Genomic DNA, 56,133 nt, shown 5'->3' with positions numbered 1-56,133 from the left:
TGGCGTGGCGGAACCCGCCCGCCGGCGGCTCGGTCGAGTACACGCCGAAGGCGTGCTTGGTCAGGTAGCCGCCGTTCGCCCAGACCAGCCCCCGCTCGCCCGGGCGCTCGCGCAGGTCGCCGACCACCGTGGCGATGGCGTGCATGACGTAGTTGTTCCAGGGGCCGCCACCGAAGTTCAAGCCGCCGGTACGGGTGAGTTGGGACGTGATGTCGAGGCCGAGCGACGCCGCGCCGAGCTGCACGGCCGACGGGAAGCACGAGTAGAGGTCGACGACCGACACGTCGTCGATGCCGATCCCGGCGAGCTCGAGGGCCAGCTCGCCGCCGCGGCGCACGGCGGGCGTCTCGGCGAACGCCCATCGGTTGGACACGTACTGGTGCTCGTGGCAGTCGGTGCCGGAATGGGGAAACACCCACCGGTCACGGGGAACGCCGTGCTCGTCGGCCCACGCCGCCGAGCAGATCAGCAGGGCGGCGGCCATGTCGACGTCGTTGTTCGAGTTCATCGACTTCGGGTAGGGCAGGCCGATCATGCGGTTCTTCTCGGTGACCGTGCGCAGGTCCTCGGCCGTGCGCTTCTCGGGCAGCCAGGCGTAGGGATTGCCGGCCGCCACCTCGGAGAAGCGCGACCACAGCTCCGAGATGTACACGAGGTGGTCGGCAGGGCTGCGACCGGCGGCGGCGCGGATCGCCGTCTCGAACATCGGGTACATTTGCACGGGGAGATAGAGGCCACGCTCCGCCTCCGCCGGATGCGTCATGTCGAGGTCGCCGCCGATCAGCACCGGCTCGTCGGCGCTCTTCGCCCAATCCAGCGTGACGCCCTCCTTGCGGGAGCGCATGCGGGTCCGCCACGCCTCGCCGCCGACGAGCAGTGCCACGTCGAGGTTGCCGGCGGCGATGTCGAGCGACGTGAGGTTCACCAGCGACTGCGGCGTGTTGCCTCCGGCGCTGGTGTAGCCGAACTCCCTGGCCGTGACGGCGAGGCGATCGGCGAGGATGGCGGCCGGATTGCCGTACTTCCACGACAGGAGGTTCACGACGCGAATCGAGTCCACGGCGTTCGGAACGCCGGCCAGCCCGGCATCGGCTGCGGCGGCTTCGACGGCGTCGGCCATCAGCTCGACCGGCTCCCTGGCCTCGGAGAGCGAAGCCGTCCGCTGGAGGAACTGGCCGACGCCGATGATGACAGGGGTGCGCGGATCGATCGTCACGCCACGCAACAGTATTGAGGCGACTCCCGGGGCCGAGGATCGGGCCCGGCCGGTGTGACCCAAGTACCTTGGCGCCCGTGACTCGCATCGCCATCGGATCGGACCACGCCGGATTCCAATTGAAGGCCCATCTGATCGAACGCCTCGGTGCGGCCGGACACGAGATGATCGACCTCGGCACCGAATCCACCGAGAGCGTCGACTACCCGCCGTTCTGTGCTGCGGTCGGCCGCCGCGTCGTCACCGGCGACGCCGACGTGGGCATCGTGCTCGGCGGGAGCGGCCAGGGCGAGCAGCTCGCGGCGAACAAGGTGAAGGGCGTGCGCGCGGCGCTCTGCAACGAGCTCTACACCGCCCGGATGGCCCGCGCCCACAACGACGCCAACGTGTTGTCGATGGGGGCCAGGGTCGTGGGGGAGGGGCTCGCCGAGGAGATCGTCGACCTGTTCCTCGCCACGGCGTTCGACGGCGGGCGCCACGCCCGCAGGGTGGCCCAGATCACCGAGCTGGAAGAGCGCTTCGGCACGTCCTGAGGCCGTACGATCGTCACGGTCCCGTCACGCGAGCCGACACGACCAGGACCGAACGGAGAAGAGCCGATGCCATTTCCCAGTGATTCCGACCCCGACCTCGAGATCGAGGGACTGCTCGCCGCCGAGTTCGAGCGCCAGACCACCGGCATCCAGCTCATCGCCAGCGAGAACTTCACGTCGCCCGCCGTCATCCGGGCGATGGGGTCGGTGCTGACCAACAAGTACTCCGAGGGCTATCCGGGCAAGCGCTACTACGGCGGCAACGCCGTCATCGACGGCGTCGAGGCGGTCGCCATCGAGCGGGCCAGATCGCTGTTCGGCGCCGAGCACGCCAACGTGCAGCCGCACTCCGGCGCCAACGCCAACATGTGCGTCTACCAGGCGCTGCTGCAGCCGGGCGACACCGTGCTCGGCCTCAGCCTCGACCACGGCGGTCACCTCACGCACGGCTCGCCGGTCAACGCCAGCGGCCTCCAGTACCACTTCGTCGCGTACAAGGTGTCGGGTGGCGACGAGCGCATCGACATGGACCAGGTCCGCGACCTGGCCCTCGAGCACCGGCCCAAGCTGATCGTCGCCGGGACCACCAGCTATCCCCGGCGCCTCGAGCCCGAGGCGTTCCGCTCGGTCGCCGACGAGGTCGGCGCGCTCTTGATGTTCGATGCCGCGCACATCGCCGGTCTGATCGTCGGCGGCGCCCATCCCGACCCCGTGCCCCACGCCGACGTCGTCACGTTCACCACGCACAAGACGCTCCGCGGTCCGCGTGGCGGCGCCATCGTGTGCCGCGAGGAACACGCCAAGGCGATCGACAAGGCCGTCTTCCCCGGCTGGCAGGGCGGTCCGCTCGAGCACGTGATCGCGGCGAAGGCGATCGCGTTCCGAGAGGCGGCCGACCCGGCGTTCTCCAAGTACGCCCATCAGATCGTGGCCAACGCGTCGGCGCTGGCCAAGGCGCTGGCCGACGAGGGGTTCCGCCTCGTCTCGGGCGGGACCGACAACCACATGATGGTCGTCGACCTCCGGGCGTTCGACGACGACCTCACCGGAAAGGTCGCCCAGCTGACGCTCGACGAGGCGGGCATCACGCTCAACAAGAACACGGTGCCCGACGATCCGCGCAGCCCGTTCGTCACCAGCGGCCTACGGATCGGCACGCCGTCGGTCACCACCCAGGGAATGGCCGAGGGCGAGATGTCCACCGTCGCCGGGCTGATCGCCCGCGCCCTGCGCGGTCGCGACGACGCCGGCCAACTCGCCGCCATCCGGGAAGAGGTCCGCACCCTCGTGACGGCGTTCCCCGCCTACCCCAACGGCGACCCTCACCTGGCCACGGCGCACGCTTGAGCCCCCGGGGACACGGGGACCGCTCGCCTCACCCATGCCCTCGATAGGCGACTACCTGCTCATCGGCGCCGTCGCCGCGGTCGCCACGTTCGCCGCCACACCCCTGGTCAGCAGGCTGGCATTCCGCCTCGGATGGCTCTACCAGCCGACTGAGCGCACCGTGCACACCAAGCCGATGCCGGCGATCGGCGGCCTGGCCATGTTCGTCGGCTTCGTCGTCGCCTTCGCCGTCGCCCGCCTGCTCGATCGCTTCGACCAGCTCTTCGCGCGCAACTCGGAGCCGCGCGGCATCATCGTCGCGGCGATCATCATCATCGCCGTGGGCCTGTGGGACGACGTCAAGGGCACGGCCCCTCCGGCGAAGGTGACGGCGATCGTCCTCGCCGGCCTCGCCCTCGCCTACTGGGGCGTGACGATGTATTACTTCCGCATCCCATTCGTCGAGACCCCGCTGCTGTCGGACGACTGGGTGCCGCTCGTGACCGTGCTGTGGCTGCTCGGCATGACCCAGGCGATCAACCTGATCGACGGCCTCGACGGCCTGGCGGCCGGCATCGTGGCCATCGGCGGGTTCGCATTCTTCCTGTACAGCCAGAAGCTCAGCGACATCGGCGGCCTCACGCCGCCGAACTTCGGCCCGCTGATCGCCATCATGGCGGTTGGCATGTGCGTCGGCTTCCTGCCGCACAACTTCAACCCCGCCCGCATCATCATGGGCGACAGTGGCGCCCTCCTGCTCGGCCTGATGATGGCCGTGGCCACCAGTGTCGTCGGCGGCCGGGCCGAGCCGGGCGACAACAGCGAGGTCGGCCAGACCTACTTCTTCCTCGCCCCGCTGGCCATCCCGTTGCTGATCCTCGGCGTGCCGATCTTCGACACCGCCTTCGCCATCGTCCGTCGGGCCAGCCGCCGCCAGTCGCTCGACGTCGCCGACAAGGGACACCTTCACCACCGGTTGATGAACCTCGGTCACGGACATCGGCGCAGCGTGCTGATCCTGTGGGCGTGGACCGCGTTGCTGTCGGGGTTCGTGCTCTATCCGATCCTCAACGACTCCAACCCGTCGTACCTGCCGTTCGGCATCGGCGCCAGCGCGATCGTGCTCTACACGGTGCTCCACCCGAGCGTCCGTCGGCACCGCCGCGAGCGCGTCGGCAACGGCGATCTCTGAGGCCGCACGCCAGTGAGATGTGCCTCGGCGGTGAGCGGAAAGGGCGTGCGAGGCGGAGGGCCGTTCGCTGGTCGCCGTCCCGACCGGAGGGTAAATACCGGACGCTTCGGTGGGGTATTTACCCTCCCGTTCGTACCTGAGGTCTCCCCGCGGCGAGAGAGTGCCCGGGAGTACGCGTGGCGGGGGAGCAGCACGCGCAGCCGGTCGGTCGCCCCGCCTTGGACAGCCCCTGCAGCCGCGCCTGGGCGACGAGCTCCTCGCCGAGTCGGGTCCCCGGGGCCGGCGTGGCGCCGATCTGGGCGACGTACCCGATGCGTCGGCGAACGGCGCGAGGGTCGGTCGCGACGTCGATCCCGGCCACGGTCGCGGTACCCGCAGTGGGTTCCAGAAGCGTGGTGAGCATCCGCAGATCGGGCGTCCCCACCGCGCTGTCGGGCGCTCAGCGGGTGGCGACAGCGTGTTGGGTCGAGGCGACGAGGTTGCTGGCCGGCAGCGGGTCGCCGCCGAGGGTGGCGATCCAGGCGTCGGTGGTGCCGACGGCAGCAAGCGCGGAGTGCAGCACGGTCAAGGTGGAGGTGTGGACCTGCTCGGCGGTGACGCTGCCGACCTCGTTGGCGTAGTCGAGTGTGCCGGTGGCGTCGGAGAGGATCTCCACCCTCAGCCCGAGGTGGGCGGCCTGGCGCGACGTGGTGTCGACGCACATGTTCGTCATGTAGCCGGTGACGGTCAGGGTGTCGATCTGGTGCTCGCGCAACCAGTCCTCGAGGCCGGTCCCGGTGAACGAGCCGGGCAGCCGCTTGTGGAACATCACGTCGTGGCGTCGTGAGGCGACGACGTCGTGGAGCTCCCAGCCCGGGCTGCCGACGGCGAAGATCGGAGTACCTTCGGGGGCGTCGTGCTGGATCACGATCACGGGCGTACCGGCGTGGGTGGCGGCATCGATCGCCCGGCCGATGTTGGCGAGGCTGATCTGCGGATCGGGGAACGTCACTGGCAGGCGGCCGGTGAAGTACTCCTGCTGGACATCGATCACGATGAGGGCCCGGCGGGCGGGCTGGTTGGAGGTCGTCATACCGCCAGCATGCGCTCGGCAGCGCAGCCGCGGAAGTGGCTTGAACGTCATCTGTCGATAGATTTCAGCCATGCCCGTTCGCGCCGATCACGATCACGATCACGATCACGATCACGGCCAGGACGGTCGCGACGGCGACATCGTCGCCGTGGTCGTGGGCGACGGGGCCGGCCTGCTCGAGGTGGCGGCGCCGGCGCGGGTGTTCGACGTCGATCTCACGCGGCTCGGTGTGCCGCGATGGGACGTGCGGATGGTGGCCGGCGAGCCCGGCCCGTTGACGTCCACCGCAGGCGTGCGGCTCGACGTGCCGTACGGCTGGCGCCAGATGACGGACGTGTTGGCCGCCGCCGACATCGTGATCGTCCCGTCGTGGCGTCCTCCCGGAGGCGCACCGCCCCGACTCGAGCTGCTCGACGCGATCCGCGCTGCTCACCGGCGCGGGGCGACGATCGCCGGGTTGTGTCTCGGCGCCTTCGTCGTGGCCGCGGCTGGCTTGCTGGCCGGACGTCGGGCGACGACGCATTGGCAGGCCGCCGACGCCCTACAACGCGAGCACGGCGACCTCGAGATCGATCCGGGCGTGCTGTACGTCGACGACGGCGACGTGCTCACCAGTGCCGGGAGCGCGGCGGGCATCGACGCCTGCCTTCACCTCGTCCGCCGCCGCCACGGCGCGGCCGCGGCCAACGCCGTGGCCCGCTCGCTCGTCGTGGCGCCGCACCGGGCCGGCGGTCAGGCCCAGTACGTCGAGCGGCCGGTGCCCCAGCCCACTGACGGGGACCCGCTCGCCGAGGTGATCACCCACTGCGTCGAACACCTCGCCGACCGCGAACTCGACATCGACGCCGTGGCGGCTCGTGCGAACATGAGTCGGCGCACGTTCGACCGGCAGTTCCGCGCTCGCACGGGCAGCTCGCCGCTCAGCTGGCTGATCGGACAACGGGTGCTGCAGGCTCAGCGCCTGCTGGAGACGTCGTCGCTCGACATCGACGCCGTCGCGTCCGCCTGTGGGTTCGGCGACGGCGTCTCGATGCGGCCGCACTTCCGACGGATCGTCGGCGTCGCGCCGCAGGCCTACCGGCGGGCGTTCAGCGGTCACTGAAACGCCCGGTGACCCGCAGGCGAGCCGGCGCGACAGGGACTTCTGGTCAGCACGAGGCGAGACAAGTAGAGTCGAAAGCTACGCCTGCCGCTGGGGGCTGGCTGTTCGTGGCGTCGTGGGCCAGGGTCGTGGGCCGGAACGGGGTGAAGCGATGGGTCGATCGCGTGGGCTGCATCGGGTCAGCGGGGTAGTGGTCGGTGTGCTGGGCGTCGTGATCGGCGTCTCTGGTGCCGCCGCGGCCGGCGTCGGCACGACGGAACCGTCAGAGCCCGCGGCGACGATCGAGCCGGCGGCGACGACCGAGCCGGTCGAGTCCGCCGCGCCACAGGACCCGGTCGCCACCGAACCGGTGGCGACGACCGAGCCTGCCGAGCCGACACCGTCGACCGAGGGTCCCGATCCCACCGACGCCCCGGATCCCACCGAGGCGCCGACGGCGACCACCGAGTCGCCCGTGTCGACCGGCGAACCCGACGACGTGTTCACCCCGCTCGCACTCATCGACGTCCCGCCGAACCCCGGGGCGATCACCATTCCCGCAACGGGCACGGCCTCGCCGTATCCGTCGTCGATCACCGTGTCGGGCCAGCCGGGGCTGATCACCGACGTCGACCTGCACCTGTTCGGGGTCACCCACGTCATCGCCCAGGACATCGACATCCTGCTCGTGGGTCCGGGCGGCCAGAGCATCATCGTCATGTCCGACGCCGGATCGGGCGGCGGGTTCGGGGTCAGCAACGCCGACCTCACGTTCGACGACGGCGCGGCCGGCCCCTACCCGAACACCGGCGTGGTGAGCGGCACGGTGAGCTATCGGCCGACGAACAACGCCGTCGGTGGCGACGACGCGTTCCCCGCGCCCGCCCCGACCCCGGCGGGTCACACGACGCTCGCCGCGGCGTTCGTCGGCACCAACCCCAACGGGACGTGGAGCCTCTACATCGTCGACGACGCCACCGGTGACGCCGGCAGCATCGCCGGCGGCTGGAGTCTGACGATCGACACCGAGGAGGCGGCCGTCGCCACCACGACGGTCGTCACCTCCAGCGCCAACCCCTCGCTGGTCGGCGGCAGCGTCACCTTCACGGCGACGGTCACGCGGGCCGAAGGCTCGGGCACCCCCACGGGAACGGTGTCGTTCCAGGACGGCGCCACGTCGCTCGGCGGCCCCGTGGCCCTCGACGCGTCCGGCCAGGCGACGCTCACCACCAGCGCGCTCACCGAGGGCGCCCACGTGATCACGGCCACCTACAGCGGCGCAGCCGGCCTGCTCACGAGCTCCGGATCGATCACCCAGACCGTCGACACTCCCACCTCGACGCCGGCCCAGGGGCAATGGTGCAACACCGGAGCGATCACCGGACCCGCATCGAGCGGCCCGGCGACCCCCTACCCGTCGCGGATCACCGTCAGTGGAGCCGGCACGTCGACATCCCTCGTCACCGTGCAACTCGGGAGTGTGTCGCACCAGGTACCGGTCGACTTCGACGTCCTGCTCGTCGGCCCGGCCGGGCAGAACCTGGTGCTGATGAGCGACGTCGGCGGAACTGAGGCCGCTTCCGGAGCGACACTGACGTTCGCCGACGCCGCCGGCGGGACGATCCCGGTGGGCGGACCGCTGTCGAGCGGGACGTTCCGCCCGAGCGACAGCGACGCCGATGCCGCCGACGCCCCGTTCCCGGCCCCCGCCCCCGTGGTCTCATCGGCGACCGCCCTCAGCACCTTCAACGGCACCGATCCCAATGGCGTGTGGCAGCTGTTCGTGGTCGACGACGCCGGCGCAGACTCCGGCGCGGTCAGCGGGGGGTGGTGCCTGAACATCACCACCCCGGCGCCTACGACCACCGACCTGACGTCGTCGCTCAACCCATCGACGTTTGGTCAGGCGGTCACGTTCACCGCCACCGTGACGAGCGACGGCAGCCCGGTCACCTCCGGATCGGTCACGTTCACCGACGGCGCCTCGACGCTCGGCACCGTGGCGGTGGATGGCGCCGGTCAGGCGACGCTCACCACCTCCACCCTCACCGTCGGCTCCCATCCCATCACCGCCGCGTACGGCGCCACCGCCGCGTTCGAGGCCAGCTCGGATTCGCTCAGCCAGGTGGTGAACCTGGCGCCGACATCGACGTCGCTCACGTCGTCGGTGAACCCGACGACGTTCGGTCAGAGCGTCACGTTCACGGCGACGGTCACGTCGGGTGGCAGTCCCGTGACCACTGGCAGTGTCACGTTCTCCGACGGCGCGAGCACGCTCGCCACCGTGCCGGTCGACGCCTCCGGGCAGGCGTCGTTCACCACGTCGGCGCTCTCGGTCGGAAGCCACACCGTCACGGCCGCGTTCGGCGCGACGGCCACGGCGGCGGCGAGCTCCGACTCGCTCACCCAGGTGGTGAACCTGGCGCCGACGTCGACGTCGCTCACGTCGTCGGTGAACCCGACGACGTTCGGCCAGAGCGTCACGTTCACGGCGACGGTCACGTCGGGTGGCAGTCCGGTGACCACCGGCAGTGTCACGTACTCCGACGGCGCGAGCACGCTCGCCACCGTGCCGGTCGACGCCTCGGGGCAGGCATCGTTGACGACGTCGGCGCTCGCCGTCGGGAGTCACGCGATCGTGGCCAGCTTCGGCCCGACGACCGCGCTGGCCGCCAGCTCGGACTCGCTCACCCAAGTCGTCGACGGGGTGGCCGACGCCGGCGGTCCGTACGCGATCGACGAGGGTCAGAGCCTGACACTCGACGGCTCGGGGTCGATCGCCGGACCCGGTGCGAGCTACGCCTGGGACGTCGACGACGATGGCGACTTCGACGACGCCACCGGCGCCGCGCCGACGCTGAGCTGGGCCGAGCTCGAAGCGCTCGGCTTCGACGGCGACGATCCGGCGGCGATACATCAGGTGACCCTGCGACTGACCGACGGGGTGGCGTTCTCGGCGGTCACCACGCTGTCGATCGCCAACGTGGCCCCGACCGCCACCGCGCTCGACGACGACGGTCCCGTCGCCGAGGGCTCGACCGCGACCGTCACGATCACCGGCGCCGACGACCCGTCGACGGCGGACCTCGCCGCTCTCACCTATCACTTCGACTTCGACGACGACGGCACCGACGACCACGTCGGCTCGTCACCGACGGCGGTCGTGCCGGCGTCGTACCTCAGTGACGGACCGGGCACCCGCACGGTCACCGCGTTCGTCGCCGATCCCGACGGTGGCGCCTCGGCCGAGCTCACCACGACCATCACGATCACCAACGCGGCCGCTACGGCCACGATCGACGGCCCGTCGAGCGCGATCGTCGGCGAGCCCGTGACCATCAAGGTCGGTGCCGTCGACCCCTCGCCCGACGACATGGCGGGCACGTTCATGTTCACCGTGGACTGGGGCGACGGGACGCCGCCGGTGACGCTGCCCGGGCCGGCCGACCCGCCGGTCACCCACACCTACACCCGGGCCGGAACGTTCACGGTGGTGGCGACCGTCGTCGATCCCGACGGCACGGAGAGCGAGCCGCTGTCGTTCGTGATGACCGTCACCGAACAGGTGACTCCGTCCACGACGTCCTCGACCGCCCCGCCGACGTCCGAACCGCCCACCACGCTCGGGCCCACGACGTCGGGACCGTCGCCGACCGATCCCACCTCCACCGCGCCGACGTCCACCGTGCCGGGGACGCTTCCGACGACCGGAACGTCCTCGTCGCTCGTGTCCGTCGCCGCCCTGGCGCTGCTCGCCGCCGGGGCCGGCGCGTTGCTCGCCACCCGTCGTCTGCGGTGACGCCGACGGGCGGGGGCGAGGTCAGGCGGCCGCGGCCGACGGTGACTCGAGCAACGTGAACTGCACCTCGCTGCGCAGCGTGAACCCCAGTCGGTCGTAGACCCGCTGGGCATTCACGTTGGTCTCGGCGACATGGAGGATCGCGCTCTCGCCGCGAGCTGCGATGTGGCGGGCGACGTGCGAGGTGAGACGGCCGCCCCACCCGACGCCCTGCGCGTCGGGATGGGTGCACACGGCGCTGATCTCGGTGAAGCCGTCCACGCCGAGACGCTCGCCGGCCAGGGCGATCAAGCGCCCGTCGTCGTCGAACGCCCCGAAGTACGAGCCCATCTCGATCGTTCGGGGTCGGAACGGACCGGGCTTGGTGAGCTCGACGAGGGCCAGCATCTGCGGAACGTGAGAGACGTCGAGCCGCACGATGCGATCGTCGGCGGCGGAGAGGCGGGAGTCGTCGACCAGGATCATCTGCCGGCCGGCTCCGCCGCCGAGTCGCGTCCACCCGGCCGGTGCATCGGTCGAGATCGCCCCGAACACCGCCACCTGCTCCCCGGTTCCCACCACGGCGGCGAGGTCGTCCCACGCTTCCGGTCGGGTCGTCTCGATGCCGACGAATCCCGCCACGTCGGGCCGATACCGCCGCGCCGCTCCGGTGCCCTCGGCGAGATGGCGGTGCCGGGACGTCAGGGCGAACCACGGCAGGTTGTCGAGCAGCTCGACGTCCCGCGGCGAGAGGGGTGCGGTCATCGACTCAGGATGCCCGGCGGTGGGCGTATTCGCCATCCTGGCGGGGCAGGGCGGGCGCCCCCGGGCTCGTCCGGGCCGTCGACGCCGGGCTCGTCCGACGGCGTAGCGTCGACGTCGGTGATGTCGTCGAGGTACGTCGAACTGGCGCCGCCGGCCCGACTCACGCCGGTCGTCGGGTGCGTGTGGACGCAACGCGTCGGCGAGTCGATCGGGGACGTCTCCGGTGGCGGGGTCACGTTCGAGCAGCCGATCCTTCCCGACGCGTGCCTCGACCTGGTCGTCAGTGAGCAGGGCATTCGGGTGGCCGGTCCGGCGACGACGGTGGTGACCGCACGGATGACGCCCGGCTCGGTCACCGTCGGCGTGCGGTTCCGCACCGGCGTCGCACCCGCCGTGCTGGGGGTGGCGGCGTCGGAGCTGCGCGACCGGACCGTTCCCCTCGTCGATCTCTGGGGGCGCTCGGCGAGCGCGCTGGTGGAACGTTGCGACACCGCGGCGCCCGAGGCGTGGCCCGGTCTGCTCGTCGACGCCGTCGCCGCACGATTGACAGCGGGGCGGCACACGGCCGACGCGGCAGCGGTCCACGTCGCCGGCCTGATCGCCGAACGTCCCGACCGCCCCGTCCCCGACCTCGCCGAGGAGGTCGGTCTCAGCGAGCGGCAGCTACGCCGGCGCATCGACGACGCCGTCGGCTACTCGCCACGAACGCTGGCCCGCGTCGTCCGGTTCCAACGCTTCCTGCGTGCAGCCCGGCAGGCCGATCCGTCCACCCGCGAGCTGGCGTCGCTGGCGCTCTCGTCCGGCTACGCCGATCAAGCCCACCTCACCCGGGAGTCCACCCGGCTGGCCGGGGCGCCTCCGGCCCGCCTGCTCGCTGCCGAGGCCGAACGGCTGCAGGCGAAGGAGCCAGCCCGGCGGCCGAATCCTTCAAGACACGACGCCGCGGCGTGAGTGACGATCGGGCCCACGATCCATGACCCGACCGATGAGAGGAGCCGGACGATGAACGACGTCGACCTCGCTGCCGCCGAGGCCTTCTTGACCACCCACGGACGCCAGCTCGATCGGCTCCGGCTGCAGTTGCAGCTCGGTGCGGTCGACGCGCCGCAGGTGCTGTCGGCCCTCGACGGCTACCAGAACCCCGACGGCAGTTACGGCTGGGGGCTCGAGCCCGACCTTCGCGATCGGGCGGGTCAACCCGGTGCCGCCCTCCACGCGTTCGAGGTGTTCGACGAGGTGGCGGCCCTCACCGGCATCCGTACGCCGAGCGCCGTGAAGCTCTGCGACTGGCTGGGCGGCGTCGCCCTCGCCGACGGTGGGCTGCCCTTCGCCCTCCCCGTCGTCCGTCCCGATGGCTGCGCCCCGTTCTGGCGCGACGCCGACCCGACCGTCTCGTCGCTCCACATCACCGCTGCCGTGACCGCGCCGGCCCTGCGGCTGGCGCGCCACGACGAGGTGGTCGCCGCCCACCCGTGGCTCGTGCGCTCGACGCGGTACTGCCTCGACCAGATCGCCGCGAGACAGCGATCCTCGAGCACGTTGGAGCTGACGTACTCGCTCGCGTTCCTCGACGCCCTCGCCGCCACCGACGAGACGACCGGGCACGCCCGGCGGCTCGGCGCGGTGATCCCGGCCGACGGGATGATGCACGTGGAGGGCGGGCGCGACGACGAGTTCCTCCGCCCGCTCAACTTCTCACCGTTCCCGGGTGGGCCGTCTCGGTCGCTCTTCGACCCGGCGATCATCGGCGCCGAGCTCGACCGGCTGGCGAGCCGCCAGCTCGACGACGGCGGCTGGCCGCCCGAGTTCGACAGCTACTCGCCGGCCGCCGAGCTCGAGTGGCGCGGCTACCTCACGGTCGCCGCCGTCATCACCCTCCGCGCCAACGCCGCCCCCACCCCCTGAGCCCCCCGGCAACGGGAGGGTAGTTGCCCACCGCAGCGACCGGAGGGTACGTACCCCACCGAAGCGTCCGGTATTTACCCTCCGGATCGCGACGTGGACTCGACTACCGTCGCGTCCATGCGTCGCAGCATGCAGACCACCACGCCGGATCCCTCCGGCGACCACCTGCACTGACGCAGACCCAACTGGCCCCGGAGCTCGGCTCCGAGGCGTTCGCAGCGGTCCCGGCTCCAGCGGCCGAACGACACCCGACCCAGCTCGAGGAGCGAACGCCATGGCAGCCATCCCGTCCGATGCCGACCCCGGCGACCAGCCCGCGGACCACCGCGAGCTCAACCGCGACCTGCGGATCTTCGACACCGACCCGCTCGCCGGCGCCGGCCTGCCGTTGTGGCTCCCCGCCGGCACGGTGATCCGCGACGAGCTCGAGCGGCTGGCCCGGGACATCGCTCGAGCTGACGGCTGCGTGGAGGTGCGCACGCCGGTGCTCGGCAAACGGGCGCTGTACGAGCGGTCGGGGCACTGGGCGAAGTTCTCCGACGACATGTTCCCCCCGATGCCGGTGGGCGGCGACGAGCTCGTGCTGCGACCGGCCAACTGCCCGCATCACGCCCTGATCTTCGCCGCCGACCGCCATTCGTGGCGGGAGCTGCCGGTGCGCCTGCACGAGGTGGGGGCGATGTTCCGGGCCGAACGATCGGGAGTGGTGTCGGGGCTCGCTCGTGTCCGCCAGATCAACCTCGACGACACGCACGTCTTCTGCCGTCCCGACCAGCTGGCCGACGAGGTGGCGGTGGCGCTGCGCTCGGCGCTGGAAGCCCAGCGGATCCTCGGACTGTCGGTCGATCACGTGCGGTTGTCACGGCGCGGACCCGGGCCCGGGTTCCTCGGCTCCGAGGCGTGGTGGCAGCAGGCCGAGGAGTCGTTGCGCCAGGCTGCGGCGGCGGTCGATCTCGACGCGTTCGGGCTCGAGCTCGTCGACGGGCCCGGCGAGGCGGCCTTCTACGGACCCAAGCTCGATCTCCAGGTCCGCGACGGCCGCGGCCACGACGAGACGATCGCCACGGTCCAGGTGGACGGCAACCAGCCGGAGCGGTTCGACCTCACCTACGACGCCGCCGACGGATCCCGCCGGCGCGTCGTCATGGTGCACCGCGGCACGGTCGGCTCGATGGAGCGCGTCACAGCAGCGGTGCTCGAGCGTCACCGCGGCCGCCTGCCGCTGTGGCTGGCACCGGTGCAGGTGAGCGTGCTCCCGGTGGCGGCCGATCACGACGTCGCGGCGCGGCGGGCGGTCGACGCCCTGGTGGCGGCCGGACTCCGGGCCCGGCTCGTCGTCGGGGGGTCGATCGGGACGCGGATCCGCCAGTGCCGCACCACCCGCGACGCGCTCGTTGCCGTGGTGGGCGACGCCGAGGCGGCGGCGGGAGTGCTGCAGGTGAACGACTTCGGCGACGGCGCGCGCGTCGAGCTGGCCCTCGCCGATCTCGTCGCACTCGCCGCGGCCGCCCACGCCGCCCGCCGCCCCGTCGACTGGCCGTGATCAGGACCCGTCGATGCGGTCGGAGATCCACGAGATCGCCCGCCGGGCGATCTCGTCGGCGCGGCCCAGCAGGAAGTGGTCTGCGGAGTCGACCACCTCGAGCGCCACGTCGGGACCGTCGACCGGCCACGTCGCGGCGATCGCCGCGGCGGCCGCCGGCGGGCAGAACTGGTCGTCGCTCGGTGTGAGGATCAGCGTCGGCCGGACGGGCGGAGGCGACGTCGCCACGAGGGGTGGCGCGACCGCGACGACCGCGGCGATGCGATCGTCCTCGGTGGTCATCGCCACGGCGGCGCCGAACGAGTAGCCCACGACGAAGGCGGGCCCGGTGGCGCCCGAGGCGATCGCTTCGAGGGCGGCGACCAGATCGAGCCGTTCGCCCCGGCCGTTGTCGTGGTCGGCCCGGAAGTCGAAGCGGATCGCCCGGATCCCCGTGGTCGGCGCCAGCCGGAACACGGCGTCGACCACCGGGTGGTATCGGTTGCCGCCGTAGAGCGGATGCGGGTGGCACACGACGACCGCGGCGGCCGGCATCCCGTCCGGATCGACGACGTCGGCGGCGAGTGGGTGGCCGTCGGAGGTCGTGAGCCGCACCGTCATCCCGCCGAGCCTGCCATCCGGCGGCCGCCATCCGAGTGTCGGAGGCCCCGGAGTCGGGCGCTCGGCACTCCGGTGCGGTTCGACACTCGGATGGGTCGCGACGCACGACTGAACGCAGGGGAGTGGGGCGCGTGAAGATGGGGCATGGCTCGTGAACTCGTGATCCGCAACGGCCGCGTCGTCGACGGCACCGGGGCGCCGGCCCGTGTCGGCGACGTGGTGATCCGCGACGGCGTCGTCGCCGCCGTCGGCGCAGGCGAGGCCGATACCGCCGCGAGCGACGCCGAGGTCGTCGACGCCGACGGCCTGCTCGTCACCCCCGGCTTCGTCGACATCCACACCCACTTCGACGGGCAGGCCACGTGGGACTCGGTGCTCGCCCCGTCGAGCCAGCACGGCGTCACGTCGCTGGCGATGGGCAACTGCGGAGTCGGCTTCGCCCCGGCGCTGCCGACCGACGAGCACCACGCCTGGCTCATCGGCATGCTCGAAGGCGTCGAGGACATCCCAGGGTCGGCGCTCGCCGAAGGACTGCCGTGGGACTGGGAGACGTTCCCGCAGTACCTCGACGCCCTCGACCGGCGGGACTACACGCTCGACGTCGGCACCCACGTCACGCACGCCCCGCTGCGCGCCTACGTGATGGGTGAACGGGGCGCCGACCCCGACGAGATCCCGACCGCCGAGGAGCTGGGCCGCATGGCCGCGCTCGTTCGCGAGGGCGTGGAGGCGGGAGCGCTCGGGTTCACCACCAGCCGCACCTACGCCCATCGCACCAAGGACGGCGATCCGCTGGGCACACGGTTCTCGACCGCCGACGAGTTGCTCGCCCTCGTCGGCGCCGTCGGCGAGGCCGGGACGGGCGTGGTGCAGATGATCTCCGACGCCTACCTCAGCCCCGACGCCGACTTCTCGCGCGAGGAGATGTCACTGATGCGCTCGATGGTCGAGACGTCGGGCCGCCCGCTGTCGATGACGGTCCAGCAGGTCGAGCAGGTGCCGCAGCGCTGGCGGGAGATGGAGGCGTGGGTCGCCGCCGGCGTGGCCGACGGGCTGCCGCTGCGCCTGCAGGTCGCGCCCCGGCCCGTCGGGGTGCTCCAGGGTCTCGAGGCGTCGATCAATCCCGTCGCCATCTGCCCGTCGTACCGGGCGATCGCCGACCGCCCGCTCGCCGAACGTGTCGCCGCCCTGCGGGACCCGGACGTCCGCGACCGGCTCGTCACCGAGCACCGGACCGTCACGGCGGGCATGGACGGGCTGGCGGCCACGCTGTTCACGTCGTTCGACAAGCTCTTCCCGATGAGCGACCCGGTCGACTACGAGCCGGCGCCGTCCACCAGCATCGCCGCCGTCGCGACGGCGAGAGGGGTCGACCCGGTGATCGAGACGCTCGACCGAATGGTCGAGGACCACGGGCGCCAGCTCCTCTACATGACGCTGTTCAACTACGCCGCCGGCAACCTCGACGACGTCCGGGAGATGTTGCTGTCGCCGCACTCGGTCATCGGGCTGTCCGACGCCGGTGCCCACTGTGGCGCGATCAGCGACGGCAGCTTCCCGACCACCGCCCTCGCCCTGTGGACCAAGCGGCCGGGCGACGGCGCCCTTCCCGTCGAGCTGATGGTGCACCACCTCACCCAGCGCACCGCCCGCCAGGTCGGATGGATGGATCGCGGCGTCCTCGCGCCCGGCTACCTCGGCGACGTCAACGTCATCGACCTCGACCGGCTCGCCGCCCGCCGTCCTCACATCGTCCGCGACCTGCCCGCCGGCGGTCGTCGCCTGCTGCAGGACGCCGACGGCTACGTGATGACCGCCAAGCGGGGCACCGTCACGTTCCGCGGCGGGGAGCACACCGGCGCCCTGCCCGGCCATCTCGTCCGCGGCGCCCAACCCGCCCCCGCCTGATCTCCGACCTACCCTCGTCGCGATGTACGAGGTACGTGTCGACCCGACGTCATCGCTCGACCCCGCCGTGCTCGAGGCCGCCAAGGCCCTGTGCGCCGCCGAGTACGTGTCGTTCACCGACGACGACTGGGATCACGGTCTGGGCGGTCTGCACGCCATCGCGTGGGATGGCGACCGCCTCGTCGGCCATGCCGCGGTCGCGCAACGGCGGCTGATCCACCAGGGCCGGGCGCTGCGCTGCGGCTACGTCGAGAACGTCGTCGTGCGGTCGTCGCATCGCCGCCAGCGGATGGCCACGGCGATGATGATCGAGCTCGGCACGGTGATCGCCCACGCCTACGACATGGGCGGGCTCGCCGCCGGACCGGACGGTGCCGCCGTCTACCAACCGCTGGGCTGGCGCAAGTGGCTCGGGCCGACGTTCGCCCTGACCCCCGACGGTGTCGTCCGCACCCCCGACGACGACGCCGAGATCTACGTCCTGCCCGGCCGCGTCGAGCTCGATCTGTCGGCCGCGCTCACGTGCGACTGGCGCGACGGCGACGTCTGGTAGGGGTGTGGTAAAGGACCACCGGGAAACCCTGGAAAAACCTTGGTCCGACCGTGCGTTCACCTTGCGCGCCGCGCCCGGACTCGCTACATTGTGCTCGCGTTCACAAGCTTGATCACCAGCCGTGAACCATCATCAACGCCGATGAAACTCCTCCCTTCGCCTACCGCCGTGCGCCGCGTCGTCCGGCCGATGCAACCCCGTGCGGGCGCATCCAGCGACTCCCTCGGGCGGGGGATGGACGCCGTCATCACGCTCGTCGTGTTCCTCGGCATCGGCTGGCTCCTCGATCGCTGGCTCGGCACCACGCCGTGGTTCATGATCGGCCTCTTCCTCCTCGCCGGCGTCGGCACCTTCATCATCATGAAGGCCCGGTACACGGCCACGATGGAGGCCCTCGAAGCCGAGCGCCGCAGCGCAGCCACAGCCCAGCGCACCGCCTCGCCCACCCAGGATGACCCCGTCGGGGCCACGCCGGAAGCCGCCGCATCATGAACGCCGCCAACACCTTCACCACGCGCCTGGACGGTCCGGCGCCCGAGGTCGACGTCACCAAGGACCTCTCCAAGCGCGGCCTGCTCGTCGCCCCGCTCATCATCGCGGTGTGCGCGGTCATCTGGGGCGGTAACGGCGCCTGGTCGTCGCTGTTCGGTGTCGGCATCGTGCTCGTCAACTTCGCCCTCGCCGCCGGCATCATCGCCGTGACGGCGCGGATCTCGCTGAGCCTGATGATGGGCGCCATCCTCTTCGGCTACCTCGTCCGGCTCGGATTGATCCTGCTCGCCGTACTTCTTGTGAAGGACGCCGGCTGGATTTCGCGTCCGGCCCTCGGCGCGACCATCATCGTGACGCACGTCGGGCTCCTTGCGTGGGAGCTCAAGTACGTCGCACTCTCGCTTGCCCATCCCGGCCTGCGTCCGGATCGGGCGTCCAGTCCGTCCGATCGATCCGCATCGCCCAAGTAAGGAGCTTCTGTGCTCGGCCTCGTGTTCAGTCACATCGCACACCTCCCCGCTGCCACCGAACCCGTGGAGGCGGAGGAGAGCACGCGCGGTCTCCACTTCCCGGAGATCAACACGATCCTGCGCTGGAAGGACCTCTTCCCGACGTTCAACAAGATCGCGCTCATCGCCTGTGCGGCGGCGCTGATCGGGATCGTGGTCTACCTCCTCGCGTCGCGCAAGGACCCGATGAAGGCGCCCAAGGGCACCCGCAACATCGCCGAGATCGGCGTCGAGTTCATCGAAGAGCAGGTCGTCATGCCGACGATGGGCAAGTCGGGACTCGGCTGGACGCCGTTCCTGCTCAGCCTGTTCATCTTCATCTACCTCTGCAACGCACCGGGCATCATCCCGTTCATCCAGATGCCGGCGACGGCCCGCATGGCCATCCCGCTGGTCCTGTCGTTGCTGGTCTGGGTGGTGTTCATCGGCACCGGCGTCAAGCACAACGGCCTCGGCGGCTACGCCAAGTCGGTGCTCTTCCCCCCGGGCGTGCCCAAGGCGCTGTACATCCTCGTGACGCCGATCGAGTTCATCTCGACCATCATCGTGCGGCCCTTCTCGCTCACCGTGCGACTCTTCGCCAACATGCTCGCCGGCCACATCCTCCTCGTCACCTTCGCCCTGTTGAGCGAGGCGATGTTCAAGGCCGAGACGATGCAGCCGATCCTCAACGTGATGGGCATCCTGCCGCTCTTCATGCTGATCTTCCTCACGCTGTTCGAGCTGCTCGTCGCCTTCCTGCAGGCCTACATCTTCGTCATCCTCGCCGCCGTGTACATCGGCGGGGCGACCCATCCCGAGCACTGAGCCGACGGCTCGACTGCCCCACAGATCTCCCTATCCGAGAGCACACCAGGAGAACCACAACAACATGGAAGCATTCGCCAGCCTCGCCGCCGCCGTCGGTACGCCCGACGACGCCAAGGCCGCTGCGGCCGCCAGCTCGGCCGGTTTCGCCTACGGCCTGGCCGCCATCGGCCCCGGCATCGGCATCGGTTACCTCGTCGGCAAGTCCGTCGAGGCGATGGCCCGCCAGCCCGAGGCCGCCGGCATGGTCCGCACCACGATGTTCCTGGGTATCGCCTTCACCGAGGCCCTCGCCCTCATCGGCTTCGTGGTGTTCATCCTCATCGGCCTCTGAGCCGCTGCGGATCGCACGACATCACCGGCCACACATCGAGTACCAGTTCATTGAGTAAGGAGCAGACGTGCTGACAGCCGTCGTCACCCTGTCGGGTGATTCGCTCGTCTCCGTCCGGCTGCACGCCGCGACGTCCGAGCCGCCGACCACGGAGAGCGCTGCCGACGAGCAGGCCACCGAGGGCACCGCGGTCGAGGGCGCCGCGACCGAAGAGTCGCACGACGCCGAGGGAGCGACACACACCGAGGAGCCAGATGAGGGCCCGAGCCCCATCACGCCCGAGCTCAAGGAGATGGCGTGGGGCTTCGGCGCCTTCGTCGTGCTCGCCGTCGCCATGCGCTACTTCCTCTACCCGAAGCTTCGGGCGGGGATGTCTCGCCGCTACGACTCGATCCAGCAGGGCTTCACCGACGCCGACGCACTGCGGGCCAACGCCCGGGGCGCCGTCGCCGACTACGAGGCGTCGCTGGCAACGCTGAAGGCCGAGGCCGCCGCCCGCGTCGACGCCGCCCGCCAGACGCTCGAGGCCGAGCGCCAGGCGAAACTGGCCGAGGTCAACGCCCGCATCGCCGAGCGTCGCAGTGCCGCCGCCGCCGAGACCGACGCCGCCCGCCAGGCTGCGGCCGGTCAGGTCAACGAGGCCGCCGGATCCGTCGCCGTCCGGGTCGTCGAGATCGTCACCGGCAACCGGCCGGGTGACGACGCCGTGCGCGCCGCTGTCGAGTCCGTCACCACCACATCGAGCTCGGCGGGGGTTCGCTGATGTCACTCGCCACCATGCTCGTCGCAGCCGACGAGCACGCCATCGACGAGACGCACCACTGGCTGCTCCCGGAGACCGCTGAGTGGGTCTTCGGGCTCATCGCCACAGCCGTCGTCGTCGCCCTGTTCTGGAAGCTCGGTGTCTTCAAGATGGTCGGCAAGGCGCTGGCTGATCGGACGGCGAAGATCCAGAAGCAGCTCGACGAGTCGTCCGCCGCGCGCAGCGCCGCCGAGGCCGAGGCCGCCGACATCCGCAAGGCTGCCGGGGACATCGAGTCCGAGCGGACCCGCCTCCTCGCCGAGGCCGACACCCAGGCCGAGGCTGTGCTCGCCGACGGTCGGGTGCGGCTCGACGCCGAGATCGCCGACCTCGAGGCACGCGCCGACGCCGAGATCGCCGCCGCCGCAGCTCGCGGCAGCGACGAGCTGCACGGCGAGATCGCCCGCCTGTCGGGCGCCGCCGCCGAGGCACTCGTCGGGTCGGCCCTCGACGACGCCACGCAGCAGCGACTCATCGAGGACTTCATCGCCAACGTCGGCCGAACAGGGGTGAACGCATGACGACCGATGCCCGTATCGACGGCTACGCCCGTGGCCTCTTTGAGATCGCCCGCGCGGAGGGCACCCTCGACGAGGTCGAGGACGAGCTGTTCCGCTTCGCCCGCTCCTACGAGTCGAGCGATCAGCTGCGCAGCGCCCTGACCGACGAGCTCGTCCCCGTCGAGCGCCGCCAGGCGATCGTCGAGGAGCTGCTCGGCGGCAAGGCCACGCAGACCACCGCCCAGCTGGTCTCGATGGTCGTCGGCTCCGGCCGCGGTCGCGACCTGCCGGCCATCATCGACCGCCTCGTCGCCCGCGCCGCGGAGTCCAAGGACGAAGCGGTCGCCGAGGTCCGCTCCGCCGTCGCACTCACCGACGATCAGCAGGACCGCCTGAAGGCGGCCCTCGCCAACGCCACCGGACGCTCCGTCAACCTCAAGGTGGTCGTCGACCCGACCGTGCTCGGCGGCCTCGTCGCCACCGTCGGCGACACCGTCATCGACGGGACGGTCCGCACCCGTCTCGACCAGCTCAAGTCGCGTCTGTGATCTGCCGTCGCCGACTTCACGCCGTACCGCCGCACGGACGACGCAACCCAACAGCACTGAAGGATGTCTACGCCCATGGCTGAACTCACCCTCTCCGCCGCCGACATCGCCGCGGCCCTCCAGAACAACCTCGCCGGCTTCGAGCCCACGCTCGAGGCCCGCACGGTCGGTCGCGTCGTCGAGGTCGGCGACGGCATCGCCCGGGTGTCAGGCCTGCCCGACTGCGGCGTGAACGAGCTCCTCGAGTTCGAGGACGGCTCGGTCGGCCTCGCCCTCAACCTCGACGAGGACTCCATCGGTGCCGTGGTGCTCGGTGACGTCGACGCCATCGAGGAAGGCCAGACGGTGAAGGCCACCGGCCGCATCCTCTCGGTGCCCGTCGGTGACGGCGTCCTCGGTCGTGTGGTCAATGCCCTCGGCGAGCCCGTCGACGGCAAGGGCGAGCTCACCGGAGTCGAGCCTCGCCGTATGGAGATCCAGGCGCCCGGCATCACGGGTCGCAAGCCCGTGCACGAGCCGATGCAGACCGGCATCAAGGCCATCGACTCGATGACCCCGATCGGCCGCGGTCAGCGTGAGCTGATCATCGGCGACCGCAAGACGGGCAAGACCACCATCGCCGTCGACACGATCCTGAACCAGAAGGGTCAGGGCGTGAAGTGCATCTACGTGGCGATCGGCCAGAAGGGCTCGACGGTCGCCCAGACCGTGGAGACGCTGCGCCAGAACGGCGCCATGGAGTACACGGTCGTGGTGACCGCGCCGGCCGCCGACGCCGCTCCGTTCAAGTACCTCGCTCCGTACGCCGGTTGCGCCATGGGGCAGCACTGGATGGAGAACGGCCAGCACGCCCTCGTGGTGTACGACGACCTGTCCAAGCAGGCCGAGGCGTACCGCCAGGTGTCGCTGCTGCTGCGCCGCCCCCCGGGCCGCGAGGCGTACCCCGGCGACGTCTTCTACCTGCACAGCCGCCTGCTCGAGCGGGCCGCCAAGCTGTCCGACGAGAACGGCGCGGGTTCACTGACCGCCCTGCCGATCATCGAGACCAAGGCCGGCGACATCTCGGCCTACATCCCGACGAACGTGATCTCGATCACCGACGGCCAGGTGTTCGTGCAGGACAACCTGTTCAAGTCCGGTGTGCGTCCCGCCGTCGACGTGGGCAACTCGGTGTCCCGGGTCGGCTCGGCCGCCCAGACCAAGGCGATGAAGGCCGTGGCCGGAACGCTGAAGCTCGACCTCGCCCAGTTCCGTGAGCTCGAGGCCTTCGCCACGTTCGGTTCCGAGCTCGACGCCGTGTCCAAGGCTCAGCTCGAGCGCGGCTACCGGCTCGTCGAGCTGCTCAAGCAGCCGCTCAACTCGCCGATGCCGGTCGAGGAGCAGGTGGCGTCGATCTTCGCCGGCACCAAGGGCTACCTGGACGACGTGCCGGTGAGCGACGTCCGGCGTTTCGAGACCGAGCTGATCGCCTACCTACGGTCCACGCACGGCTCGCTGCTCGAAGAGATGCGCACCGCCGGTGTCCCCGACGGGCTCGGTGCGGCGATCGAGGCGTTCAAGGCGCAGTTCCAGGTCACGACCGACGCCCACGCGGCCGACCCGACGGCCGTCAACGCCGACGAGGTGGGCGACGCCCACTCCACCAAGACGCTCGCCACCGAGTGATCAGCCCCCGACCCGACCGCACCCGACCCACCCGCACCCACTAAGGAAGTTCGATGGCTGGAGGCCAAGAGAGGATCCTGAGGGGACGCATCCGCAGCGTCCAGGCGACGAAGAAGATCACGCGCGCCATGGAGCTCATCGCCGGGTCCCGCATCGTCAAGGCCCAGCAGCGGGTCGCCGCCGCCGTGCCCTACTCGGAGAAGATCACCGAGGTCGTCCGCGACCTCGCCGCGGCCGGCGCCGGGCAGGGCTCGCCGCTGCTCGCCGGACGTGACACCGTGAGCACCACGTGCTACGTCGCCATCGCCGGCGACCGCGGCCTGTGCGGCGGCTACAACGCCGGCGTGCAGCGCGCCACGGAGGGCGAGATCAAGGCGGACGTGCTCGCCGGCAAGCAGTACGTGGTCGTGCCGGTCGGGCGCAAGGTCGAGAAGTACTTCCGCTTCCGCGGCTACCAGCTCAGTCAGGCGTTCGGCGGCTTCTCCGGTGCGCCGAGCCTCGCCGACGCCAAGGCGATCGGCGCCTACGTCGTCGAGCTCTTCACGAGCGGCCAGGTCGACAAGGTCGAGCTCGTCTACACCCGCTTCGTGTCCGCCGGTAACCAAGAGGTCGTGCTGCGACCGCTGGTTCCGCTCACGGTGGAGACGGTCGCCGGCGGTGACGGCAAGGCCGGTCCCGCCGACGCGCCCACGGGTGACTACGAGTTCGAGCCCGATCCGTCGACGATCCTCGACTCGCTGCTGCCGAGCTACGTCGAGGCCCGCATCTACGCCGCCCTGCTCAACGCAGCCGCCTCTGAGCACGCGTCCACGCAGCGGGCGATGAAGGCCGCCACCGACAACGCCGAGGAGCTCATCAAGAGCCTCAGCCGCATCATGAACCGGGCTCGCCAGGACTCGATCACCACCGAGATCATGGAGATCGTCGGCGGGGCCGAGGCTCTCGGCAGCGGCAACGTCAAAGATCCCCTCCCGCGCGACCCACAATCCGTCGTCGAAACCGTCCACACCCACGGCGGCCACGCCTCCGTAGGCTGAAAGGAATCCCCGTGACTGTCACCGAGAACCAGACCAGCACCGATGACGCCACGACCGCTGGCAAGGTCGTCGGCATCGCCGGCCCGGTCATCGACGTCGAGTTCCCCCGCGGGTCCCTGCCCGAGCTGAACTCGGCGCTGAGCTTCGACATCATCATCGACGGCAAGCCCGTCCCGGTGCTCGCCGAGGTGGCGCAGCAGCTCGGCGACGGCCGGGTCCGGGCCATCTGCCTGAAGCCCACCGACGGTCTCACCCGTGGCACCACCGTGCAGGCGCTCGGCCACGGCATCCAGGTGCCCGTGGGCGACCGCGTGCTGGGTCACGTGTGGAACGTGTGGGGTGACGCACTCGACGTCGGCAGCGATCCCGACGCGCAGCGCCAGTTCGACGACATGGAGCGGTGGGAGATCCACCGTGATGCGCCGTCGTTCGACGCCCTCGAGCCCTCGGCCCGCATGTTCGAGACGGGCATCAAGGTCATCGACCTGCTCACCCCGTACGTGGCCGGCGGCAAGATCGGCCTGTTCGGCGGGGCCGGCGTGGGCAAGACCGTGCTCATCACCGAGATGATCAACCGTGTCGCCTCGCAGCACGGTGGTGTGTCGGTGTTCGCCGGTGTCGGCGAGCGCACTCGTGAGGGGACCGACCTCCGCATCGAGATGACCGAGTCGGGCGTGTTCGAGAAGGCCGCCTTGGTCTTCGGCCAGATGGACGAGCCGCCGGGCGTGCGCCTGCGCGTCGCCCTCTCGGCGCTCACGATGGCCGAGTACTTCCGCGACGTGCAGAACCAGGACGTGCTGCTGTTCGTGGACAACATCTTCCGCTTCGTGCAGGCGGGTTCCGAGGTGTCCACGCTGCTCGGCCGCATGCCGTCGGCCGTGGGCTATCAGCCCACCCTGGCCGACGAGATGGGCCAGCTGCAGGAGCGCATCACGTCCACCAAGGGGCGCTCGATCACCTCGCTGCAGGCCGTGTACGTGCCCGCCGACGACTACACCGACCCGGCGCCGTTCACGACGTTCACGCACCTCGATGCGACGACCGAGCTCAGCCGTACCGTGGCCGCCCTCGGCATCTACCCGGCGGTGGACCCGCTGGCGTCGACGTCGACGATCCTCGCTCCCGAGGTCGTGGGCCAGCACCACTACGACGTCGCCCGGCGGGTGCAGGAGACGCTCCAGCGATACAAGGAGCTGCAGGACATCATCGCCATCCTCGGTCTCGACGAGCTGTCCGAGGAGGACCGCCTGACGGTCAACCGGGCCCGCAAGGTGCAGCGCTTCCTGTCCCAGCCGTTCTTCGTGGCCGAGGTCTTCACCGGTCTCAAGGGTGAGTACGTCCCGGTGGCCGACACCGTGGAGTCGTTCGAGGCCATCGTCAACGGTGACCTCGACGACCTGCCCGAGCAGGCCTTCCTCAACGTCGGCGGTGTCGATCAGGTGCTCGCCAAGGCCAAGGCCCTGCAGGAGGGCGCAGCCTGATGATCTGCTCGGTTGTTTCTCCCGAGGAGGTGCTCTTCGAGGGTGAGGCGACGCAGGTGATCACGCGCACCACCGAAGGTGACGTGGCGTTCCTCGCCGGTCATGCGCCGTTCCTCGGCTCGCTCGTCGAAGGCCAGACGCGGGTGTTCCTGGCCGACGGCACGGTCCGTGAGTTCACGGTGACCGGGGGCTTCGTCGAGGTCAGCGGCGACACCGTCAGCATCCTCTCGGCGTAGCCGCAGCAGCACGGCGTAGCCGCAGCAGCACGGCGTCGCCGCAGCAGCACGGCGTAGCCGCAGCAGCACGGCGTAGCCGCAGCAGCACGGCGTCGCCGAGTCAGAACTGGTGACGGCCGGCCCGGACCGCGAGGTTCGGGCCGGCCGTTGCGCGTCTCGGGTGGGGTCGATCGGCGTCCGGAGATTCGGGGAGACATTCCCTCGAGACTGTTCTACACTGGTGCGACAACTCGAAGTCGCGGGTGGAGGCGTTCCCCCGATCGATTTCGGGGGCGGAAACCAATCAAGGCGGCGAACGAACTCAGCGGCGTGCTGACCCCTGCGAGCGCGAGCTCCACGGGGCGGGACGAAGGTTCGGCGGCGCAGCGAGGAGCACATCATGCGTTCGGCGGACGCACCTACGACGTACGGAAACGGGCGGCGCATCATCCAGCGCAGCCATCGGGACTCGGCCTGCGCGCTCGGCGAACTTCGCCGTTCGCGTGAAGTCACCCAGGTCCAGCTGGCGCGCAAGCTGGCGGTGTCCCAGGCGACGGTCTCGAAGTTCGAGAAGAGCAACCCGGCGGTCTCCACCGTCCGGCGCTACGTCGAAGCACTCGGTGGTCAGCTCGAGATCACCGCGGTGTTCGACGACGACCGCGTGCTGCTCGACTACTGACACCCGCCCGGACTCCGGGCACTCGAGCGCGAACAGACCGGCGCTGGCCGCGCCGGCCTGTCCGCGCGCGCCATCGACGGTCCGCATCGAACGGGTGCCGGTCTCCCGCGCCGGCATGTGACGGGGGACACAACGACAATTCTTTCGGCCATCGCGTCATTGCGCTCCCTCCGGCGACTTCTTGATGGTTGTCCACGCCAATGGACAACCGCACGACACAACCGAACAACGGAGTTTGCACTATGAGGGTTTCCGCCGCCCCTCGGTCCCGAGACGATTCTGCGACGCAGCAGAAGCGTTCGGGCCGACCGTCCCGCCGCCGATCGGCCGCCGCCCGCGTGGCTCTGGCGACCGCCGCACTGCCCGCCGTCGCCTTCCTGCTCCCCGAAGCGGCCGGCGCAGCCGAGCCGGCCGGACGCGCGTCGGCTCCCGAACTCCCGCCGCTCTGCGTCGATCTCGGCGTCGTCGTGGTCGATCTCGGTTGCCCCGAGCCGACGACCCCCGCGCCGCCAGCCACCACGGCCGCGCCGGCTCCGGTGACGACCGCGGCACCCGCTCCCGTCACGACGGCCGCGCCCGCTCCCGTCACGACGGCCGCTCCGGCGACGACGGCGGCGCCGGCGACCACCGCCGCACCGATCATCCAGCCCTCGAGCCCGGACGTCACGCTGCCCGGTCTTCCCGGCCAGCCACCGATCGTCGGCGTCGACCTGCTCCCGGAGACGACGGTTCCCACCACGTCGAACACCGTCCCCGCGACGCTGCTCCCCGGTCTGCCGCCGGTGCCGGCGATCCTGCCGGGAACGCCCATCGCCGACGCCGACATCAACCTGCCGATCCTCAACTGCAACATCGGCGTCGCCTTGCTCGCCGCCACCACCGAGTGCAACCTCGGCATCCTCGGCCCGATCCTCCAGCCCTACGTCGCTCCGATCCTCGCGTCGGTGCCCGAGCTCCCGACGATCCTCGGCCTCGACGTGAACTCGGTCCTCAACGTCGCCACCGGCGTGGTCGACCTCAACGCTGCGGTCGACACGGAGGGCGGCGTCGTCTCCCCCGAGGGCCTGAACGGCGACGTCTGTCTCGACCTCAGCGTGCTCACTCCCAACCCGGGCGTGTGCCCGAACAGCACCCCCGCCGGACAGAGCCCGTCGTTGATCTCGGCCGACATCTGCGCTGACGTCGAGGTGCTCGGCGAGGTCGCCACCGGTGATCTCTGCGCCAACGCCGACGTGGGCGGACCGGACGTGATCGACGTCGACGTGTGCGCCGGCGTCGGTGTGCTCGGGCCTGCGCCCGCGGCCTGCCCGCCCGTCACCACCGTCGCCAACGGCGGGGGCGGCACCACCACCGTCCCTGGCGGCCCGGGCACCTCGACGCCGGGCACCACCCAGCCTGGTACGCCGTCGACGACCCCCGGTGGCGGCACGACACCCGGTGGCGGTACGTCGCCCGGTGGCGGCACGCCTGGCGGCCCCGGGAGCCGTCCCGCGGTCAACGAGACGGGCGGTGAGCTGCCCATGACCGGTATCGCCATCGCCGGAACGCTGCTGGTCGCGGCCGTCCTCGTCGCCACCGGTGCCGGCGCCCGACTGCTCGGCCGGGTGCCGGGACGCCGAGGCGCCTGACCCAAGGTCTCGCCGAGCAGGAGTGGACACGGGCGCATGCCCGTCCTGCTCGGCGAATCCTCCCCCCGGGCCGCACGGGAGGGGACTGGTTGCGAGTGTGGGCGCACCATCCCCTCCCGCCGCTCGGCGGTCGAGACGGCCTTCGCCGGCCCCTCGACCACGTGCCAGGACCAAATGGATCCTGGGAGTCGGTAGTCGTTCAAGCGAATGGACGGCGAGCCGACGACTCTGCTACCGTTCAACCGTTCGTACAATTAGGCGGTCCAACCAGGGGTGGTAATGCCTGACGGCCTAGTAAAGGCTCGCCGAGAAGCGACGACGGAGTCGGATGAACAGCTCACCGACCGCGTCCGCTCCGGCGACCAGGTCGCCTTCGGGGAACTGTACCGGCGTCACCGTCGTGCCGCCGAGTCCACCGCTCGCTGTCTGCTGCGCTCCCGGAGTGACGCCGACGACGTCGTCTCCGATGCCTTTGCCGGAGTCCTGTCGGCCATCCGCAACGGACGTGGCCCTCGGGACAACTTCCGCCGCTACCTGATGGCATGTGTCCGCAACGGATGCCGCACCCGTCAGCGGACGATCCCGATCGCTCCCGAGGACAGTCGGTTCGAGCCCAGCCGTCCCGGCGCCGGGCCGCAGATGCTCGAGGATCCCGAGCGCTACATCGAGGCCGACACGGTCGCCCGGGCGTTCTCGTCGCTCACGCCGCGCTGGCAGCAGATGCTCTGGTCGACCGCGGTCGAACAGAAGTCGGCGCAAGAGGTCGGGCTGCAGATGCACCTGTCGCCGAACGCCGTCGCCGCGCTGAACCACCGGGCTCGCGAGGCCTTCGCCACGGCGTACCTCGCCGAGCACTCGGCGGCGGCGGTCTCGGCAGAGTGCGTCGACTTCGCCCGCCACCTCGCCGGCTACGTGCGCGGCCAGCTGCCGCCGGCCCGGTTCTCCTCGGTCGAGCGGCACGTCGCCGGCTGCCTGGCGTGCACCAAGGCGGTGGACGATCTCCGCGACGTCAACGCCAGCCTGCGGTCGCTCGGTCCCGGACCGGTGGCTGCCGTGGCGATGGTCGCCGCGCCGATCGCCCGCAGCGGCTCACGGGCGTCCGTGTTCAACCTGCCCTACGCCGGCACGGTCCTCAAGGGCGTGGCCGGCCTGCTCCTGCTCGCCCCCCTCCTGGTGACCGGCGTCGAGCTCTTCAAGGGCGGCGACTCGAGTCCCGACGCCCTGATCCGTGAGGTCCAACAGGCGACCACCACGGTGCTCGACGACGAGAGCACCGATGAGGTCGCCGCGGCGCCCGACGCCGACGACGAGCCGGCCGCAGCGGGCGAGTCCCCCGTCGCCCCGCCGCTCAACGCCGCCGAGCTGGGGAACGGCGCGGTCGACCGGCCCGAGGGCGTTCCCGTCACCGTCGCGGCGAGCACACCGGCCGCAGGTGGCATCCGTCCGGCGTCCGGGGGTGGCGACGATGACTTCGTCGGCGGCCCCGGCGTCACGTCGCCCACGGTCCCCAGTCCGACCGTGGCGTCCACGGTCGCCACCACCGCGCCGCCCGCGACGTCGACCACTCAGGAGGGCCTGCTCGGCACGCTCGGCGTCGACGACCTCGTCGAGGAGATCGGACTGCCGCAGCTCGTCGGCGCCGTCGAGACGCTGGACGACATCGTGTTGACGGTCACCCGGGATGTCGTCGCCCCGGTGCTCGACGCCGTCTTGAGCCTGCTCCCGATCGAGATCGATCCTGCCGTCCTGCCGTCGATCCCCGGCGTGGTGCTGTTGCCCCAGTCGTCGACCGCGCCGTCGACCACCGACGGTACGTCGGCGCCACCAGGCACCACCAGCGGTGAGGCGTCGGGCGGTGGATCCGTGCCGGCGAGCTCGACGCCGGCGCCCAACCCGCCGTCGTCGGGGACCGCGCCGTCGGGCGGCGGCACTCCGTCGGGAACGGCTCCCACGGCCACGCCTCCGCCGGCCACCTCGCCCGCCACCACACCGGCGACGTCGCCGGCGACCAGTGCGCCGACGGCGGCGCCGCCCAGCGGTGGCGGCCTGCTGCCTCCCATCAGCATCCCGCCGATCCAGCTGCCGCTCCTGCCGCTGCCGCCGATCCAGTTGCCGGTGATCACGATCCCCGGCCTGATCGGCTGACGCGCTCGACCGTCGAGACCGGCATCCCGCGTCCCCGGTCAGCGGGGCGGTGACGACCAGGGCGTGTCGGGCGAGGAGACGCGCGGGAAGGGCGAGGCCGGGTCGACGAACCGATCGCTGCCGCTGCGCCAGTCGCGGTTGGCGTCCTCGAGTTCGGCATGGGACCGGGCGACGAAGTTCCACCACATCGAGATCGCCGACTCGAACGGGAGACCACCCAGCAGCAGACCGTGAGCGTCACCGGGGGCGTCGAGCGCCAGCTCGGCGCGACCCGCCCCGAGGAAGGCGAGGTGACCGGGCGTCATCTGTGCCTCGTGGTCGGCCACGCCGACCGCGCCGTCGAACATCACCAGGGCGTACTCGAACGACGGGTCGAGCTCGACGACGCCCCGCCCGGCGCGGAGCCGAAGGTCGACACCGACGTGGTCGGTGTCCCGCCGCGCCGGCGACGACACGCCCGCGAACTCGCCGACGAGGACCGTGCCGCTGATCGTCGCCGAGTCGAACCGGGGGAGTTCGGCGCGATGCTCGAACGCCGCGTCACCATGGCGCGTGCGCTCCGGCTGCGCCACCCAGAGCTGGACGCCGTGCACGGTTCCGCCGTTCCGCCCGAGCCCTTCCTCCGAGTGGACGATGCCTCGCCCGGCGGTCATCAAGTTGAGCTGGCCAGGCCGGATCGGTTGCTCGGTGCCGAGGCTGTCACGGTGCAGCGCTTCCCCCTCGAACAGCCAGGTGACCGTCTGCAGCCCGATGTGGGGGTGCGGTGACACGTCGAGTCCGGCTCCCGCAGTGGTCGTGACGGGCCCCATGTGGTCGACGAAGCACCACGCACCGACGGTTCGCCGACCGGCGCGCGGCAGCGCCCGCCGGACCGGCATGCCGGCGACGTCGGCCGCGTGGCTGGCCGACACCTCGATCACGTCGACGTGTTCGAGTCGAGGAGGGTGTTCATCTTCTCGATGTGATGCGTGGCGTCGACGACGCGAACCGTTCCCGATCGTGACCGCATCACGATGCTCTGCGTCCGCACGACCCGAGACTCGACGCGCACGCCGCCGAGCAGCGGCCCGTCGGTGATGCCGGTGGCGGCGAAGAAACAGTTGTCACCCTTCACGAGGTCGTCGGTGGTCAAGACCGTGTCGGCACTCAGCCCGATCTCGGCGAGCTGGGCCCGCTCGTCGTCGTCCTCCGGCCACAGCTGACCCTGGATCTCGCCGCCCATGCACTTGAGCGCGGCGGCGGCGACGACGCCCTCGGGCGTCCCGCCGATGCCGAACAACACGTCGACGCCCGCCTGCGGCCACGTGGTGGCCAACGCACCGTAGACATCGCCGTCGCGGATGAGCCGGATCCGCGCCCCGGACGCTCGGACCTCCTCGATGAGCTCGGCGTGCCGCGGCCGGTCGAGGATCACGGCCGTGAGGTCGCGGACGTCCTCACCCTTGGCCTTGGCGATCCAGCGCAGGTTCTGCGTCGGGGTGGCCGTGATGTCGATGGCGCCCACGGCGCTGGGACCGACGGCGATCTTGCGCATGTAGAACGACGGGCCGGGGTCGAACATCGATCCGCGTTCGCTCACGGCGATGACCGACAGCGCATTGGTCCGGCCCTCGGCGGTGAGGCGGGTCCCGTCGATGGGGTCGACGGCGACGTCGACCAGTGGAGGGGTCCCGTCGCCGACGCGCTCGCCGTTGAACAACATCGGCGCGTCGTCCTTCTCGCCCTCGCCGATCACGACGACGCCATCCATCGTCACGGTCGACAGCACGGTGCGCATCGCGGTGACCGCCGCCCCGTCGGCGCCGTTCTTGTCGCCCCGGCCGATCCATCGGGCTGCGGCCAGGGCTGCGGCCTCGGTGACCCGCACCAACTCCATGGCCAGGTTGCGGTCGGGGGGAATGGAGGGGCCGCTGCTGGCGGGGGTCGTCTCGTCAGGCACGGGATCCAGACTAGGCAACGGGCGCGCCGTGGCCGAATGGGGGACCGGCCCTCGACCGGCTGCTCGGCGTCCGCCACCGGCGCTACGTTCGACCGGGTGTCTTCGCCGCGACCGGTTCCCGTCGACCTCGTGACCGGTGGGCGGCAGCTCACGGAGCCGCGCCTCGACAGCTCGGGACGATGGCTCGCCTACGTCGAGAGCGACGCCGCCGGGTCCCGGTTCGTCGTCGTCGACCTCGACGACGACGGATCGTCCGGTTCGCGGATCGTCACCGATCCCGCGCCTGCCGCGGGGCGGGGGATGGGCGGCGGGGCCTTCGCGTGGTTGCCTGATGCCTCGGGTCTCGTGTTCGCCGGCAGTGACGGATCGATCTGGCGCGTCTCGACGTCGGGCGGCGACCCCGAGTCGGTCTGGTGCGGAACGGGCGCGCAGGCGCCGGCGGTGTCCCCCGATGGTCGCCGCGTCGCGTTCATGGTCGACCAGCGCGACATCGTCGTCGCCTCGCTCGATGGCGGCGATCCCGTCGTCGTGACGGCGGCGGCCGGACCCGACTTTGCCTTCGATCCCGTGTTCGCTCCGGACGGCGCCTCGGTCACGTTTCAGGGGTGGTCCGTGCCCGACATGGCCTGGGACGCCGCGGCGCGCTACTCGCATCCGGTCGGCATCGAGGGTGCGCTCTCCGTGGAGCGGCTCGACGGTGCCGCGATCCAGCAGCCCGGTTTCCTGCCGGACGGCGCGCCGGTCGCTGTCTCCGATGTCGACGGCTGGCTCAACGTGTCGGTCGGCGACCGTCCGATCGTCGCCGAGCCGTTCGAGCACGCCGGACCGACGTGGGGCCCCGGCCAGCGCACGTGGGCCGCGTCCCCCGACGGCCGGCGCATCGCCTTCACCCGGAACGAGGCGGGCTTCGGTCGCCTCGTCGTCGCCGACGTGGCGACCGGTGAGCTGATCACGCTCGGACGGGCGGTGCATGGTCAGCTGTCCTGGGCGGGGCGGCGCGTGGCGGCCCTCCGGTCCGGGGCCCGCACCCCCACCGAGATCGTGGTGTACGAGGAGTCCGACAGCGGCGACTGGTCCCGTCGCCGGATCTCGCGCGGGCCGGCGGACGGCTGGACCGACCACGAGTGGGTGTTGGTCGAGCCCGACTTGGTCGAGGTGCCGGACGGCGACGGGACCGTCCTCCACGCTCGACGGTACGCCTCGCCGTCTCCCTGTGGTCGTCTGCTCGTGTGGATCCACGGCGGACCGACGGCGCAGTGGGACGTCTCGTTCAATCCCGGGGTGGCGTTCTGGTGTTCGCGCGGCTGGGATGTGCTGCTCGTCGATCCGCGAGGCTCCACCGGGCATGGCCGCCGCTATCAACAGGCGCTCCGTGGCGGGTGGGGAGTACTCGACGTCGAGGACACGGCGACGATGCTCGAGCACGCGCATGCCGACGGGCGATCGACGCCGCCGCGAACCGTGGTGATGGGCGGGTCGAGCGGCGGTCTCACCGTGCTCGGCGTGCTCGGCCGGCACGCCGGGCTGGTCGCCGGCGGCGTCGCTCTCTACCCGGTGAGCGACATCCACGATCTGAACGAGCACAGCCACCGGTTCGAGGCCCACTATCAGCTCTCGCTGGTGGGGCCCGACGACACGGCCGCCGATCGGCAGCGCTACTGGGACCGGTCGCCGCAGTCGTACGCCGATCGGATCGCGTCGCCGTTGCTGGTCCTCCACGGCACGGACGACCCCGTCGTGCCGGTCGACCAGAGCTGCGCGCTGGCCCGGCGCATCAGACAGACCGGCGGCCGCATCGAGTTGCACCTCATCGACGCCGAGGGGCACGGGTTCCGCCGCCCCGAGTCGAAGCAGATCGAGTACCGGCTCGTGGAGGCCTTTCTCGACCGTCTCGTGCCGCCGGAGGACGACCGCTCGTCAGGCGAGTGAGACGCGGACGCCGGGGAGCGGGCAGCTCGACCGCTCGACGATCAGTTCGTCGATCGTGTCGTGGCAGCTCATGCAGCATCCGCCGGCGCGGCAGCGCTCGGTGATGTCGGCGATCGAGCGCGCGCCCTGGTCGATCTCTCGCACGATCCGTCGCTCGTTGACTCCGTAGCACAGGCACACCAACGCCATCGGTTACGTAAGGTACTCCTAACCAGAGTCATGACGCAACCCGAGCGGATTTGGTGTGCCATGCCGGTGCCTACGCTGGAACGATGAGGCCGAAGAGACTCCTGGCCTACTGTCTGGCGAAACCCGGGGCCTGGGAGGACGAGCCCTGGGACGGCGACGTCGTGGCCAAAGTCGGTCCGGCCGGTCGGGGCAAGATCTTCGCCTTCATCGGTGACGGGCGGTCGGTCGGGGTGAAGGCCGGTGCCAACCGGGACGAGGCCGACGAATGGCTCGTGCGCTACCCGGACGACGCATCCGCGTCGGCCTACATCGGGCGTTCCGGCTGGAACACGCTGCGCATCGGTGGGGCGATCCCCGACGACGAGATCGAAGAAGCCATCGACGCGTCCTACGACGCGGTGGTCGCCAAGCTGCCCAAGCGGGACCGCCCGGCCTGACGGCGGGGGCCGAGGTCCCGGCCGGCGTCGTCCGCCGACGGGGTCGGTCGAGACGGCCCCGCCGCTTGCACTCAGCCGAGACGGTCGACGAGGGCGCGAAGGTATTCCGTCACAGCGGTCGGGTCGGCGAGTCGGCGGGTGGCTGCAGTGGAGCCGGGGCCGACGCGGATGCCCAGGTCGACGGGGGTGAGCGAGCGGAACACGTCCTCGTCGGTGACGTCGTCGCCCACGTAGGAGACCGACGCCGCGCCCGACTCGTCCCACATCGCGCGGATCGCCGTCGCCTTGCTCGCCGGGCGGGCCACCAACTCGACCACACCGTGCCCCTGCTTCACCTGGGCCCCTGCCACGAGGCGGCCGACCCCGACGAGGCGATCGGCGGCGGCCTGGCCCCGCTCGGGATTGCTTTCGCGGATGTGCAGCACGACGCCCGTCGGCTTGTGCTCCACCCAGGCGCCGGGGCCGGCCTCGTCGGCTGCGGTGGCGGCCAGTGACCGCAACCTCGACAGCCGCGTCGACTCCACGGGGGTGAGGGGGACCAGCGGGAGGCCGCGCCGCTCGGCGCCGTGACTGCCCGCCACCATGATCGATGCCGGGAAACCGAACCGGGCGAGGTCGGCGACCGCCCGGCCGGAGACGACGGCCACCGGGACGTGCTTGGCGAGTTGGATCAGGCGGGCGAGCACCCCGGGAAGCAGGGCGGCGTCGGCAGCGTGGGCGACGATCGGGGCGAGGACGCCGTCGACGTCGAAGCCGACGAGCGGGGGAGCGGGCAGCGCCATCACCGCCTCGGCGACCTCGACCGGATCGTCGTACTCGGGCGTCACCGGTCCGCCCTGCCGTTCATCGGGCGGCCTCCAACTCGCGCAGGAACCGTTCCGCCCAGCCGCGCACGTCGCTGCGGGCCACCGCCGAGCGCAGTTTGGCCATCCGTGCCGTTCGTTCCGGGTGGTGCATCTCGACGGCGGTGGCGATCGCGTCGCGGAGCGCCTGCTCGTCGTGGGGGTTGACGAGCACGGCGTCGATCAGCTGGTCGGCCGCCCCGGCGAACTCGGACAGCACGAGCACGCCGTTGACGTCGCGGCGGCTGGCCACGTACTCCTTGGCGACGAGGTTCATCCCGTCGCGTAGCGGGGTGACGAGCATCACGTCGGCGGCGAGGTACAGGGCGACGAGCTGCTCGATCGGTAGGCCCCGGTAGAGGTAGTGCAGGACCGGATGGCCGATCCGCGAGTAGCGCCCGTTGATCTCGCCGACGAGACGCTCGATCTCGTGCCGCTCGTCGCGGTAGTGCTCGACGGCCTCTCGGGTTGGCGTGGCCACCTGGATCATCACGCAACGATCGGCGTCGAGCGTGCCGTCTTCGAGCAGCGACCGGAAGGCCCGCATGCGCAGTCCGATCCCCTTCGTGTAGTCGAGCCGGTCGACCCCGAGCAGGATCACCTCGGGGTTGCCGAGACTGGTCCGCAGCGCGGCGGCGGCCCGCCGGACGTTGCGCTCGGCGGCGAGCAGGTCGAACTCGTCCACGTCGATCGAGATCGGAAAGACCCCCGCCGTGGTGATGTGCCCGCCGTCGCGATCCGTGTCGTCGCCACCCTCGACGGCGCGGGTGATGGTGAAGCCGTCGGCGTCGGCTTCCTCGACGTCGAGGTCGGCATTGAGCTGCTGGGCGATCGCCGCGAAGTTGCTCGCCCCGATCGCCCGTTGGAAGCCGACCAGGTCGGCGCCGAGCAGTCCGTCGATGATCTCGTCCCGCCACGGCAGACGGGCGAAGAGCTCCCACGGCGGGAACGGCACATGGAGGAAGAATCCGATGAGCGCATCGGGTCGCAGGCGTCGCACCATGCTCGGCACGAGCTGCAGGTGGTAGTCGTGGACCCAGATCACGGCGTCCGGCGGGGCCACCTCGACGAGCGTCTCGGCGAAGCGCTGGTTGACCGCGACGTAGGCCGCCCACTGCTCGGCCTTGAACGACGGGTCGCGCATCGCGTCGTGGTAGAGCGGCCACAGCGAGTCGTTGGAGAAGCCCTCGTAGTAGTCGTCGTGCTCCGACTGCGACAGCGGGATGGGATGGAGATCGACGCCGTCGAGGTTGAACGGCTCGGGCGCATCGTCGACGGACCCGGTCCAGCCGGCCCACATCCCGCCCGAGTCGCGCAGCATCGGCAGCAGGGCGCGGACGAGGCCACCGGGGCTCGGGGCCCACGATCCGTCGGCGGTGCGCATGACCGGGAGACGGTTGGCTGCGACGACGAGCGGCCGCCGGTGCTGTGTCGCGGGTCGCCCGGCGAGACCGGGATCAGTACCGGAACTCATCCCTACAGGATGGCGCGGTCAGCGTCCGATCCCGAATCGGTCACCACTATGCGGTCCGAGGGCCGATGCCATAGCCTGGGGCGACGTATGGCAGTCGTCGCCGACACTCCGCTCGACAGCGCTGCGGCGCCGTCGCTCTCCCCCCGATCCAACGCCGACCGGTTCATGTTGCGGCTCCTGCGCCTCCCGCTCGACGGGCCGCGGGGGACGGCCGAAGGCGCCCGCAAGGCCTTCCAGACGTCGATCATGGTCGCCGCCGTCCGCTGCGTCCTGATGTACCTGGTCTTCCCGTTCGTCCTGCCCGCCGTCGGTCTGGCCAGCGGCATCGGGCCGGCCGTCGGCCTCGCCGTCAACGCGGTGGCGGCGGTCTGCATCGTGATGAGCATGCGCCGGTTCTTCCGCTCCGAGCACCCCAAGCGCTGGTGGTACGCCGGCCTCGGTGGCTCGGTGCTGGTCCTCCTCGTGGTGCTCGCCGTCGTCGACGTCGTCGATCTCGTCAGCTGACGACCCTGATGACCGCGCCGGTCCGCAAGGTGGCTCTGTTCGACCTCGACGGCACGCTGTCCGCGTCCGAGCCAGGCATCGTGTCGTCACTCGTCGCGGCGATGGCCGCCGAAGGATTGCCGATCCCGTCGGCCGAGCTCCTCCGTACGGCGATCGGCCCGCCCTTCGCCATCGGACTCCCGGCGATCGGCGTGCCGCTCGATCGGCTCGAGGCCGTCACCGCTCGCTATCGGGACACCTACGGGGTGACGGGCCTGTTCGACACGGCCGTCTTCGACGGAGTCGTCGAGATGCTCGACGCCCTCCGAACGGCGGGCCTCGTGATGGCGGTGGCCACCTCCAAGCCCGAGCACAACGCCCTGCGCATCGTCGAGCACCTCCGCCTCGTCGACTACTTCGACGCCATCGCCGGCGCGGATCTCGAGACCGGCCGCGTCGACAAGGCGGGCGTCATCGCTCGGGCGCTCGACCTTCTCGGGGTCGATGCCGGGCCGTCGGTCGTGATGGTCGGCGACCGCCACCACGACGTCGATGGTGCGCGCGAGCACGGCATCGACAGCATCACCGTCGGCTGGGGCTACGGCACGCTCGACGAGCACGTGGCCGCCGCGCCGTTCGCCCACGCGGCGACACCGGCCGACGTGGTTCGCACCATCCTCGGCTGAACCAGAGCGTTCCGACGACGGCGGTAACAGATGGTGCCAGGCACCATCTGTTACCGCCCGTCCGGCGAGTATCAGGAGACGGCGCGGATGGCCGACCACACCCGTTCGGGGGTGGTCGGCATGTCGATGTGGCGCACACCGAGATGGGCCACGGCGTCGACCACCGCGGACTGCACCGCTGGCGTCGATCCGATCGTGCCCGATTCACCGACGCCCTTGGCTCCGAGCGGGTTCACCGGCGTCGGCGTCTCCATCTCGACGACCTCGAAGCTCGGGAGCTCGGCGGCCGACACCATCGCGTAGTCGGCCAGATTCGACGTGACGGGGTTGCCGTCGTCGTCGAAGCGAACCTCCTCGAGGAGCGCCTGGGCCGTGCCCTGGGCGATGCCGCCGTGGATCTGGCCCTCGAGCAGCAGCGGGTTGATGATCGTGCCGGCGTCGTCGACGGCCACGTGGCGGACGTGCCGCACCCGGCCGGTGTCGGTGTCCACCTCGACGACCGCGACGTGGGCCCCGAACGGGAACGTCGGCGAGACGGCGTCGAACCGCGAGTCGACGCCGAGCCGACCACCGTCGGCGGCCACAGCCACGGCGAGCTCGGCCCACGACGTGGCGACGGCGGGGGTGCCGGCCACGTGGAACGCCCCGCGGTCGACGTCGAGCACGATGTCGGCGACGTCCGCCTCGAGCACCGTCGCGGCGAGGGCCTTGGCGGCTTCGACGAGTTCACCGGCGGCCTTGTCAACCGCCGCGCCGCCCTGCTGCAGCGAGCGAGACCCCATCGTGCCACCGCCGGTGGGCACCAGATCGGTGTCGCCCCACACGAGACGGATGTCGTGGATGTCGATGCCGGTGCGGGCGCTCGTGATCATCGAGAAGGCGGTGTCGTGCCCCTGCCCGTGCGGCGACGTGCCGGTGTAGACCGTGGCGGTGCCGTCGTCGGCGATGTCGATGCGTGCGTTGTCGCCGAACGGCGGCACACCACCGGTGATCTCGACGTAGACGCTCACGCCGATGCCGAGTTGCACCGGGTCGCCGGCGTCGCGGCGTCGTTGCTGGTCGGCCCGCAGCTCGTCGTAGCCGACGGCGGCGAGGGCCCGGTCGAGGGCCCCGACGTAGTCGCCGACATCGTACGTTTGCCCGATGACAGTGGTGTGGGGCTCGGTGAACGGGGCGATCAGGTTGATGCGCCGCACCTCGGTCGGGTCGAGGCCGAGCTCGGCGGCGTAGAGATCCATGCCCCGCTCGATGGCGGCGGTGGCCTCCGGCCGACCGGCGCCGCGATAGGCGACGGTGGGCGTCGTGTTGGTGAGCACCGACGTGGTACGGCACTCGATGTTGGCGATGTCGTACACGCCCGACGCCATCGGGCGGGTCATGAACGGGGCGAGGATCGCCCCCATGTCCATGAAGCCGCCGCAGTCCTGGATGACGCGCAGCTGATAGTGCGTGACGCGACCGTCGCGGCGGCCCCCCAGCTTCACGTACTGGATCTGGGCCCGGCCGTGGCCGAGCGCCATCATCGACTCGCTGCGGGTCTCGGTCCAGCGCACCGGCCGCCCGGCGGCGGTGGCGATCCCACCGAGGAGGACCTCCTCGGCATAGACGCCGATCTTGGCGCCGAAGCCGCCGCCGACATCGGGGGTGATGACTCTGACCGCCGAGGCGTCGAGGCCGTTCACCGCGGCGATGCGATCGCGGATCCCCTGGGCATGCTGGGTGGAGACCCACTGCACGAGGCGTCCGTCGACCCACGCCGCCGCGGCCGCGCGAGTCTCCAGCGGGCACGGCGCCACGCGCTGGTTGACGAACCGGCCCTCCACGACGACCTCGCAGTCGGCGAAGTACTCGTCGCCACTGAGGTCGGGCATGCCCATCGCCGTCGTGTCCATCACGACGTTGCTGCCGGCCCCTTCGTAGAGCAGCGTCGTCCCGGTGAGCGCCTGCTCCGGGTCCACGTACGCCTCGAGCACGTCGTAGTCGACGATGACGGCCGACACGGCGTCGGCGGCCTGCTCGAACGTTTCGGCGACGACGGCCGCGACGGGCTCACCGACGAACCGCACCCGCTCACTGGCGAGGAGCGGGCGGGCGACGCCGGGGTTGAACGAGGCGGCGTCGGGCTGCAGGCCGAGATCGGCCGCCGTGTACACGCCGATGACCCCCGGCATCGAGCGGGCTTCGTCGGCGTCGATCGCCGTGACGATGCCGTGGGCGACCGACGATCGCACGTAGGCGACGTACGCCGCGCCGTCCAGCTCGGGCACGTCGTGGAGGTCGCCGACGTAGACCCCTCCGGTGGTGATGAACTTCGGATCTTCCTTGCGGATGACCCGATTGCCGAGAACGCTGCCTGCCACAAAGCCCCCTTCGATGCTGGAGAAACGAACTGTAGATGGCGGGCGTCCTCCGGACCTGATCGGCGGCATGGCGTCTGGCCGGTGTCGCGCCGGTATGGCAGAGTGCGGGCGTGGCCTGGTTGGTGAGCGAAGCGCGCGTGTTGGCGTCGGCCGAGGTTGCCGCCTCCAGAAGTGAGCGGCGACGCGGCCTGCGCGGTCGCGACGGTGTCGACGGTGCGCTCGTCATCGAGCGATGCCGGTGGGTGCACACGTTCGGGATGCGATTCCCGATCGACGTCGCGTTCGTCGACGCCGACGGGGTGGTGATCAAGATCGTGCGGATGCGGCGGTGGCGACTGGGCGCCCCGGTGAAGCGGGCGACGTGGGTCGTCGAGACCGGGCTCGGGTCCTTCGAGCGGTGGGGCCTGTCGATCGGTGACGTCGTCGAGCTCCGCGACGGCCCCGCCGATGCCTGACGCCGGCTCGCTCGTGCTCGTCGCGACGCCGATCGGGAACCTCGGCGACCTTCCGCCGCGGGCGATCGAGGTGCTCGGTGCGGTCGAGCTGGTCTGCTGCGAGGACACGAGGCGGACGGGGCGGTTGCTGCAGCACGCCGGCGTCCACGCCCGGCGCCTCGCGGTCGCCAACGAGCACACCGAGACGGCCCGACTGGCGGAGGTGATCGACGTCCTCGCGGCGGGTGGCGATGTCGCCCTCGTCACCGACGCGGGGACGCCCGGCATCAGCGACCCGGGCGAGCGGCTCGTGCACGGCGTGATCGACGCCGGGTTCGCGGTCTCTGCGGTGCCCGGCCCGGCGGCCTTCGTGACCGCGCTGGTGATCAGCGGGCTGCCGACCTCGCGATTCGTCATGGAGGGCTTCCTGCCTCGTTCCGGATCGGCCCGCAGGGAGCGACTCGCCGAGGTGGCCGCCGAGCAGCGCACGGTGGTGCTCTACGAAGCGCCACACCGGATCGAGCGCACGATCGCCGATCTCGCCGCCGTGTGTGGCGACGATCGGCCGGTCGCCGTCGCCCGTGAGCTGACGAAGCTCTACGAGACCGTCGTGCGGGGCACGCTCGGTTCGATCACCCTCGGTGAACCGCGGGGAGAGTACGTCGTGGTGCTCGGCGGGGCCCCGGCTGCTGCGGCCGCCTCCCCGACCGACGTTGCCGCCGCCGTCGACCGCGCGCTCGATCGAGGACTCTCCACCAAGGAGGCCGCCACCGACGTGTCGGCGGCGCTCGGCGTCGGCCGGCGCGAGGCATACGACATCGCCGTCGCGCGACGGAGATCACGCCGTTCTGCCGGCATCTCCACCCCGGCAGCAGGTAAGAACGGGGCGTGAGCGAGTACCGGCCGATCATCGCGCCGGGTCCGAGCGCGGCCTTCTTCGACCTCGACCGGACCCTGATCGCCGGTTCGTCGGTGTTCGTCGTCGCCGCCACCGCCCGCTCGGCCGGGCTGATCGGCAACCGCCAGTTCGTCAAGGACGCCGCGTCCGCGGTGGCCTTCAAGCTGAAGGGGGCCAGCGACGGCACCACCGACGGCGTGCGCGATCGCATCCTCGGCGCGGTCAAGGGCGTGCGCCAGGACGACCTCGTCGCCCTCAACGCCGAGGTGCTGCCCAAGCTGCTCGGCAAGATCCGCCCCGAAGCCCGCCGGCTCCTCGACCTCCACCGTCACGCCGGCCGGGCGACCTACATCGTCTCGGCGTCACCGGTCGAGATCGTCGAGCCCCTCGCCACCACGTTGGGGATGACCGCCGGGATCGGCACGCGCAGCCGCATCGTCGACGGCGTGTACACCGGCGAGCTCGAGGGCCCCTTCTGCTACGGACCCGGCAAGGTGGAGGCGATCGAGGAGATCGCCCGGTGGGAGGGTCTCGACCTCGCCCAGTGTTACGCGTACAGCGACTCGGCGAGCGACCTGCCGATGCTCATGGCCGTCGGCCACCCCGTGGCCGTCAACCCCGACACGGCACTCGAGCGCCACGCGTCGAGACACGGCTGGCCGGTGGTGGAGTTCAGCCAGCGCACCAAGTCGGTGATCCGGCGTGTCGCGTCGGGGGCCGCCGGCGCCGGTCTCGCCGCAGCGAGCTTCGCCGGGGGCGTTCGCTACGCCCGCGTCGCCGCGTCGCGCTGACCCGTCGCATCGCATGCGCCGTCGGGCCGCACCCGGCGCCTTGCATTACGAACGATCACGATATATCGTGTTCATATCGCGACACGACGAGACGTGTCGTCGCAACGAACGATCTGGAGACATCGACATGCGCAACGCAGAACACTTCCCCTTTGTTCATCGAGACGGTCATCGAGACGGACACCGACGTCCCGGCCCCGACGCCCGTTTCAACCGCGGTGGCCCGCCTCCGGAGGGTGGCTGGGGCGGCTGGGGCCACGGCCCCGGGCGTCGCGGCGGAGGCCGCGGACGGATGCGCCGCGGCGACATCCGCACCGCCGTGCTCGCCGTGCTCGGCGAGGAGCCGGGCCACGGCTACGACATCATGAGCCGGCTCGAGGCGAAGAGCGGTGGCGTCTGGCGCCCGAGCGCCGGATCGGTCTATCCGACGCTCCAGCAGCTCGAGGACGAGGGCCTCGTCACGTCGGCCGAGCGCGACGGCAAGCGTGTCTACACCGTGACCGACGCCGGTCGGGCGGAGGCCGCCCGCCGCATCGCCGACGCCGGCGCCGAGCCCTGGGCCACGGCCGGGTTCGGCGGCGGTGCCAACCCGGGGCTGCTGTTTCGCTCCTTCGGCACGCTCGGCATGGCCGCCAAGCAGGTCGTCGCCGCCGGGACCCCGGCCCAGCTCGCCGCGGCGATCGCCATCGTCGACAATGCCCGCAGGGAGATCTACCGGCTCCTCGGCGACGACACCGTGACGGCCGGCCCGGCCGACCCGGGCGCTGCGTCCGACCCTGCGCCCGACGCGGAGGGCTAGCCCGAACGACGCGTCAGCGGGGCATCAGGGCGAGCTGGCGCGACTGGGCGACGAGCGTGCCCGTCGAGTCCCACAGTTCGCCGTCCTCGTTGAGCAACCCGCCGGCGATCACGTCGCTGTGGAAGCGGGCGGCGACCGGCCCTGGCGCCGGCACGGCCCGGATGTGCACGGTCAACTCGAGCGTCGGGACCCACCCCGGGGTGACGCCGGCGTTGAACACCGGTGGGAAGAAGGCGTCCGCCGCGAGCAGCAGCCCGATGGCATCGATCGCGTCGCCGGGCGCCTGACCGGCCAGGGCGAACCAGCCGGCGAGCTCGGCCCGGCCGGTCGGTCGTTCGACGGCGAACCCTTCGTCGCCCGGGCGGATGCGCATCTCCACCTGTCGGGGAAAGCCTGACGGCGCCATCGTCGGCGAGAAGCGCTCCATCGTCGGGGTGTGCTCGTAGTCCGGGAGGTCGGCGGGTGGCGCGACGGTGGCGATCGGCTCCCCGTCGGGGGCCGGCGGCGCCCCGAACGTGCCGAGCACGCGGATCACCTCGGTGTCGCCCTGCGTCAGACGCGCCGCCACGGTGGCCATGCGCCGGCCGATCCGCACCGGCTCGACCTCGACAACGCACGGTCCGGGTCGGCCCGGCGCCAGGTAGTGGGCCGTCACCGACAGCGGCGGTCGGCCGGCGGTGTCGGCCATCGCCCGGGCGGCCAGTGCCAACACATACCCACCGTTGGCGACACCACCGATGTCCCAGCCGTCGGCCACCGCACCGTCGTACACCGAACGGGAACCGGGGCTGTCGGGTCGCCGGGTGGCGGCGGTCGCCGTCTCGAACGCTGATGCCATCTGCGCGATCCTACGAACCGGCCGGGCGCTGGGTTTGATCGTAGAACTGTGACCGCCGTCGCCGGCCGGTCGTCCCGGTCAGCCGTGGCGACATGCCATCGGTACCCTTCGGGCCGTGAGCAGGTTCTACGCGACGACCCCCATCTACTACGTCAACGACGAACCGCACATCGGGCACGCCTATACCACCATCGTCGCCGATGCCGTCTCGCGCTGGCACCGGCTGCTCGGCGAGGACGTCAAATTCCTCACCGGTACCGACGAGCACGGCCTCAAGATCCAACAGGCGGCGGCCGCGGCCGGTCTCGACCCCAAGACGTTCGCCGACGGCATCGCCCCGCGCTTCGCCGCCGCGTGGGACTCGCTCGACATCAGCAACGACGACTTCATCCGCACCACCGAGCCGCGGCACTACACGGCGGTCACCGAACTGCTCCAGCGGTGCTACGACGCGGGCGACATCGAGCTCGACTACTACCGCGGCAAGTACTGCGTGCGTTGCGAGGCGTACTACACCGACGACGAATTGCTCCCGGTCGATCTGTGCCCGATCCACAAGACCCCGGTCGACGTGCTCGAGGAGGAGAACTACTTCTTCCGCCTCAGCCGCTTCGAACAGCGCCTGCTCGACTGGTACGAGGCCCATCCCGGCGCGATCGTGCCCGAGTTCCGCGGCAACGAGGCGCTCGGCCTCATCCGTTCGGGGCTCAAGGACTTCTCGGTCAGCCGCACCAGCCTCACGTGGGGCGTCCCGCTGCCGTGGGACGCCAAACACGTCACCTACGTCTGGTTCGACGCCCTCACCAACTACATGAGCGCCGTCGGCTTCGGCGCCACCGACGAGGCGTCGCAGACGGCGTTCGAGACGTGGTGGCCGGCCGACGTCCACTTCATCGGCAAGGACATCATCCGCTTCCATTGTGTGTACTGGCCGGCGATGCTGATGTCGGCCGGCATCGAGCCGACCCGCCGCTACGCGGTGGGCGGCTGGCTTCTCGTCGACAACGAGAAGATGTCCAAGTCGACCGGCAACGTCGTCACGCCCCTCGACATGGTCGACACCGTCGGCGTCGACGGCCTGCGCTACTACGTGCTCGCCGACACCCCCTACGGCAATGACGGCGACTTCACCCGCGACGGCATCATCGGTCGCTACAACTCCGATCTCGCCAACAACCTCGGCAACCTCGTGTCGCGTGTCGCCACGGTGGTCGGCTCGAAGTGCGGCGGCATCGCCCCGGCCGCCTCACCCGACAGCCCGCTGGCCGCCGCCGCCTCCGACGCCGTGACGGCGGCCATCACGGCGTGGGACGAGATCGCGCCCCATCGCGGCCTCGAGGCGACGTGGTCGCTCATCCGGGCGACCAACGCCTACCTCGAGGCCAACGAGCCGTGGAAGGCCGAGCCCGGGCCGGCCGTCGACGTCGTGCTCGGCGACGCGGTCGAGGCCCTCCGGATCGTCACCGTGCTCGCCTCGCCCGCCATTCCGGCCACCACGCAGCGGATCTGGGAGCGACTCGGTCTCGACGGCCTGGTCAGCGACCAGCGCGTGCCCGGCGACGTCGAATGGAGCGGTGCTGCCGCCGGCCGGCCCGTCACCAAGGGCGACCCCCTCTTCCCCCGCATCAAGCCGTGAGCGGCGACGGCTGGGTGGACAGCCACTGCCACGTCTACGACGAGCGGATGCCAGGCGGCCCAGCCGGCGCCCTCGCCGAGGCCCGGGACGCCGGCGTCGTCACGATGATCGCCGTCGGATGCGATCGCCCGACGTCCATCGCCGCGCTCGAGTGCGCCCACGCCAACGCCGACGTCTACGCGACCGTGGGCCTTCATCCTCACGATGCCAACAACGGCGTGGACACCGTCGTCGATCTCCTCGACGCCGGCGATCGCCGACTGGTCGCCGTGGGGGAGTGCGGGCTCGACTACTACTACGACCACTCACCGCGGGACGTGCAGCGAGACGTGTTCGCCGCCCAGATCGACCTGGCCATCCGGCTCGACCTGGCCCTCGTCATCCACACGCGCGACGCATGGGCCGACACGTTCGACGTCCTCGATGCCGTGGGCACGCCCGAGCGCACGGTGTTCCACTGCTTCACCGGTGGGCCCGACGAGGCCCGGCGGTGTCTCGACCGCGGTGCAGCCTTGAGCTTCTCGGGCATCGTCACGTTCAAGACCGCCGCCGACGTGCGGGCCGCCGCCGAGCTCTGCCCGCTCGACCGGATGCTCGTGGAGACCGACAGCCCGTATCTCGCCCCGGTGCCCAATCGGGGCAAGCCCAACCGGCCGGCGTGGGTGCTCTTGGTCGGGACCTGCCTCGCCGCGGTCCACGACGAGCCGGTTGATCGGATACGGTTATCCACAGGCGACGCGGCGCGCCGGCTGTTCCGGCTCGATCCGCCCGACTCACAGCCCTGAGCGTCTCCCGCGTAGACTGAAACTTCCTGTACGACACGGAGAAACCCTGAGACTCGACGACCGTGACCGCGGCCGGATCCTGCTGGCCACCGTGATCACCCTGCTGGCGCTTCCGACCATCTGGTTGGTCAACCGCAGTGGGGATGGTCCCGGATCGGCGCGCCCGAACGTCGCCGCTGCGGGGATCGATCCCGGTGAGGCCGACCACTCCACGGCAGGGGACCGGCCCGACGAGTTCGACCCGATGGGGGCGGGTGGCGCCGTCTACCTGCAGCCCACGGTCACCGTCACGGCGCCGACGGTGCCCACCATCGCGGTGGGCCGCGAACCCCATCAGGCCGTCGCCACCGCCGTCGCCACCTACAGCGCACGGGTGTCGTGGAACGAATGTGAGTTCAACGGTCTGGCGATCGGCGAACGGGTCACCGTCGTGAACGTCGCCAACGGACGCTCGATCGATTGCCGGATCGCCTACCTCAGCGGGGGTGAGTCCGAGACGTTGGTCATGCACACCTCGAACTTCCAGTCGATCGCCGACCTGGTCGCCGCGCCGATCCACGTCGAGATCCGTCAGTAGCACGATGACCCATTCGCGCCCCGCGGTGCGGAACCTGCTCACCGACCGCGGGTTGGCACCACGCCGCGAGCTCGGCCAGAACTTCGTCGCCGACCCCAACACGGTCCGGCGCATCGCCGCCCTCGCCGGGGTCGGTCCCGGTGACGACGTCGTGGAGATCGGAGCCGGCCTCGGTTCGTTGACGCTCGCCCTCGCCGAGACGGGCGCCGACGTCACCGCCGTCGAGGTGGATCGCGGTCTGGCCGACGCCCTCGAGTCCGTGATCGACGGGATCGGCAACATCACCCTGGTCCGCGGTGACGCGATGGAGCTCGACTGGGCGGCGCTGCTCGCCGGCCGTCGTGTCGTGCTCGTCGCCAATCTGCCGTACAACGTCGCCACGCCACTGATCTGCGACCTGCTCGACGGCGTGCCCGAAGTGGCCCGCATGCTCGTCATGGTGCAGCGCGAAGTCGCCGAGCGGTTCGCCGCGGCCCCGCGAACCCCCGCCTACGGGGCCGTGTCGGTCAAGGTCGCCTACTGGGCCACGGCCAAGGTGGTGGGCCTCGTTCCCGCCTCGGTGTTCGTGCCGCGGCCGAACGTCGAGTCGGCGCTCGTCGCCATCGAACGCCGTGAACCGCCGGAGACCGACCCCGAGCCGCTGTTCCGGCTGGTGCGCACGGGGTTCGGCCAGCGTCGCAAGATGCTGCGCCGTTCACTCGCCGGCCTGGTGACCGACGAGCAGTTCGAGGCGGCCGGAGTGGCGCCCACGGCCCGCCCCGAGGAGCTCGATGTGGCGGCGTGGTGCCGGCTCACCGACGCCGTCGCCGGGTCCGATGGAACGACGGATGGGGCCGACACGTGAGTGTGGGCGCCGACATCACGTTCGAGCCCCAGGTGCTCCGCGCTCTGGCCAAGCTCACGTGCTCGCTCCGTGTCACGAGCGTGCGCCCGGACGGCTACCACCTCATCGACGCCGAGATGGTCACGCTCGATCTCGCCGACACGCTGCGCGTCGAGCCGGCGGTCGCCGAATCGTCGCTCGTCGTGTCGGGTCCGTTCGCCGACGGGGTGCCGACCGACCGCTCGAATCTGGTGCTCAAGGCGCTGGACGTGGTCGGACGGACGGCGGCGGTGCACGCCGTCAAGCAGATCCCCAACGGTGGGGGGCTCGGCGGCGGCTCCGCCGACGCCGCGGCGATCCTGCGTTGGGCCGGTGTCACCGACCTCGAGGTCGCCGTGGGGCTCGGCGCCGACGTGCCGTTCTGCCTCGTCGGTGGCCGGGCGCGGGTCCTGGGCATCGGTGAGCGGATCGAACCGATGACGCCGACGGTGAGGACGTTCACGCTCGTCGTGCCGCCGCTGTCGGTCAGCACGCCGGCGGTGTACCGGGCGTGGGACGAACTGGGCGGTCCGACCGCGGACGGGCCGAACGATCTCGAACCGGCGGCAGTGCGCGTCGAGCCACGCCTGTCGTGGTGGCGCGACCGTATCGGTTCGCTCGTGGGATCGACTCCGGTGCTCGCCGGGAGCGGCGCGACATGGTTCGTGGAGGGCAGCCACGCAGAGACGCTGGCGCCCACCGAACGCGATGGCGCGACGGTCATCGAGACCACCACTTCCGCCTGACCACTCCCGCCTGACCAGCGGTCCGACGACGTGGTGGAACGCGGAGCTACTTGCGGCGCTGGTGGCGCGTGCGGCGGAGCATCTTCTTGTGCTTCTTCTTCCGCATCCGCTTGCGCCGCTTCTTGATCAACGAACCCATAAGGGCCGCCACGCTATCGGCTGGCCCCGCCGATGCGGTAGCCGACGGGTCACGTTCGCGTGCGCCGTGGCTCCGGGGAGAGGACTCGAACCCCTATACCCTGGACCAAAACCAGGTGTCCTACCATTGAACGACCCCGGAAAGTCGCCGTCGAAACGGTAGCGCGGGAAGGCGACGGAATGCGTGGGTCCGACCGTCCGGTGGGGGTACGGTGCGAAGCGATGAGTGTTGCAGCGATCGTGCTGGCCGCGGGGGAGGGAACGCGGATGCGCTCCGACCGCCCGAAACCGATCCACATGATCTGCGGTCGGGCGATGGTGCTCCACGTCATCGAGGCGCTGCACGCCCTACGACCCACGACCACGGCACTGGTCGTCGGCCACGGCGCCGACCGCGTGATGGGCGAGGTCTCCAAGCTGGCGCCCGCCTGGTCGAACCTGGCGTTCGTCGAACAGGTCACCCAGCGGGGCACGGGCGACGCCGCGGCCTACGGCATGACCGCCCTGCCCGGTGACGACTTCGACGACGACTCGACGGTTGTGGTGCTGCCGGGCGACGCCCCGCTGCTCCTCCCCGAGACGCTCGACGAGTTGGTGGCCACGCACGTCGCCAACGACAACGCGGCGACGATGCTCACCAGCGTCCTCGACGACCCGACGGGGTACGGGCGGGTCATCCGCGGCAAGGACGGCGACGTCGTCGGCATCGTCGAACAGCGCGACGCCACCCCCGAGCAGCTCCAGGTGCGTGAGGTGGGAACGAGCATCTACGCGTTCCGGCGCGACCTGTTCGGCCCCGCCCTGCGCCAGCTGTCGCCCGACAACGCCCAGGGCGAGTACTACCTCACCGACGTCGTCGGCATGCTCGCCGGCATGGGTCACCGGGTGGGCACCGTCGAGGCGCCGGCGACCGAGACGCAGGGCGTCAACGACCGGTGGCAGCTCGCCCTCGCCGAGCGGGAGCTCCGGTCGCGGACCAACCGCGGCTGGCTCCTCAACGGCGTGACGATGCTCGATCCGCGCCAGACGTTCATCGACGTCACGGTGCAGCTCGGGCGCGACGTCACGCTGTACCCGGGCGTGATGTTGCAGGGCAGCACGGTGGTGGGCAACCGGTGCGAGATCGGGCCCTCCACCCGCCTCGTCGACTGCCGGGTCGGCGACGACGTGCGCATCCAGTTCAGCGTGGGGGAGCAGGCCACCATCGCGCCCGGCACGGTGGTCGGGCCGTTCGCCCACCTCGGGCCGTCCTCCGCGCTCTGAGCCGCCACGCGTCCACGGACGCGGGTGTGTCGCCTGCCCGGCGGGCGGAATCTGGCCGTGGGAAGGGGGTGGACCTACACTGTGAGCGCACTGCGACCACGAGAGGACTGGTGGGGAGTTGACCGAGATCGAGAAGGTCACAACCAAGCGGCTGGCGTTGTACTCGGGTCGCACCCACCCCGAACTCGCGGAAGAGGTCGCCGCCCAGCTCTCCATGGAGCTCGGCCAGGTGAAGATCGTCGAGTTCGCCAACGGTGAGATCAAGCCGCGGTTCGCCGAGAGCGTCCGGGGCAGCGACGTCTTCATCATCCAGAGCCACTACGGCACGACCCACGAGGACGGCTCCCTGCACTCGGTCAACGACTCGATCATGGAGCAGCTGATCATGATCGACGCCGCCTACCGCGCCTCGGCGAAGCGGATCACCGCCGTCTGTCCCTACTACGGCTACGCCCGCCAGGACCGCAAGAGCGAGGGGCGCGAGCCGATCACCGCCCGCCTCGTCGCCGATCTGTTCAAGGCCGCCGGCGCCAAGCGGATGATCTCCATCGACCTGCACGCCGGCCAGATCCAGGGCTTCTTCGACGGGCCGGTCGACCACCTGACCGCCCTGCCCGTGCTCGAGGAGTACCTGCGCCACAACTGCACCGAGCCGGTGATCGTGTCGCCCGACGCCGGGCGCATCAAGGTGGCCGAGCGCATGGCCCAGCACCTCGGCGACTGCGGCGCCGACCTGGCCTTCTGCTACAAGCGCCGCCCCAAGGGCACGGCCAACGTGGCCGAGGCGATCGAGGTGATCGGCGACGTCGACGGCCGCCTCTGCGTGCTGACCGACGACATGATCGACACCGGCGGCACCATCGTCGGCGCCGCCGAACTGCTGATGGACCGGGGCGCCACCGAGGTGTGGGCGATGGCCACCCACGGCGTCCTGTCGGGCTCGGCCGTCGACCGCCTGAAGAACTCGCGCATCGAACGCATCGTGCTCACCAACACGCTGCCGCTCCCGCCCGAGAAGCAGCTGCCCAAGATCGAGGTGCTCTCGATCGCCCCGCTGATCGCCGAGGCCCTCAACGCCGTCTTCGACGACACCTCCGTCAGCGAGATCTTCGACGGCGAAAATCTCGCCTGAGTTTCGTCCTCGGCGAGCATCGCTTCGCTCGCTCGCCTGCGGCGAGTTTGATTCGAGCTCGCTTCGCTCGCACTGAAGAGTTGAAAGAGGCGGCGGCGCAGCAAGCTGCGCTGATCGCCGCATCGAGGGGGGGAATCCCCCCTCGAGCACCCCCCGACGGCGACCGCGCGTTGGTCGTCCTCCGACCGGTCTCCATCCGCGCGTTGCCTGGCGTGGCCGAGGCGTGGGTCGATTTCGCCTTGGGCCGGATAGGATTGCGAGCCGGCTCGGGCGCCGTCGCGCCCCCCGCACGAACCGAACGAAGCAAGGAACACCTCGCCATGGCGTCAACCGTCCTCAATGCCCAGACCGGCCGCGAGACCGGCAGCGCCGCGTCGCGTCGCCTGCGCCGCGAGAACAAGATCCCCGGCGTGCTCTACGGCCACGGCATGGAGCCGTTGTCGATCGCCGTCGACCGCCGTGACCTGCGAATCGCGGTGTCCGGCGCCGCCGGCTTCAACACCGTGCTCGACCTCACCGTCGACGGCAAGGTGTACCCGGCGATCGTCAAGGACCTGCAGCGCCATCCGGTGCGCCGCAACGTCAGCCACGTCGACTTCATCCAGGTGAACCTCGACGAGTCGATCACGGTCTCGGTGCCGCTGCGCCTCGAGGGCGAGGCCGACGCCGTCACCCAGAACAACGGTCTCGTCGACCCGGCCGTGGATTCGATCGAAGTCGTCACGACGCCGCGGAACATCCCGGCCGAGTTCGTCATCGACATCAGCGCCATGGAGCTCGACACCGTGATCCGTCTCGCCGACGTGCCGATGCCGGAGGGCGTCACGCCCACCGGCGATCCCGAGTCGCCGGTCGTCACCGTGCTCACGATGCGCGGCGAGGTCGCCGAGATCGAGGCGGCCGACGCCGAGGCCGCTGCCGAGCAGGAGGCCGAGGCCGCCGAGGGTGGCGAGGGCGGCGAGGCTGCCGCCGAGGGCGACGCCGCCGCCGAGTAGTCGGCCGGCCGCACCGCCAGCGCGATGCGCGGCCGCTCCACCACACCGTTCGACCACCTCGTGGTCGGGCTGGGCAACCCCGGCAAGGAGTACGCCGGCACGCGCCACAACGTCGGCCAACAGGTCGTCAGCCTGCTCGCCGAGCGCCACGGCGCGGCGATGAAGGGCGGACGGGACAACGCCTTGGTGGGCGAGGCCCGTTTCGGCCCCCCGGGCACCGACGCGCCGCGTGTCGTCTTGGCCTTCCCGCTCACGTACATGAACGAATCGGGCCTCGCCGTGCGGTCGCTCGTGCGCCGGTACGGCATCGATGACGCAGCCAAGCTCGTCATCGTCCACGACGAGCTCGATCTCGAGCCCACCACGGTGCGCGTCAAGGTCGGCGGTGGACTGGCCGGGCACAACGGGCTGCGCAGCATCGTCCAGCACCTCGGCACGCAAGACTTCGTGCGCGTGCGCATCGGAGTCGGCAAGCCGCCGTCGAAGGAACGCGGGGCCGGCCACGTGCTCTCCAAGCTGCCGACTCGTCAGCGCGAGCTGTTCGACGTCGCCGTGCAGGAGGCCGCCGACGCGGTCGAGCTGATCGTCGCCGAGTCGCCCGACGCGGCGATGCGCCGCTTCAACACCAAGCGGGTCCCCGAGGCCTGAGCTCCGGGCGACCGAAGCAGCCCGAAAAGAATCCCGGAAAAGTCGCGAGCGGGCCGGCGGCCCGCGCTCATGAACGTCACGAACGGCCCACTGACGGGCCGGCAGACGAAGGAGTTCCCCATGAGCGCATTCCGTGGCCGCAAGGTCATCCCCCTGCTCGCCGCCGGTGTGACCGTCGGTGGGCTCACCCTGGCCGGTGGCCTCTCCGCCTCGGCGGCGAGCGTGACCGCCTTCCCGGCCGAGGCCTGGACGGGCGTCGACATGCCCCTGGCCTTCACCGGCGTCGACCCGGTCAACGGGCTGTCGCGCGCGCTGGCCATCGACTTCGCCGGCGATGACACGTCGTGCGTCGTCAACGTCCCGGCGACCAACGACTACACCGGCGACTGCGCCGGGGCCCACTTCTACGTCCCGATGGGTACGGGCACGATCACGGTCGACGCCTCGCAGGTCGGCTACGTCGGTGGCACTGTCAGCGGCGACTACACATTCACCATCACCGGCAAGATCGCCGACGTCCAGGCCGCCCTGGCCTCGATCACCTACGTGCCGGCACCCGGGTTCACCACCGACGGCGCCTCGCCCGTCCCCATGACGGTGGAGGGCTACGACGCCGGCGGCGGCGGGCTCGACACGCAGTACGTGTCGATCCACGTCACCGACAATCCGCCCGTCGAGTGCCCCGAGGTCCCCGGGACGACCGAGCCCGACGACGTCCCCGAGGTGACCGAGCCGCCCGTGGAGACGGAGCCGCCTGTTGAGACGGACCCGCCTGTTGAGACCGATCCGCCCGTTGAGACCGATCCGCCCGTTGAGACCGATCCGCCCGTTGAGACCGATCCGCCGACGTTCACGATCCCCGACGATCTCGAGATCCCCACGATCCCCACGATCCCGATCCCCAACATCACGTTCCCGAGCATCGACGTCCTGCCGACGGCTCCGCCCGTGCTCGTGGTGCCGCCCAACGGCCAGTTCGGCTTCTCCCGCCCGGGACTGGCTCCCGTGCCCACGCCCGAGTGCCCCGTCACACCGGAGTGCTCCGACGGGCCCGACCCGACGCAGCCTCCGGTCGAGACGGAACCTCCGGTCGAGACGGAGCCTCCGGTCGAGACGGAACCTCCGGTCCAGACGGAGCCTCCGGTCGAGACCGATCCGCCCGTGGAGACCGATCCGCCCGTGGAGACCGATCCGCCGACGTTCACGATCCCCGACGACTTCGAGATCCCCACGATCCCGACGATCCCGATCCCGAACATCTCGATCCCGCCGCTCACGATCGCCACCGTTCCGGAGCCCGGTCTCCAGCAGCCGCTGCCCGGTTCGTTCGGCTTCTCCCGCCCGCTCGCCGGCCTCGTGCCGCTGCCGACCTGCCCGCCTGACACCACGGTTCCCGGCGGCACCCTTCCGGAAACCGGTTCACCGACGCTGCTGATCGCCGCCTTCGCCGGTCTGCTGACGGCCAGCGGTGTCGCCCTGCTCGCCGCTCGCGGCGACACGTCGAACCGGTAACCGACACCGCCCCGTCCGACGGGGCAACCCGAACGAGGGACGGTGTGCATCGAACGGTGCGCACCGTCCCTCGGTCGCGTCCGCCGGGCCCCGGCGGCACGTCGCCGGTCCCATCGGAAAACTTCACGAAAAGTCGCGAGCGGTCGGGACGGCCGCGCTCATGAACGGCACGACGGCTCAACGAGGAGTCGTTCTGATGAAGGAGTTTCCCGATGAGCGCATTCCGTGGCCGGAAGGTCATCCCCCTCGTCGCCGCCGGTCTGACCGTCGGCGGTGTGTCCCTCGTGCCCAGCCTGGGCGCCTCGGCCGCCAGCGTCAGCTCGGCGCCGGGCGAGGTGTGGACCGAGCTGGCGACGCCCCTGCCGTTCAGCGGCACCGACCCCGTGAGCGGGGCTTCGCGTGCGCTGGCGATCGAGTTCGGCGGCGACGACGCCACGTGCGTGGTCAACACCCCGGCCACCAACGACTACGTCGGCAACTGCGCCGGCGCGCACTTCGCCGTGACGCCGGGCATGGGGACGGTCACCATCGACGACTCCCAGCTCGCCTACGTCGGCGCCGGGCGCAGCGGCGAGGCCGACTTCACGGTCACCGGACCGAAGGCCGCCCTCCAGGCGGCCCTGGCGAGCGTGACGTACGTCCCGCCGGCCGCCTTCACCACCGACGGTGGGGCCCCCGTGCCCTTCACGGTGGAGGGCTACGACGCCGGAGGCGGCGGGCTCAGCACCCGCAAGGTGGCCATCCACGTCACCGACATGGTCGGTGCCGTCGATTCGTGGTTCACCAACCTTCCCCGGCACGTCTACACGCCCCGCGGCGTCCAGTTGGACTTCACGGTGGCGCCCGACCCCGTCACCGGTGAGGCCCGCAACATCGCCATCGACCCGCCGTTCGACAGCAGCGGTTGCACGTACGTGCCGGCGACGATGCAGGGTCAGGGGCACTGCCTGGTGGCGTTCGTCAGGATCGACCCGCCCGGCACCTCCGATCGCGGCACGCTGCTCGTCGGCGCCGACACCAGTGGCTTCGCCTACACGCCGCTCGGCATCGCCGGGTCGTTCTCGGTGGTGGGCACCGAGGAGCAGGTGCAGTCGGTCCTCTCGTCGCTGAGCTACCTGCCGCCCGACGACACCTTCGTCACGCCCGCCGACAACCCCGTCCCCGTCTACGTCCAGATGTACGAGGCCGACGTGATCGCCGACCAGCCGCTCGGTTCGGTCAACCCGATCCTCCTGCACGACGAGTACATCTACGTGCACGTGGTGGACCTCCCCACCGACTGCGTCGAGGTCCCCGAGACGACCGAGCCGACGGACACCCCCGATCCGACCGATCCGCCCGTCGAGACGGATCCGCCGGTGGAGACGGATCCGCCGGTGGAGACCGATCCGCCGGTGGAGACGGATCCGCCGGTGGACACCGATCC

55 protein-coding genes, 1 tRNA gene and 1 pseudogene (1 of these 57 only partly in view) are annotated in these 56,133 nt (G+C 71.0%); 43 read left to right on the top strand and 14 right to left on the bottom strand.

The genetic code is table 11. The features are described 5' to 3' along the window. Positions 1-1,216, bottom strand: the 5' portion of a protein-coding gene (locus DN771_RS24850; protein ID WP_117000265.1) for an acetyl-CoA acetyltransferase. Its footprint begins 263 nt before the window's first position; only the first 1,216 of its 1,479 coding nucleotides appear in the window; its start codon is at positions 1,214-1,216; the stop codon falls past the left edge of the window. Between the two features lie 77 nt (positions 1,217-1,293). On the opposite strand from DN771_RS24850, the gene rpiB reads away from it, so the two are divergent. The 3 genes from rpiB to DN771_RS24835 all read left to right on the top strand — a co-directional run bounded on the left by rpiB (position 1,294) and on the right by DN771_RS24835 (position 4,267). Further along, positions 1,294-1,749, top strand: coding sequence for a ribose 5-phosphate isomerase B (gene rpiB, locus DN771_RS24845; RefSeq protein WP_117000264.1), 456 nt, complete (start codon positions 1,294-1,296; stop codon positions 1,747-1,749). 66 nt (positions 1,750-1,815) lie between these two features. Continuing rightward, complete coding sequence (locus DN771_RS24840) at positions 1,816-3,096, top strand: serine hydroxymethyltransferase (RefSeq protein ID WP_117000263.1); 1,281 nt, start codon at positions 1,816-1,818, stop codon at positions 3,094-3,096. 34 nt (positions 3,097-3,130) lie between these two features. Further along, on the top strand, positions 3,131-4,267 hold the full coding sequence (locus DN771_RS24835) for an MraY family glycosyltransferase (protein WP_117000262.1): 1,137 nt from the start codon (positions 3,131-3,133) through the stop codon (positions 4,265-4,267). 214 nt (positions 4,268-4,481) lie between these two features. On the opposite strand, the pseudogene DN771_RS30930 reads toward DN771_RS24835, so the two are convergent. Together DN771_RS30930 and DN771_RS24825 are read right to left on the bottom strand one after the other, a co-directional pair. Next, positions 4,482-4,703: pseudogene (locus DN771_RS30930) on the bottom strand (ABC transporter); the annotation flags it as partial. Positions 4,704-4,706: 3 nt separating this feature from the next. After that, positions 4,707-5,339 (bottom strand): cysteine hydrolase family protein, encoded by a 633-nt coding sequence (locus tag DN771_RS24825; protein WP_117000261.1) that lies wholly within the window; start codon positions 5,337-5,339, stop codon positions 4,707-4,709. A gap of 70 nt (positions 5,340-5,409) precedes the next feature. Between DN771_RS24825 and DN771_RS24820 the strand changes: the two genes are divergently transcribed. Both DN771_RS24820 and DN771_RS24815 read left to right on the top strand, forming a co-directional pair. Then, the gene (locus DN771_RS24820) at positions 5,410-6,441 is read left to right on the top strand and encodes a helix-turn-helix domain-containing protein (protein ID WP_117000260.1); all 1,032 of its coding nucleotides are present in this window, start codon (positions 5,410-5,412) and stop codon (positions 6,439-6,441) included. 151 nt (positions 6,442-6,592) lie between these two features. After that, positions 6,593-10,219, top strand: coding sequence for a beta strand repeat-containing protein (locus DN771_RS24815; RefSeq protein WP_162942382.1), 3,627 nt, complete (start codon positions 6,593-6,595; stop codon positions 10,217-10,219). 21 nt (positions 10,220-10,240) lie between these two features. Here the strand turns inward: DN771_RS24815 and DN771_RS24810 are convergent, their stop codons facing one another. Continuing rightward, the gene (locus DN771_RS24810) at positions 10,241-10,963 is read right to left on the bottom strand and encodes a GNAT family N-acetyltransferase (protein ID WP_117000258.1); all 723 of its coding nucleotides are present in this window, start codon (positions 10,961-10,963) and stop codon (positions 10,241-10,243) included. A 120-nt stretch (positions 10,964-11,083) separates the two neighbouring features. Between DN771_RS24810 and DN771_RS24805 the strand changes: the two genes are divergently transcribed. The 3 genes from DN771_RS24805 to DN771_RS24795 all read left to right on the top strand — a co-directional run bounded on the left by DN771_RS24805 (position 11,084) and on the right by DN771_RS24795 (position 14,411). Next, positions 11,084-11,914 (top strand): helix-turn-helix domain-containing protein, encoded by an 831-nt coding sequence (locus tag DN771_RS24805; RefSeq protein WP_227462473.1) that lies wholly within the window; start codon positions 11,084-11,086, stop codon positions 11,912-11,914. A gap of 51 nt (positions 11,915-11,965) precedes the next feature. Next, positions 11,966-12,868: a hypothetical protein gene (locus tag DN771_RS24800; RefSeq protein WP_117000272.1), complete on the top strand. Its 903-nt coding sequence runs from the start codon at positions 11,966-11,968 to the stop codon at positions 12,866-12,868. A gap of 274 nt (positions 12,869-13,142) precedes the next feature. Continuing rightward, positions 13,143-14,411, top strand: a complete 1,269-nt coding sequence (locus DN771_RS24795; RefSeq protein WP_117000257.1) for a threonine--tRNA ligase — start codon at positions 13,143-13,145, stop codon at positions 14,409-14,411. On the opposite strand, the gene DN771_RS29825 is transcribed toward DN771_RS24795, so the two are convergent. Then, the gene (locus DN771_RS29825; protein ID WP_162942380.1) at positions 14,412-15,011 is read right to left on the bottom strand and encodes an alpha/beta hydrolase; all 600 of its coding nucleotides are present in this window, start codon (positions 15,009-15,011) and stop codon (positions 14,412-14,414) included. It abuts the gene before it with no gap. 144 nt (positions 15,012-15,155) lie between these two features. Between DN771_RS29825 and DN771_RS24790 the strand changes: the two genes are divergently transcribed. From DN771_RS24790 to DN771_RS24715, 16 genes are all read left to right on the top strand, one after another. Continuing rightward, positions 15,156-16,919 carry an N-acyl-D-amino-acid deacylase family protein gene (locus DN771_RS24790; protein WP_117000256.1) on the top strand — a complete coding sequence of 588 codons (1,764 nt, stop codon included), beginning with the start codon at positions 15,156-15,158 and terminating at the stop codon, positions 16,917-16,919. Positions 16,920-16,941: 22 nt separating this feature from the next. Then, positions 16,942-17,472, top strand: coding sequence for a GNAT family N-acetyltransferase (locus tag DN771_RS24785; protein ID WP_117000255.1), 531 nt, complete (start codon positions 16,942-16,944; stop codon positions 17,470-17,472). Positions 17,473-17,661: 189 nt separating this feature from the next. Then, positions 17,662-17,964: an AtpZ/AtpI family protein gene (locus DN771_RS24780; RefSeq protein WP_205528759.1), complete on the top strand. Its 303-nt coding sequence runs from the start codon at positions 17,662-17,664 to the stop codon at positions 17,962-17,964. Next, a complete protein-coding gene (locus DN771_RS24775) occupies positions 17,961-18,434 on the top strand; it encodes a Cg1360 family ATP-synthase-associated protein (RefSeq protein WP_117000253.1) in 474 nt (157 codons plus the stop codon). Before DN771_RS24780 ends, DN771_RS24775 begins: the two co-directional genes overlap by 4 nt. 9 nt (positions 18,435-18,443) lie before the next feature. Beyond that, positions 18,444-19,280 (top strand): F0F1 ATP synthase subunit A, encoded by an 837-nt coding sequence (gene atpB / locus DN771_RS24770; protein ID WP_227462471.1) that lies wholly within the window; start codon positions 18,444-18,446, stop codon positions 19,278-19,280. A gap of 64 nt (positions 19,281-19,344) precedes the next feature. Beyond that, complete coding sequence (atpE, locus tag DN771_RS24765; RefSeq protein ID WP_117000252.1) at positions 19,345-19,614, top strand: ATP synthase F0 subunit C; 270 nt, start codon at positions 19,345-19,347, stop codon at positions 19,612-19,614. 67 nt (positions 19,615-19,681) lie between these two features. Further along, complete coding sequence (locus DN771_RS24760; protein WP_117000251.1) at positions 19,682-20,377, top strand: F0F1 ATP synthase subunit B family protein; 696 nt, start codon at positions 19,682-19,684, stop codon at positions 20,375-20,377. After that, positions 20,377-20,937, top strand: coding sequence for a F0F1 ATP synthase subunit B family protein (locus DN771_RS24755; protein WP_117000250.1), 561 nt, complete (start codon positions 20,377-20,379; stop codon positions 20,935-20,937). The genes DN771_RS24760 and DN771_RS24755 overlap by 1 nt, the downstream gene beginning before the upstream one ends. Then, complete coding sequence (atpH, locus tag DN771_RS24750; protein WP_117000249.1) at positions 20,934-21,464, top strand: ATP synthase F1 subunit delta; 531 nt, start codon at positions 20,934-20,936, stop codon at positions 21,462-21,464. Before DN771_RS24755 ends, atpH begins: the two co-directional genes overlap by 4 nt. A 75-nt stretch (positions 21,465-21,539) precedes the next feature. Continuing rightward, positions 21,540-23,129 carry a F0F1 ATP synthase subunit alpha gene (gene atpA, locus DN771_RS24745; RefSeq protein ID WP_117000248.1) on the top strand — a complete coding sequence of 530 codons (1,590 nt, stop codon included), beginning with the start codon at positions 21,540-21,542 and terminating at the stop codon, positions 23,127-23,129. Between the two features lie 53 nt (positions 23,130-23,182). Beyond that, positions 23,183-24,166 carry a F0F1 ATP synthase subunit gamma gene (locus DN771_RS24740; RefSeq protein ID WP_117000247.1) on the top strand — a complete coding sequence of 328 codons (984 nt, stop codon included), beginning with the start codon at positions 23,183-23,185 and terminating at the stop codon, positions 24,164-24,166. Between the two features lie 11 nt (positions 24,167-24,177). After that, positions 24,178-25,647, top strand: coding sequence for a F0F1 ATP synthase subunit beta (atpD, locus tag DN771_RS24735; protein WP_117000246.1), 1,470 nt, complete (start codon positions 24,178-24,180; stop codon positions 25,645-25,647). Further along, the gene (locus DN771_RS24730) at positions 25,647-25,883 is read left to right on the top strand and encodes a F0F1 ATP synthase subunit delta/epsilon (RefSeq protein WP_117000245.1); all 237 of its coding nucleotides are present in this window, start codon (positions 25,647-25,649) and stop codon (positions 25,881-25,883) included. The genes atpD and DN771_RS24730 overlap by 1 nt, the downstream gene beginning before the upstream one ends. A 379-nt stretch (positions 25,884-26,262) precedes the next feature. Beyond that, positions 26,263-26,541, top strand: a complete 279-nt coding sequence (locus tag DN771_RS24725; RefSeq protein ID WP_117000244.1) for a helix-turn-helix domain-containing protein — start codon at positions 26,263-26,265, stop codon at positions 26,539-26,541. 338 nt (positions 26,542-26,879) lie between these two features. Next, positions 26,880-28,169, top strand: a complete 1,290-nt coding sequence (locus DN771_RS24720) for a hypothetical protein (protein ID WP_117000243.1) — start codon at positions 26,880-26,882, stop codon at positions 28,167-28,169. A 279-nt stretch (positions 28,170-28,448) separates the two neighbouring features. Then, positions 28,449-30,314, top strand: coding sequence for a sigma-70 family RNA polymerase sigma factor (locus DN771_RS24715; RefSeq protein WP_117000242.1), 1,866 nt, complete (start codon positions 28,449-28,451; stop codon positions 30,312-30,314). Positions 30,315-30,352: 38 nt separating this feature from the next. On the opposite strand, the gene DN771_RS24710 is transcribed toward DN771_RS24715, so the two are convergent. Together DN771_RS24710 and glpX are read right to left on the bottom strand one after the other, a co-directional pair. Next, the gene (locus DN771_RS24710) at positions 30,353-31,225 is read right to left on the bottom strand and encodes a pirin family protein (protein ID WP_205528758.1); all 873 of its coding nucleotides are present in this window, start codon (positions 31,223-31,225) and stop codon (positions 30,353-30,355) included. 5 nt (positions 31,226-31,230) lie between these two features. After that, positions 31,231-32,190, bottom strand: a complete 960-nt coding sequence (gene glpX, locus DN771_RS24705) for a class II fructose-bisphosphatase (protein ID WP_117000241.1) — start codon at positions 32,188-32,190, stop codon at positions 31,231-31,233. A 159-nt stretch (positions 32,191-32,349) separates the two neighbouring features. Here glpX and DN771_RS24700 point away from each other — a divergent pair, with 159 nt between their 5' ends. Then, complete coding sequence (locus DN771_RS24700; RefSeq protein WP_162942379.1) at positions 32,350-34,182, top strand: S9 family peptidase; 1,833 nt, start codon at positions 32,350-32,352, stop codon at positions 34,180-34,182. On the opposite strand, the gene DN771_RS24695 is transcribed toward DN771_RS24700, so the two are convergent. Further along, on the bottom strand, positions 34,171-34,371 hold the full coding sequence (locus DN771_RS24695; RefSeq protein ID WP_117000239.1) for a (2Fe-2S)-binding protein: 201 nt from the start codon (positions 34,369-34,371) through the stop codon (positions 34,171-34,173). The two genes, DN771_RS24700 and DN771_RS24695, sit on opposite strands and share 12 nt — an antisense overlap. Before the next feature lie 83 nt (positions 34,372-34,454). Between DN771_RS24695 and DN771_RS24690 the strand changes: the two genes are divergently transcribed. Beyond that, positions 34,455-34,808 carry an MmcQ/YjbR family DNA-binding protein gene (locus tag DN771_RS24690; RefSeq protein WP_117000238.1) on the top strand — a complete coding sequence of 118 codons (354 nt, stop codon included), beginning with the start codon at positions 34,455-34,457 and terminating at the stop codon, positions 34,806-34,808. A gap of 71 nt (positions 34,809-34,879) precedes the next feature. On the opposite strand, the gene otsB is transcribed toward DN771_RS24690, so the two are convergent. Both otsB and DN771_RS24680 read right to left on the bottom strand, forming a co-directional pair. Beyond that, positions 34,880-35,635 carry a trehalose-phosphatase gene (otsB, locus tag DN771_RS24685; RefSeq protein WP_117000237.1) on the bottom strand — a complete coding sequence of 252 codons (756 nt, stop codon included), beginning with the start codon at positions 35,633-35,635 and terminating at the stop codon, positions 34,880-34,882. Between the two features lie 16 nt (positions 35,636-35,651). Beyond that, positions 35,652-37,124, bottom strand: a complete 1,473-nt coding sequence (locus DN771_RS24680) for an alpha,alpha-trehalose-phosphate synthase (UDP-forming) (protein WP_117000236.1) — start codon at positions 37,122-37,124, stop codon at positions 35,652-35,654. Positions 37,125-37,211: 87 nt separating this feature from the next. Between DN771_RS24680 and DN771_RS24675 the strand changes: the two genes are divergently transcribed. Continuing rightward, the gene (locus tag DN771_RS24675) at positions 37,212-37,628 is read left to right on the top strand and encodes a hypothetical protein (protein WP_117000235.1); all 417 of its coding nucleotides are present in this window, start codon (positions 37,212-37,214) and stop codon (positions 37,626-37,628) included. A gap of 8 nt (positions 37,629-37,636) precedes the next feature. Then, entirely contained in the window at positions 37,637-38,293 is a 657-nt protein-coding gene (locus tag DN771_RS24670) for an HAD hydrolase-like protein (RefSeq protein WP_117000234.1), read from the top strand. 71 nt (positions 38,294-38,364) lie between these two features. On the opposite strand, the gene DN771_RS24665 is transcribed toward DN771_RS24670, so the two are convergent. Continuing rightward, positions 38,365-40,653, bottom strand: a complete 2,289-nt coding sequence (locus tag DN771_RS24665) for a xanthine dehydrogenase family protein molybdopterin-binding subunit (protein WP_227462470.1) — start codon at positions 40,651-40,653, stop codon at positions 38,365-38,367. 110 nt (positions 40,654-40,763) lie between these two features. Between DN771_RS24665 and DN771_RS24660 the strand changes: the two genes are divergently transcribed. The 4 genes from DN771_RS24660 (at position 40,764) to DN771_RS29820 (ending at position 43,575) form a co-directional block, all read left to right on the top strand. Next, positions 40,764-41,108, top strand: a complete 345-nt coding sequence (locus tag DN771_RS24660) for a DUF192 domain-containing protein (protein WP_117000232.1) — start codon at positions 40,764-40,766, stop codon at positions 41,106-41,108. Beyond that, positions 41,101-41,979, top strand: a complete 879-nt coding sequence (gene rsmI / locus DN771_RS24655; protein ID WP_117000269.1) for a 16S rRNA (cytidine(1402)-2'-O)-methyltransferase — start codon at positions 41,101-41,103, stop codon at positions 41,977-41,979. Before DN771_RS24660 ends, rsmI begins: the two co-directional genes overlap by 8 nt. Further along, complete coding sequence (locus DN771_RS24650) at positions 41,976-42,776, top strand: HAD family hydrolase (RefSeq protein ID WP_117000231.1); 801 nt, start codon at positions 41,976-41,978, stop codon at positions 42,774-42,776. The genes rsmI and DN771_RS24650 overlap by 4 nt, the downstream gene beginning before the upstream one ends. A 292-nt stretch (positions 42,777-43,068) precedes the next feature. Next, positions 43,069-43,575 carry a PadR family transcriptional regulator gene (locus tag DN771_RS29820; RefSeq protein ID WP_162942378.1) on the top strand — a complete coding sequence of 169 codons (507 nt, stop codon included), beginning with the start codon at positions 43,069-43,071 and terminating at the stop codon, positions 43,573-43,575. A 13-nt stretch (positions 43,576-43,588) separates the two neighbouring features. On the opposite strand, the gene DN771_RS24640 is transcribed toward DN771_RS29820, so the two are convergent. After that, positions 43,589-44,413, bottom strand: a complete 825-nt coding sequence (locus DN771_RS24640) for a thioesterase family protein (RefSeq protein WP_117000229.1) — start codon at positions 44,411-44,413, stop codon at positions 43,589-43,591. Between the two features lie 115 nt (positions 44,414-44,528). On the opposite strand from DN771_RS24640, the gene metG reads away from it, so the two are divergent. The 5 genes from metG to DN771_RS24615 all read left to right on the top strand — a co-directional run bounded on the left by metG (position 44,529) and on the right by DN771_RS24615 (position 49,019). After that, a complete protein-coding gene (gene metG, locus DN771_RS24635; protein WP_117000228.1) occupies positions 44,529-46,049 on the top strand; it encodes a methionine--tRNA ligase in 1,521 nt (506 codons plus the stop codon). Then, on the top strand, positions 46,046-46,834 hold the full coding sequence (locus DN771_RS24630; RefSeq protein WP_162942377.1) for a TatD family hydrolase: 789 nt from the start codon (positions 46,046-46,048) through the stop codon (positions 46,832-46,834). The genes metG and DN771_RS24630 overlap by 4 nt, the downstream gene beginning before the upstream one ends. Positions 46,835-46,925: 91 nt before the next feature. Further along, entirely contained in the window at positions 46,926-47,411 is a 486-nt protein-coding gene (locus tag DN771_RS24625) for a hypothetical protein (RefSeq protein WP_117000226.1), read from the top strand. Between the two features lie 4 nt (positions 47,412-47,415). After that, complete coding sequence (gene rsmA / locus DN771_RS24620; protein ID WP_117000225.1) at positions 47,416-48,255, top strand: 16S rRNA (adenine(1518)-N(6)/adenine(1519)-N(6))-dimethyltransferase RsmA; 840 nt, start codon at positions 47,416-47,418, stop codon at positions 48,253-48,255. Then, positions 48,252-49,019, top strand: coding sequence for a 4-(cytidine 5'-diphospho)-2-C-methyl-D-erythritol kinase (locus DN771_RS24615; RefSeq protein ID WP_193615410.1), 768 nt, complete (start codon positions 48,252-48,254; stop codon positions 49,017-49,019). The genes rsmA and DN771_RS24615 overlap by 4 nt, the downstream gene beginning before the upstream one ends. 46 nt (positions 49,020-49,065) lie before the next feature. On the opposite strand, the gene DN771_RS24610 is transcribed toward DN771_RS24615, so the two are convergent. Both DN771_RS24610 and DN771_RS24605 read right to left on the bottom strand, forming a co-directional pair. Further along, on the bottom strand, positions 49,066-49,158 hold the full coding sequence (locus DN771_RS24610) for a 30S ribosomal protein bS22 (RefSeq protein WP_015442868.1): 93 nt from the start codon (positions 49,156-49,158) through the stop codon (positions 49,066-49,068). 67 nt (positions 49,159-49,225) lie between these two features. Then, positions 49,226-49,299: transfer RNA gene (locus DN771_RS24605), tRNA-Gln, on the bottom strand. 80 nt (positions 49,300-49,379) lie between these two features. Between DN771_RS24605 and DN771_RS24600 the strand changes: the two genes are divergently transcribed. The 6 genes from DN771_RS24600 to DN771_RS24575 all read left to right on the top strand — a co-directional run. Continuing rightward, positions 49,380-50,420: a bifunctional UDP-N-acetylglucosamine diphosphorylase/glucosamine-1-phosphate N-acetyltransferase GlmU gene (locus DN771_RS24600; protein WP_162942376.1), complete on the top strand. Its 1,041-nt coding sequence runs from the start codon at positions 49,380-49,382 to the stop codon at positions 50,418-50,420. A 118-nt stretch (positions 50,421-50,538) separates the two neighbouring features. Then, positions 50,539-51,552, top strand: coding sequence for a ribose-phosphate diphosphokinase (locus DN771_RS24595; RefSeq protein WP_205528757.1), 1,014 nt, complete (start codon positions 50,539-50,541; stop codon positions 51,550-51,552). A 320-nt stretch (positions 51,553-51,872) separates the two neighbouring features. After that, the gene (locus DN771_RS24590) at positions 51,873-52,547 is read left to right on the top strand and encodes a 50S ribosomal protein L25 (protein WP_117000223.1); all 675 of its coding nucleotides are present in this window, start codon (positions 51,873-51,875) and stop codon (positions 52,545-52,547) included. 24 nt (positions 52,548-52,571) lie between these two features. Then, positions 52,572-53,195 (top strand): aminoacyl-tRNA hydrolase, encoded by a 624-nt coding sequence (gene pth, locus DN771_RS24585; protein ID WP_117000222.1) that lies wholly within the window; start codon positions 52,572-52,574, stop codon positions 53,193-53,195. A gap of 120 nt (positions 53,196-53,315) precedes the next feature. After that, positions 53,316-54,707 carry a ribonuclease E domain-containing protein gene (locus DN771_RS24580; protein ID WP_162942375.1) on the top strand — a complete coding sequence of 464 codons (1,392 nt, stop codon included), beginning with the start codon at positions 53,316-53,318 and terminating at the stop codon, positions 54,705-54,707. Positions 54,708-54,919: 212 nt separating this feature from the next. Beyond that, a partial coding sequence (locus DN771_RS24575) for a hypothetical protein (RefSeq protein ID WP_193615409.1) occupies positions 54,920-56,133 on the top strand: 1,214 nt, incomplete at its 3' end.

The sequence above is a fragment of the Desertimonas flava genome (genome assembly GCF_003426815.1).
In the GTDB taxonomy this organism is placed as follows: Bacteria; Actinomycetota; Acidimicrobiia; order Acidimicrobiales; family Ilumatobacteraceae; genus Desertimonas; species Desertimonas flava.
The sequence above is the reverse complement of the archived record's forward strand: the minus strand, read 5'-3'. Positions and strand labels throughout refer to the sequence as shown.

Excerpts from the sequence above, each read along its gene's own strand:
- DN771_RS24820 (WP_117000260.1), top strand. The coding sequence starts at position 5,410 with ATGCCCGTTCGCGCCGATCACGATCACGATCACGATCACGATCACGGC.
- DN771_RS24840 (WP_117000263.1), top strand. The coding sequence starts at position 1,816 with ATGCCATTTCCCAGTGATTCCGACCCCGACCTCGAGATCGAGGGACTG.
- DN771_RS24670 (WP_117000234.1), top strand. The coding sequence starts at position 37,637 with ATGACCGCGCCGGTCCGCAAGGTGGCTCTGTTCGACCTCGACGGCACG.
- DN771_RS24695 (WP_117000239.1), bottom strand. The coding sequence starts at position 34,371 with ATGGCGTTGGTGTGCCTGTGCTACGGAGTCAACGAGCGACGGATCGTG.
- DN771_RS24725 (WP_117000244.1), top strand. The coding sequence starts at position 26,263 with ATGCGTTCGGCGGACGCACCTACGACGTACGGAAACGGGCGGCGCATC.
- glpX (WP_117000241.1), bottom strand. The coding sequence starts at position 32,190 with ATGGAGTTGGTGCGGGTCACCGAGGCCGCAGCCCTGGCCGCAGCCCGA.
- DN771_RS24610 (WP_015442868.1), bottom strand. The coding sequence starts at position 49,158 with ATGGGTTCGTTGATCAAGAAGCGGCGCAAGCGGATGCGGAAGAAGAAG.
- DN771_RS24740 (WP_117000247.1), top strand. The coding sequence starts at position 23,183 with ATGGCTGGAGGCCAAGAGAGGATCCTGAGGGGACGCATCCGCAGCGTC.
- atpE (WP_117000252.1), top strand. The coding sequence starts at position 19,345 with ATGGAAGCATTCGCCAGCCTCGCCGCCGCCGTCGGTACGCCCGACGAC.
- DN771_RS24680 (WP_117000236.1), bottom strand. The coding sequence starts at position 37,124 with ATGAGTTCCGGTACTGATCCCGGTCTCGCCGGGCGACCCGCGACACAG.
- DN771_RS24810 (WP_117000258.1), bottom strand. The coding sequence starts at position 10,963 with ATGACCGCACCCCTCTCGCCGCGGGACGTCGAGCTGCTCGACAACCTG.
- DN771_RS24600 (WP_162942376.1), top strand. The coding sequence starts at position 49,380 with ATGAGTGTTGCAGCGATCGTGCTGGCCGCGGGGGAGGGAACGCGGATG.
- DN771_RS29820 (WP_162942378.1), top strand. The coding sequence starts at position 43,069 with ATGCGCCGCGGCGACATCCGCACCGCCGTGCTCGCCGTGCTCGGCGAG.
- DN771_RS24805 (WP_227462473.1), top strand. The coding sequence starts at position 11,084 with ATGTCGTCGAGGTACGTCGAACTGGCGCCGCCGGCCCGACTCACGCCG.
- DN771_RS24835 (WP_117000262.1), top strand. The coding sequence starts at position 3,131 with ATGCCCTCGATAGGCGACTACCTGCTCATCGGCGCCGTCGCCGCGGTC.
- rsmI (WP_117000269.1), top strand. The coding sequence starts at position 41,101 with ATGCCTGACGCCGGCTCGCTCGTGCTCGTCGCGACGCCGATCGGGAAC.
- DN771_RS24580 (WP_162942375.1), top strand. The coding sequence starts at position 53,316 with ATGAGCGCATTCCGTGGCCGCAAGGTCATCCCCCTGCTCGCCGCCGGT.
- DN771_RS24785 (WP_117000255.1), top strand. The coding sequence starts at position 16,942 with ATGTACGAGGTACGTGTCGACCCGACGTCATCGCTCGACCCCGCCGTG.
- DN771_RS24825 (WP_117000261.1), bottom strand. The coding sequence starts at position 5,339 with ATGACGACCTCCAACCAGCCCGCCCGCCGGGCCCTCATCGTGATCGAT.
- DN771_RS24675 (WP_117000235.1), top strand. The coding sequence starts at position 37,212 with ATGGCAGTCGTCGCCGACACTCCGCTCGACAGCGCTGCGGCGCCGTCG.
- DN771_RS24730 (WP_117000245.1), top strand. The coding sequence starts at position 25,647 with ATGATCTGCTCGGTTGTTTCTCCCGAGGAGGTGCTCTTCGAGGGTGAG.
- DN771_RS24790 (WP_117000256.1), top strand. The coding sequence starts at position 15,156 with ATGGCTCGTGAACTCGTGATCCGCAACGGCCGCGTCGTCGACGGCACC.
- atpH (WP_117000249.1), top strand. The coding sequence starts at position 20,934 with ATGACGACCGATGCCCGTATCGACGGCTACGCCCGTGGCCTCTTTGAG.
- DN771_RS24715 (WP_117000242.1), top strand. The coding sequence starts at position 28,449 with ATGCCTGACGGCCTAGTAAAGGCTCGCCGAGAAGCGACGACGGAGTCG.
- pth (WP_117000222.1), top strand. The coding sequence starts at position 52,572 with ATGCGCGGCCGCTCCACCACACCGTTCGACCACCTCGTGGTCGGGCTG.
- DN771_RS24775 (WP_117000253.1), top strand. The coding sequence starts at position 17,961 with ATGAACGCCGCCAACACCTTCACCACGCGCCTGGACGGTCCGGCGCCC.
- DN771_RS24780 (WP_205528759.1), top strand. The coding sequence starts at position 17,662 with ATGCAACCCCGTGCGGGCGCATCCAGCGACTCCCTCGGGCGGGGGATG.
- DN771_RS24815 (WP_162942382.1), top strand. The coding sequence starts at position 6,593 with ATGGGTCGATCGCGTGGGCTGCATCGGGTCAGCGGGGTAGTGGTCGGT.
- rsmA (WP_117000225.1), top strand. The coding sequence starts at position 47,416 with ATGACCCATTCGCGCCCCGCGGTGCGGAACCTGCTCACCGACCGCGGG.
- DN771_RS24590 (WP_117000223.1), top strand. The coding sequence starts at position 51,873 with ATGGCGTCAACCGTCCTCAATGCCCAGACCGGCCGCGAGACCGGCAGC.
- DN771_RS24640 (WP_117000229.1), bottom strand. The coding sequence starts at position 44,413 with ATGGCATCAGCGTTCGAGACGGCGACCGCCGCCACCCGGCGACCCGAC.
- DN771_RS29825 (WP_162942380.1), bottom strand. The coding sequence starts at position 15,011 with ATGACGGTGCGGCTCACGACCTCCGACGGCCACCCACTCGCCGCCGAC.
- atpA (WP_117000248.1), top strand. The coding sequence starts at position 21,540 with ATGGCTGAACTCACCCTCTCCGCCGCCGACATCGCCGCGGCCCTCCAG.
- DN771_RS24795 (WP_117000257.1), top strand. The coding sequence starts at position 13,143 with ATGGCAGCCATCCCGTCCGATGCCGACCCCGGCGACCAGCCCGCGGAC.
- DN771_RS24800 (WP_117000272.1), top strand. The coding sequence starts at position 11,966 with ATGAACGACGTCGACCTCGCTGCCGCCGAGGCCTTCTTGACCACCCAC.
- DN771_RS24755 (WP_117000250.1), top strand. The coding sequence starts at position 20,377 with ATGTCACTCGCCACCATGCTCGTCGCAGCCGACGAGCACGCCATCGAC.
- DN771_RS24690 (WP_117000238.1), top strand. The coding sequence starts at position 34,455 with ATGAGGCCGAAGAGACTCCTGGCCTACTGTCTGGCGAAACCCGGGGCC.